Raw genomic sequence first — 40,932 nt, 5'->3', positions numbered from 1 at the left:
CCGAACCGAGCCCGGACCGCGCAAGAGCAGTCTTCGCCCCGAGCCGGGCCCGGACACCGGGCAAGGACGATATCCGCCCCGAGACGAGGCCCGGACGCCCGGCAAGGGCGGCGCCCCGAACCGGGCCCGGACCGTGCAGGGGCGGTGTCCGCCCCGGGCCGGCCCGGACGGCGGGCGGTCGTCACCCCCGCTCGGCCGGTGTCTCGCCCCTCGCCGTGCCGGACACGATGTCCAGGGCGTCCTTCAGGGTCGCCGGTCTGAGCAGCCCCCGCGCCGACGGGCCGGACCAGCCGGGCCCGCCCAGTACCACCAGCGGCTGTCGGCGGGCGCCCTTGACCCCCCATCGGGTGCCGGCGATGTGGCGGGCCAGCGGCAGGCTCGCGGTGGAGCGCGCCTGCGCCCACAGCACGACGGCGGACGGGCCGAGCCGTTGCACCGCCGCCGCGAGCGCCTCCGCGGGCACGGCGGCCCCGAACATCCGCGTGGGCAGGCCGAGTTCGCAGAGGGCGGCGTTGAGCGCCTCGATCGGCAGGGTGTGCTGTTCGCCGGGCACGCAGGCCAGGACGACGGGCCCGGCCACCGGGGAGTCGCCCTGCCGTCCGGGGGGCGGGGTGCACCGGCGCAGGATCGTGGAGACGTGCCAGGACAGCAGGTGCTCGACCTCGACGTAACGGTCGCCGGACGACGCCCACTTGCGGCCCACCGCGTGCAGCGTCGGCACCATGACCTCCTGCCAGGCGACGGCGATGCCGTACTGCTCCACGGCGGCGGCGAGTTGCCGTTCGACGGCCGGGGCGTCGAGGCGTACGGCGGCGCGGGCCAGGCCCCGGCACTCGTGGCGCACGTCGCCGAGGGGCAGGGTGCGGGCCGCGGTGGAGGAGTCACGCGCCTCGGGCTCCCGGGTCTCCCGTGCCGACCGGAGCTCCTGAGACTCCCGAGACTCCTGGGGCTCCTCGGTCACGCCGGTCGCGGCGGGCGAGCCGGCCGTCTCCCGGGCGGCGCGGGCCGCCTCCGCCGGCGGCACGCCGGAGGACGTCAGCCGGCACATCGCCTCGAGCACCGCCACGTCCCGCGGGGTCCAGCGCCGGTGCCGGCCGTCGGTGCGGACGGCGGGGCCGATGCCGTAGCGGCGGTCCCAGGAGCGCAGCGTGGTGGGCGAGACGCCCAGCCGACGGGCCAGCGCGCCGGTCGTCAGGGGCACGTCGGCCCCGTGGGAGGCCCGGCCGGCGCCGGGGTCCGGGGCGGCGGGTGGCTCGCTCATGGGGCGACTATACGACGCAGAATCGATGCGAGTTGATGACCTTGCTCCCCGGCTCCGACCATGGGCGTACCGGGGGCCGCCTCCCCGGCAGACGCCCCGAGGCCGCCCGGGCCGCAGGTGCCCGCCGGCCCCCGGTACGGCCCGGGCGGACGTCGCATCCTGCCCGCCCTCCGCACCCGCCCCTCACGCCTCGGCACCGACCTCTACACATAAGGGGCGAATAAGCGCAAAATGGTGTCAGGCGGCGCTTACCGTGCACCGCGCTCGAGATCAACACATCGACAATCGGCAAATCGAGCAACCGGCAATCGGCAAGCCGACGCGGTCAGACTTGCGAGCCGAAGGAGGCGAGTCATGGCCAACGTCTCGCGCACCAAGGGCGACATGGCCGGTCACCCGGACGTCACCGAAATGCGGGCGCGCTACGCCCGTGTGCTCGGCGGTCGCGACGTGGCGCTCGTGGACGGACCGGTGTTCCTGCTCGGTCTGTACTGCGCGGTATCCCCGTGGATACTCCACTACACGACCAGCCAGCCCGCGCTCATGACCCACAACCTGGTGGTGGGCATCGCCATCGGACTGCTGGGGCTCGGCTTCACCGCCGCGCCCGAGCACATGTACGGCCTGAGCTGGGCCATGTCCGCACTGGGCATCTGGATGATCATCGCCCCGTGGATCGTCGGCACCGGCCCCGACGCGGGGATCATCTGGAACAACGTCGTCATCGGCGCCCTGGCCGTGATCCTGGGGCTCGTGTGCGCCGGCACGGCGGCGAGGAGCGCCCCCAAGCCGTAGCGGCACGGCGGGAACGAGCCGTAGCGGCACAACGAGCACGCGACACAGCGAGAACCAGAAAGGGACGGCACACAGGCCGGTCCGCGCGAGGCGGACCGGCCGTTTCGCTGTGCTGCCGCCCCGACGGAGTCAGCCGAGCTTCTTGAGCAGTTCCGCGGCGAGCGGAGCGGAGGATGCCGGGTTCTGGCCGGTGACGAGGTTGCGGTCGACCACGACGTTCGGCGTCCACGGCTCCTTCTCCTCGACCTGCACGCCGGCCTCGGTCAGCCGGTCCTGCAGCAGCCAGCGGGCCTTCCCGGCGAGTCCGGCCTGGGTCTCCTCGGCGTTGGTGAAGGCGGCCACGCGGTATCCGGCGAAGGCGTTGGCGCCGTCGTCCCCGGTGGCGGCGAGGAGGGCGGCCGGGCCGTGGCAGACGACGCCGAGCGGCCGGCCGGAGCGAAGGGCGGCCGTCAGGAGCCTGCCGGACTCGGCGTCGACCGCCAGGTCCTCCATCGGGCCGTGGCCGCCGGGGTAGAACACGGCGGCGAAGTCGTCGAGGTCGACGTCCTCCAGGCGCACGGGGTGGCGCAGTTCGGTCATCCGGTCGAGCGCGGCGGCGATGCGGTCGGCGTTCTCCTGCCCGCCGTTGGCCTCGGGCGCGAGGCTGGCCCGGTCGACGGGCGGCACGACACCGCCCGGGGTGGCGACGACGATCTCGTGGCCGGCCGCCTTGAACGCCTCGTACGGGGCCACGGCCTCCTCGGCCCAGAAGCCGGTGGGGTGCTTGGTGCCGTCGGCCAGGGTCCAGTGGTCGGCGCCGGTCATCACGAAAAGGATCTTCGACATGGTGTCTCTTTCGGGCCGCTGCCTGAGTGCGCTCGCCGACGCCGTGCGGCCGGTCGTCGGTGCGGCGCCGCAGTCGACCGTATGCCCGCCGAGCCATTGGATTCCAATAGGCTCGCCCATATGAGAGATAGGGAAGCCGATGGCAGCCAGGAAGCGGGGCAGGCCGGCGGTGCGGCGGCGCTCGACCTGAACCTGCTGCGCACGTTCCTGGCCGTCTACCGCACCGGTTCCTTCACCGCCGCGGCCCGCCTGCTCGGCCTCTCCCAGCCCACGGTGACCACACAGGTGCGCGCCCTGGAGCGGCAGCTGGGCCGGGAGCTGTTCCAGCGGCAGGCACGCGGCGTCTCCCCCGTTCCGCACGCCGACGAGCTCGCCGCCCGCGTCGTCGAACCGCTGGACGCCCTCGCCGCGGTCGCCGGTCCGGGCGGGGCCGCGGAGGACCACCCGCCGGAGCCGGTGCACCTGGCCGGCCCCAACGAGCTGCTGACCCACAGCGTCCTGCCCGGCATCGCCCCGCTGATCGACCGAGGGGTACGGCTGCGCGTCACCCCCGGCCTGACCGAGCCGCTGCTGGCGGAGCTGCGGGCGGGCCACCACGACCTGGTGATCGCCACGTTCCGGCCGCGTGGCCGCGCCCTGGTCTCCACGCCCCTGTCGGACGAGGAGTTCGTGCTGGTCGCCTCGCCCGCCCGGGCCGCGCGCATCGGCGGGCCGGCCCGGATCGCCGCCGCGGGGCCCGCCGCCCTGCACGGCGTCCCGCTCGTCGCCTACGCCGACGACCTGCCGATCGTCCGCCGCTACTGGCGCCATGTCTTCGGCCGGCGGCTGGTGTGCCAGGCGGCCGTCACCATGCCCGACCTGAACGCGGTGAAGGCGGCGGTGGCCGGCGGCACGGGTTTCACGGTCCTGCCCCGCTACCTGTGCGCCGCCGAACTGGCCTCGGGCGCCCTGGTCGCGCTGCACGCCCCGGACGATCCTCCGATCAACACCGCGTTCCTCGTGCAGCGCCCGGGCGCCCTGGCCAACCCGCACGTGACCCTGGTCCGCGACCACCTGCTGCGGACCGCGCGCGACGGCTGAGCGCGCCCCGCGGCAGCCCCGCGGCCGCTCCGGAAAACCCCGGTGCGCCGGCCCGTGCGGCCCTGGGATCATGCCGCAATGTCCCAGAACCTCGAACAGCTGGTCGTACGCCACACCCACCGCCTCCCGCTGCCGTCCGGCCCGGCCGGGCGAGGGGACGTGGCGGCACGGCAGTTCGACGCCGTGCTGATGTCCGTGGGCTTCAAGCTCTCGGCGGATCTGCTGACGCGCCTGTCGGGGCTGTCCGAGGGCACGGTCGTCGACACCGCCGTGCGTACGCTGCGGACCGTACGGGAGATGACCGGCGACCACGTGCGGCACAACACGTACTTCGTCGACTTCCCGGCCGGCGTGCCGGACACCGTCGACTTCTGGATGCGCTGCGTCACCGAGGCGCTCGACGACGACGCGTCCCGCGAGAGCACGCTCACCCAACTGCGCGGCGGCATGCTGGACCTGCTCACGCTGCCCTCCTACGGCACCTACCGGCACACCTACGAGGAGCTGCTCGCCGCGCACGACGAGCTGATCGCGGCCGCGGGCGACCGGATGACCGTCCTGCACCTCGGCGGGCCGCCGCGGGAGGAGGTCACCGGCCTGTACCTGGCGCTGGCGGGCAGCGGGACGCCGCTGGGCGACGACGGCCTGCGCGACCTGGAGACCCTCGCCGGGGCCTGCGTGGACGGGCCGCAGCCGGAGGTGATCCCGGTCCGCGAGAACCGGGCGGTCGTCAACCGGGCCCGCCTGACGGCCGGCGCGGACCTCCTGCTGGACACCGTCACCGACGTGCTGCGGCTGGCCTGCGCGCTGTCGGGAGGCGACGTGACCCTGCGGGAGCCGACCCGGTTCCGTACGCTGCCCCGCCCGGTCCGCCGGGCCCTGCTCGCCGGCCTGGACGCGGTCGTCGCGGCGGCCCCCGCCAAGCTGGCGGACGTGCACGCGCACCGGGAGGCGTTCAAGCGGCTCGGCGAGCGCCTGCACCCGCACGAGTACCCCAAGTGGCCGCACGCGGCCGAGGTGTTCGCCGTCGCCCGCGGCGAGCAGCGGGCGCGCTCCTTCTACAGCCGGGTGGAGGAGCTGCTGGGCGTGTACGACGTCACCGGCGCGACGGAGCTGCTGAAGTCCGCGCCGGGCAAGCTGTTCAGGTCCCTGGACCGGCTGCTGCGCATGTCCCTCACGCAGGACGAGCGGGACGCCGTGGTGGCCGCCGCCGAGCAGGTCGCGCCCCTGGTCGCGGGCCGGGTCGTGCTGGCGGTGCGCGAGCACCTGCACAACCGGGCCCGGCAGACCGGCGAGCGCCGCGTCTTCGTCAACCGGCTGGGCCGTGCCTGGGTCACCGCGGACGAGCGCCCGCCGGTGCTGCCGCCGGAGCGGGTACGGCTGATCTCCGCGCTCGACGCCGAGACCGGCCGCCGACTGCCCTCCCCGCAGCGGCTGTTGGTGGATCCGGACGTCCTCGACGTGGCGCTGCCGCTCAGCGGCAGGGCGACCGCGGCCGGACTCGGCGTGCTGCCCCGCGGCTCCGTCTCCCCGGTCGAGGGCGAGCTGCTGCGCTTCTTCGTGTACTGGAAGCAGGCCGAACTCCGCACGGACTTCGACCTGTCGGCGCTGATGCTGGACGCCCGGTACCGGACCACCGCCTGGCTGTCGTACACCGCGCTGAGCCAGTACGAGGGCGAGCACTCCGGTGACATCACCGAAGCACCGGACGGGGCTTCGGAGTTCATCAACCTCCGGCTGGGCGCCGTGCGCAGCACCCATATCGTGCCGCAGGTCCACATCTTCGCCGGCGAGGGCTTCGAGGAGGTCGAGGAGTCCTTCTTCGGCTTCATGCTGCGTGAGGGCGAGCAGCGGGGCCGGCCGTTCGAACCGCGCACCGTGCGCATGAAGTCGGAGCTGCGCGGGCCGGGGCGGGTCGCGGTGCCGCTGGCGTTCCGGCGGGAACGGGACGGCCGCTGGACCGCCCGGTGGCTGCACCTTTACCTGAGGGGCCTGGACGCGGGCAACCAGGTCGAGGGGGTCCGGGTGACGCTCTCGACGCTGCTGCGCGGCATCGTCGAGCGCGAGTACCTCACCGTGCGGCACCTCACCGACCTGATGGCCGCCGGCGGGGCGGAGGTGACGCTGTGGGACGGCGGTTCGGTCCCGGACGGCCCCGTCACCTACATCGGTCTGGAACGGCCCGACGGACTGCACCCGGACTCCCGCGTCGTCACCCCGGAAAACCTGCGCGACCTGATCCCCGCCTGACTGTTAGGGTGGCTCGCAGGCGAGGCCATGAACGGGCTTCCTTCTCAAACTCCTTTCTGATGTAGTCCGTTCGCTCTCCTCGCCGCCGACGTGACCGAAGGGGCGTCGTACGGCCGGGCCGTGCGGCGCCCCTTCGGCCTGCTCGGAGCTCTCGGTCGTGGGTCTCGGTCGTGGGTCTCGGTCGTGGGTCTCGGTCGTGGTTCACTCGGCGACGGCCGCCCGGGCCGCGGCGAGGGCCTGCTCGGCGTAACCGCGCCCGAACAGCACGGCGTGCACCAGCAGCGGGAACAGCTGGTGCAGCCCGACGCGGTCTCTCCAGCCGTCGGCGAGCGGCGCGGCCCGCTGATACCCGTCGAGCACGTGCTCCAGGTACGGGCAGCCGAACAGGTGGAGCATGGCCAGGTCGGTCTCCCGGTGCCCGCCGTGCGCGGCCGGGTCGATCAGCCAGGCGTGCTCCCCGTCCCACAGCACGTTGCCGTTCCACAGGTCGCCGTGCAGCCGGGCCGGCGGCTCGGCGGGTCCGGCCAGTTCGGGCAGCCGCTCGCAGAGCCGCTCGACGACGGCCGCCTCCGCGGGCCGGACGGTGCCGGCGTCGACCGCGCGACGCAGATACGGCAGCACCCGGTGCTCGGCGTACCAGCGGGGCCAGTCGGTGCCGGGGACGTTGCGCATGGGGGCCAGGCCGATGCGGGCGTCCACGGGGCCACCGGGCGGCGGGGCGCCGAACGCGGGCGCGCCCGCCGCGTGCAGGGCGGCCAGCTCGCGCCCGAACCGCAGCGCGGTCCCCGGCGTCGGCCGGCCATCGGGCACGCGGGCGGTCACCAGCCAGTGCCGGTCGCGCCCGTGCACGTGCGGCACCCGCACCGCGCCGGCCGCGGCCAGCCAGCGCAGCCCGGCCTCCTCGGCCCGCACGGCGGGCTCGTCACCGCGCTTGACCATCACCGGCCGGCCGTCGTCCAGGGTCACCTCGGCGAGCGCGGCGGACAGGCGGCGCTCACCGCGCACGGCACACCCGGTGACGCGCGCCGCCGCGGCGGCGGGCCCGTCACCGCCAGCGGCCGTCCGGCGGGCGGTCATCCGGCACGCTCCGGGCCCTGGAGTCCGGTCGTCACCGTCGCGCGGACGGCGGGCGCGGACCGGCGGAGACGTCCGGTGCGGTCGGGACGGGGCACGGCGACCAGGGTACGGCGGTAGGCGCGGTCACCGCCGGACCCTGGTCGCCGTGCGCCCCTGGGGACGCGGGTGGGACGTGGTGGGGTCAGGCGTTCTTGCGCCCCACACCGGCGTAGAAGCCGATCTCCTCCGAGCGGGGCGGGGGCGGGCTGTCCGGGCGCCAGAACGGGATCTGGGCCAGGCCGGGCTCGACGAGTTCGAAGCCGTCGAAGAACCGCTCGATCTCGGCGCGGGTGCGCAGGTTCAGGGTGGCGGTGGCCTTGTCGTAGACAGCCTGCGCCGCGGTGCGGTCCGCGAAGTCGCCGGTGACGTGCGAGAGGACGAGGTAGCTGCCGGCCGGCAGCGCCTCGCACAGGGTGGCGACGACCTGGTCGGGCTTCTCGGCGTCGGTGAGGAAGTGGACGACGGCGACCAGCAGCAGGGCGACGGGCTGGTCGAAGTCGATGACGCTGCGGACGTCGGGGTGGTCCAGCAGGGCCCGCGGGTCGCGCAGGTCGGCCAGCGCGATGCTGGTCGTGCCGGCACCGCTGAGCAGTGCGTCGCCGTGCGCCTTCACGATGGGGTCGTTGTCGACGTAGGCGACCCGCACGTCCGGCGCCACCTCGCGGGCGACCTCGTGCACGTTGGGTGAGATGGGCAGCCCCGTGCCGATGTCGAGGATCTGGCGGACGCCGCTGTCGACGACGTACCGGACGGCGCGCTGGAGGAAGGCGCGGTTGGCCCGCAGGCCGATGCGCACCTCGGGCGCGGCGGCGGCGAGGGCCTCGCCGGCCTGCTGGTCCACCTCGTAGTTGTTCTTGCCGCCCAGCAGGTAGTCGTAGATCCGCGCAGGGTGCGGCCTGCTGGTGTCGATCTCCTCGGCGCGGACCCCGTCCTGTCCCACACTGCCCTCCCGTCGACGACCGCCACGACCTCGCGCGCGGGCGGTTGCCGACAGTTTCCCACACGAACTCTCCTGCTCATGACCGAAGTTGCGCAGGCAGCGGAGCTGCCGGCGGGGGACGTCAGGAACGGTGTGCGCGATCCCGTATGACCCGGCGGGGCGGGGGTACCCGCACCGCTGCAAGACCTCTTTTGAGGAGATGACTCGGATGCGTCTCATCGGACTGCTCCTCGTCGCGGCCACCGCCGCCTTCACCGCGCTGCTGATCACCGGCAACCTGTCCGGGGGTCCCGAGTACCAGGTGTCGGTGCTCGGTCAACACGTCGCCACCATGAACACGCTCGCGATCTTCTGCTCCGGTCTCGTGCTGGCGCTCCTGTTCGGCCTGGGCGTGGCCGCGGCGACACACCACCGCCGCGCGCCGCACGGGTACGAGCCGAGAGAGGCGGCGCTCCACGAGTCGGCGGGCCCGGACACCCGGAGCTGAGCCGGCGGCCCGGCGAACGAACAGGCGGGCCGGCAGGCACGCGTTTGCGAGGCGGTGATCATGGTCGGCGACCCGGACGACGAACGGCAGGAGCGACGGCACGGCTCCAGCGGCCACCGGTCGGTGCCGCAGGCCGCCGACGTCCGCATCGAGGCATGGGGTACCAGCCGCGAGCGGTGCATGGCGGAGGCGGTCCTGGGCGTGGTGGAGTGTTTCGCCGACATCGACGCGGTGCGGCCCCGGGCGGTGGAGCGGATCAGCCTGGCCGGGGCCAGCGACGACGACCTGCTCTCCGCGTTGCTGGACGAGGTCGTCGGGCGGCTGGAGACCTACGGCGAGGTGCCCGTCGACGTGGAGGCGGACGCCACCGACGACGGCCTCGACGTGCGCCTCGCGGTGGCCCGGCCGGCAGGCGCGGAAGGCGCCGGCGCCCTGCCGCGGAACGCCTCGTGGCACGAGCTGCGCATCGCCCCCGACGCGTACGGCTGGTCGTGCGCGGTGACCGTGGGCGTGATGTGAGGCCCCGCTCCGGCGGGGGTACTCCGGTCACATGTCCGGCATCGAACTCCACAGCAAAGCGTTCGACGACCACGCCTTCATCGCACGCCGCCACGCCCTGGAGGGCGAGAACGTCTCCCCGCCGCTGACCTGGAGCGGCGTCCCGGGCGACGCGGCCGAGCTGGTGCTGCTGTGCGAGGACCCCGACGCCCCGTCGGGCACCTTCGTGCACTGGATCGTGGTCGGCATCGACCCGCGCAGCGCAGGCGTCGCGGAGGGCGAGTGCCCGCCCGGCGGCACCGAACTCGTCAACGGCTTCGACCGGCGGGGCTGGGGCGGGCCGCACCCGCCGCCCGGCGACGAGGCGCACCGCTACTTCTTCCGGCTGTACGCCCTCGCCGAGCCGTGCGACCTGTCCGGCGCCCCCGGCGCCGAGGACGTGCACCGGGCCGTCGAGAAACACCAGCTCGCCGAGGGCACCGTCGTCGCCCTGTACCGACGCTGAGCGCCCCGTGTGCCGGTCGCTCCGGCGCACGGCGGTCACGCCGACCGGTGCCGGTTCCGGGCCTGCTCTGTGTCTCGCCCGTTCTCACGCGGGGCGGGGCGGCGGCTGCGGCCGGCTCCGGTTCGTGGGGACGACGGCCACGGGGCAGGCGGCGTGGTGCAGGACCGCGTGGACCACCGAGCCCAGGTGCAGACCGAGCCGGCCCTCGGCCGGGTGCCGCGGCACCACCACGAGCCCCGCCTGCCGTGACGCGTCCACCAGCGCGCCCGCCGGCGTGTCGACGGTCAGCTCCGTGTCGACGTGCACCTTCGGGTGGTCGGCGACGGGCCGGGCGACATGGTTCAGCAGCTGGGCGTGGGCCTGTCGTTCCTCGTCGATCCGGTCGACCTGCGGCACCATCAGCCCGGCCTGGCCGAGCGGCGTCCAGGCGTGCACCAGCCGGACACCGACCCTGCGCAGCTCCGCCTCGGCCAGGGCGAACCGGACGGCCTCCTCGTCCCGGTCGTCCCGGACGCCGACCACGATGCCCTCGTGCAGGGGCTGCTGCCGGCCGCCGCGCACGACGACCACGGGCCGGTCCGCGTGGGCGGCCACCTTCAGGCTCACCGAGCCGAGCAGCAGCCCGGCGAAGCCGCCGCGCCCACGGCTGCCGACCACGATCAGGTCGGCGTCCTCGGCGGCGGCGAGGACGGCCTCGGCCGGGGCGTCCTGCGACAGGAAGGTGTCGATCTGCAGACCCGGGCGGCTGGAGGCGAGACGTTCCCGGATGGCGTCCAGCAGTCCGGTGGCCCCCTCGAGGACCTGCTCGGCGACCCCCGCCCCCGTCCTGGCACGGCCGAGTTCCGTGCCGGGCCCGGCGGCGTGCACGAGCCTGAGCACGCTGCGGCGCAGCTCCGCCTCGTGGGCCGCCCACTCGGCGGCGAGCCAGGTGTGCGAGGAGTCGTCGACTCCGACGACCACGGTTCCTCGGCGTGCTTCGGTCATGGCAGGCACTCCGTCCGTCACCAGGGGCCGGATTCCGCCCACCGGGCGGGCGGCCGGCCTGTTCGCGTTCGATGAGGCCGACGAGGCGTCCCTCGGGGGCACCGGAACGGCGCCGGTGCCGGACCGGCCCCGCGCCTCCTACGCGTGTGGCGGCGCCGTTTCCTCTGCCGCCGCGTACCCGGGGGCGCTGTCTTCGACACCGGATCCGGCGGAACCGCCGGATCCGCCGGTCGCGGTGAGCCCGCGCGAGGCATGCCGCCGGCCCGGCGGCGCGGTCGGCCGTCGCACGTCGGACCGGGTGAGGGACGGGAGCCGCCCGGAGCCGGAAGAGGAGCCGGATGGCCGGGTGCCGGCGGCCCGTGACGCGTTCGGTGCGCGGGTCGGCCGGCGGAGCTACGGGGCCGTGGCCGCGCGGCCGTCGCCGTCCGACAGCAGTGCGGCCAGTTCCCGCTGGTGCGGGAAGGAGCGGGGGACGTAGCCGCACCACGGCTCCTCGGCGTACGGGTCGCCGGTCACGCCGTACGCCCGCGACCGGGAGCCGCCGCACACCTGCCGGAACTCGCACGCCCCGCACCGGCCGCCCAGCCGGCCGGCGTCGCGCAGCCCGGTGAACAGCTCCGACGTGCGGTAGATGTCGGGCAGCGGGGTCTCGCGCACGTTCCCGGCGCCCAGCGGCAGGAAGCCGCTGGGATGCACGGTGCCGGTGTGCGAGACGAAGACGAAGCCGCGGCCGGCGTTGACGTCCAGCGGCGGGCGCCGGGTGCGCCGGGTGGCGGCGGTCAGTCCCAGGGCGGCGGCGCGTTCGCTCAGCTCCCGGTACAACGGCCCCAGCCGCAGCGCTTCGACGTGGTCCTCGCCGAGCGAGGCGAGGATCCGGCGCTGCAGGGCGACGCGGCGGAAGTGGTGGGCCTCGGTGGTCTTGGCGGGCACGGTCAGGCCCATGTCGTGGACGAAGTTGAGGACGTCCTCGACCTCGTCGGCGGTCAGCGCGCCGAGCGTGCGGCCGCGGCCGGTGGGCACCAGGAAGAAGGCGCTCCACAGCATCGCCCCGTGGTCGGCGACCAGGCGGACGATGCCGGGCAGGTCGTGCAGGTTGTGCCGGGCGACCGTGGTGTTGATCTGCACCTTCAGGCCGAGCGCGCGGGCCGCGTCCCAGGCGTCGAGGGTCCAGCGGTAGACGCCGTGCACCCCCCGGAAGGCGTCGTGCACCTCGGCGGTGGAGCCGTCCAGGCTGAGCGAGAGGCCGACGGCGCCCGCCGCGTGCAGGGCGCGCAGCCGCTCCTCGGTGAGCGTCGGGGTGCCGGAGGGGGAGACCGCGACGCGGACGCCGACGGCGGCGCCGTGCGCGACGAGCTCCGTCAGGTCCGGGCGCTGGAACGGGTCACCGCCCGTGATCACGAACAGCGGGGCGGGCCGCCCGAAGGCGGCCACCTGGTGCAGCAGGTCCTTCGCGGCGGCGGTGTCCAGCTCCCGCGGGTCACGGTCCGGCACCGCCTCGGCGCGGCAGTGCCGGCAGGCCAGCGGGCAGGCCCGGGTGGACTCCCAGATGACGATGAACGGCCGTTCCCCCGTGTCGTGGCGCTGCCGCCGCAGGGCCTGGCCGGCCGCGCTCACCGCGGCACCGCCGGCCGGATGCCGGGTCCGGCCGCCCCGGGGTCAGGGCAGACGAGGCGGGCGGCCGGACGGTGACCGGACCGGACCGTGCGCGGTGCCCACCGCGAGCGACGAGGGCGGGGGCGGGGGCGGCCGAGCGGGTGCTCGGAATGATCGTGCACGGGACAACCTCCGGTTCGTTCGGCCCCAGCTTCCGCCCTCGCGGAGCGGTCCCGCGGCGGCCGTTGTGCCCTGATGCGAGGGCCGACGGTCCCTGCCCGGCGGATCCGGGCTCAGCGGCTGTGCGCGCGGTCGGGCGTGAGGGCCCGCGAGGTGGCGAACAGAGCCGCGCCGAGGCCGGTGAGCAGGGCGCCCAGGCCGGTGACCAGGGTGGTGAGATGCCATGCCTGGTAGGCGGACATGAGGGACCCGCGCAGGGTCTCGCCCATGAAGGCGGTCTGCCGCAGCCGCGCGAGCTTCTCGTCGTCGCCCCCGCCCGCGTGCAGTTCCTCGGTGATCTCGGCGTAGGTCCGCCCGCCGGTGGCATGAACGACGTGGTCCTTGATCAGCTCCGCGTAGGCGTGCGCCTCGATCCCGGTCTCCACGGGCCGGCCCGCGAAGCAGGCGAGGGATGCGGGCAGCCCGTGGTCCGGGAAGGTGATCTTCTGGGCGGCCAGTTCGGCCCGGATCTCCTTGCGGCCGCGGCGGCCGCGCACGAGCATCACGGGTCCCGCGGCGGCGACGGCCAGGCCGACCGCCCCGATCAGGGTGCTGCTCCGGCGGTGTGCACCGTCCATGAGGTGGCTTCCTTCTCTCTGTGCCGGGTTCCGCGGACTTCGGCTCGGTTCCGCGGGAGGTCGTCGTGGCTCCGCTCAGCGGCGGCCGAGCGCGACACGCCGGTCGTCCGGTCGCGCCGCAGGCGCTCGCCCGCGCGGACTCCCGGGCCGTGCCGCTCGGTCCGGGCCGCCGGCGGCGCCGGGTCGTACGGTGCCGCCGGCGCCCGGGCGCGCCTCGCGGTCACGGCGTCCAGTACACCGGACACGGTCGCGCGGCGCAGGTCGTGCCGTACGCCGTACGGGTCCGCCCCGGGCTCGGCGGTCCCCCGCAGGCGGCCGGGCCGTCCCGGCGCGACGGCGGTGGCCGCACGGGTCCTGCGCCGGCCGACGGCCCGGGTGCGTGAGCGGCTGGGCGAGGGAGACCTCGGCGGCCTCGTCGAGCAGCGGCGGGACACGACCGTCGTCCGCGGCGGCGTGCTCCTCGAAGAGGACCCGCGGCGCACGGGGGTCAGCCGCCGCGGCAGGCGCGGCGGGCGCGGCAGGCGGGGTGCGCGGGGTGTCGACCGGCTCTGTGATGCGGCGTTCCCCGACGACCAGGCTCTCGACGAGCAGGCGGCCCTCCGGCAGACGGCCCTCCGGCAGGCGGTGCGCGGCGGTGAGCAGCGGTGCCGGGCGCCCGGCCGGCTCGTCGGCCGGCTCGTCGGCCGGCTCCGGCTCGTCGGCCGGGAAGGCGGGCCGGGCTCCGGCGGTTTCCGGGGCCGCCGCGTCCTCCGGCACCGAGGCGAGGGGGAGCGTGCTCAAGCGGTGCCTCCTGCGGGTCGCGGCCGTCGGCCGTCCGGTGGCGGGGATGCCGGTCCGCCACGTCCCCGGCGCGGCCGGTGGGACCGGCGGCCGGCCCGCACCGGCCGCGTGCGCCGGGACGTGGCGGATGGCTCGTCCGGCCGAGACGGTGGAGCCGGACGGCGACCGGTCCGGAGGCGCGCTGTGCCTGCCGCGGCCCTGGGCACGAGAAGACGGGCCGGACAGACCGGACGCCTTCCGGCCGGCCGGGACCCAGCATCGTCGTGCCGTACAGGCCGGCACCTGGGCCGGACAGCCCCTGCCGGTGCGGCCGGCGGTCCCCGGACGACCGCCCGGGAAGGGGCCCAACGGCCTTGTGTACGGGGGCGTTCGGCCCACGTGCACAGGCCGGGCAGCCCGCTAGCGTCCGGGCGTCTCGGAGACAGCCCCGGCCGGGCGGACCGGCCGCGGTACCGGACGGCCCCGCATGCCCGTCACGAGCGCGCGGCTCCCGGCAGGAATCCCGGCAGGAATCCCGACAAGAGAGGAGCGCCCGTGCTCGCCGCCGACACGCCCGCCCCACCCCGGTCCGGCAGGCGTACGGGCCTGCTGATGACCGTCACCGGTCTGGTCGGCTGGTTCGCCTCCTTCCAGCTGACCGTCATCGACTGGCGCGTGCTGAAGGACCCGGCCTACCAGCCGCTGTGCGACATCAGCCCGGTCGTGGGCTGCGGCAGCGCCATGTCCAGCCCGCAGGGCAATCTGTTCGGCTTCCCCAACATGCTGCTGGGGCTGAGCGCGTTCGCCGTGGTCGCCGTGCTGGGCGTGGCCGTGCTGTCGGGCACGCGCCTGAGCCGGTGGCTGTGGCTGGCGCTGAACGCCGGTGCGCTGACCGCGGTGGTGTTCGTGCACTGGCTGATGCAGGTCTCGCTGTTCGAGCTGAACCGGATCTGCCCGTACTGCGCCGTGGTGTGGGCCGTGACCATCGCGCTGTTCTGGTACGTCACCCTGCACAACCTCCGCGACGGCGTGATCCCCGTGCCGGCCCGCGGCCGCGCTGCGCTGCGCCTGGTCCTGGAGACGCACTGGATGCTGCTGGGCGCCTGGTACGGCCTGATCGCGACGCTGTTCCTGACCCGGTTCTGGTCCTACTGGAGCACTCTTCTGTGACCGGCCCGGACCGTCGGACCGTCGGTCAGGCGGGCCGTCGGTCAGGCGGGCCGTCGGTCAGGCGGGCCGTCGGTCAGGCGGGCCGTCGGACCACCGCATGTGGGGCCGGACGGCCCTCGCACGCCGGGCCGGACGGCCCTGTCGGGCACCGGCGCCGCGATGATCTCCTTGAGGGGACGGGGAGGACCCGGACAGACGCGGGGAAGCAGCCCGGGAGCTGCGCACCGCGCAATCAGGAGCCGCGAGAAGCGGTTGAGGCCCTCCCCGTCAACACTGCCCGCACTGCCCGCGCACCGCCCGCCCGGATATCCTCGCGATCACAGTCGAGGTGGCCGAGGTACAGGACAAGGGGTGGGGCATGGCCGGGGAACCCGTGCGATGGGGCATTCTGGCGACCGGGGGGATCGCGGCGGCGTTCACCGCCGACCTGGTGGACCTGCCGGACGCGGAGGTCGTGGCCGTGGCCTCGCGCAGCGGCGAGTCGGCCCGGATCTTCGCGGAGCGGTTCGGCATCCCGCGTGCCTACGGCGACTGGGACGCGCTCGCCCAGGACGCCGACATCGATGTCGTCTACGTCGCCACCCCGCACTCGGCGCACCGGGCCGCCGCCGGGCTGTGCCTGGAGGCGGGGCGGAACGTGCTGTGCGAGAAGCCGTTCACGCTGAACCTGCGCGAGGCCGAGGAACTGGTCGCGCTGGCGCGGCGGAGCGGAAGCTTCCTGATGGAGGCGATGTGGATGTACTGCAACCCCGTGATCCGCCGCGTCGCGGCGCTGGTGCGGGACGGGGCGATCGGCGAAGTGCGCGCGGTACAGGCCGACTTCGGCATCAGCGGACCCTTCTCGCCCTCGCACCGGCTGCGTGACCCGGCGCAGGGCGGCGGCGCGCTGCTCGACCTGGGCGTCTACCCGGTGTCGTTCGCGCAGTTGCTGCTGGGCGAGCCGGCGGACCTGACGGCGCAAGCGGTGCTGTCGGCGGAAGGCGTCGACCTGCAGACGAGCGCCCTGCTGTCGTGGGACACCGGCGCGCAGGCGCTGCTGCACTGCTCGATCGTCGGCGACTCGCCGAGGACCGCGTCGGTGACCGGTTCGCGCGGCCGGATCGAGCTGCCGCACTCCTTCTTCCACGCCGACCGGTTCGTGCTGCACCGCGACGGGCACGCGCCCGAGGAGTTCACCGCCGACCCGGCCGACGGGCGGGTCGACAGCTTCCGCCACGAGGCGCTGGAGGTCATGCGCGCCGTTCGGGCCGGTGAGACCGAGTCGCCGATGGTCCCGCTGGACGGCACGCTCGCCGTCATGCGGACGCTCGACGCGCTCCGGGAGCGCATCGGCGTCCGCTACCCCGGCGAGACCGGCGAACCCGCGCTGACGCCCGCCTGAACCGCGCCCTCGCGCGCGTCGTCCCGGGCCGGGGCACGCCGTTCGTGGGCGCGCCCCCGGTCGGCCGTGCCCCCGGCCGGGCCCCCGGCCGGGCCCTCCGCCGCGACCGGGCGCGCGGGTGGTCGCCTCGGTGGGACCCGCCTGGGTGGGACCCGCGTCGGAGGGCGGGTGGCCGGATCCGCGGCACCCTCCCCTGGGTCGCGGTCCGGCCCGCTCAGGGGCTGTCCGGGCGTCTGCCGGAGTCCCCTCCAGGGTGCCCCTCGGCGGTGCCCGGCGCCGCGACCGCTCGGTCCCCGTCCGGGGTCGGGCAGCCCCCTGCGCGTCGGGCGGGAAGCGGTACGCGGCCTGCCGGGTCGGCGCGCGAGGTGTGCGTGAGGGCGGCGGCCGCGAGGAGCGCGCCGAGGGCGGTGAGGACGGTGCCCCGCCAGCCGACGGCGGCCAGCAGGGGCGCCGCGACGGCGGTGCCGACGGCGCCGATCATGAAGTAGAGCACGAGATAGACGCTGTTGAGGCTGCCGGAGCGCCGCGGGTCGAGGGCGATGACGCGGCTCTGGTTGGCGGCCTGGGCGGCGAAGCAGCCGGCGTCGCACAGGGCGAGGCCGGCGGCCGTGACCGGCGGGGCGTTCAGGCCGGTGGCGAGCAGGGCTGTTCCGCACGCCGCCGCCAGCAGCCCGGCGGTGATCACGGCGCGGGGAGCGTGACGGTCGGCGAGCCGTCCGGTCACCGGGAGCACGGCGAGGCCGAGGAGCCCCGCCAGGCCGTACATGCCGATGGCGGTGGGGCCCAGGGAGTACGGCGGCTGGGCCAGGGCCAGCGCGAGGGCGACCCAGACGACGTTGAAGGCGAAGTACCACAGCCCGCCGGCGGCGACCGCGTGGCGCAGCGGCGGGTGGCGGCGCAGGAGCGGGGGCAGCGCGGCGAGCGTGCGGCGGTAGCCGCGGTCGGTCCGCGGCCGCTGCCGGGGCAGGAGCGCCGCCGCGGCGACGGCGACGAGCAGGGCCAGGGCCGCGGAGGCGAGCAGCATCCGCCGCCAGCCGAGGAGGTCGGCGAGCGCGCCGCCGGTCAGACGGCTGAGCAGGATGCCGGCCGACAGACCGGCCGCGACGGTGGCCACGGCACCGGCGCGCCGCCCGGGCGGGGCGTGCCGGCCCGCGATGGTCCCGGCCTGGGCGGCGACGCTCGCCGCCGCGCCGATGAGCAGGTAGGCGGCCAGCAGCACGGGGGCGCCGGGGGCGGCCGCGGCGACGGTGAGGGCGGCGGCCAGGGCGATGAGCTGCGCGGGGATCAGGCGCGCCGGGGCGAGGCGGTCGGCGAGGGGCAGCAGCAGGGCGAAGCCGGCCACGCACCCGGCGAGCGCGGCGGTCGGCACGAGGCCGATGACGGACAGCGGGACGCCGAGGTCGGCCGCGACCTCGGTGAGGGCGGGCTGCAGGGCGTAGTTGTCGGCGATGGCCACGCCGGCGAGCCCGGCGAGCAGCAGCGTGCCGCCCCGGGGCAGGGGGCGGGTCACGGCCGGACGTCGCGGGCGAGGACGACGGCGTACCGGCAGGCGGTGCCGGTGGTGTTGGCGAAGACGCGCTCGGCGGGCTCGCCGAGTTCGATGGTGTCGCCGGCGTGGAGCTCGTGGACCGTGTCACCGTCGTGGAAGGTCAGCCGGCCGTCCAGGACCCAGACGACCTGCCGGACGAACGCGAAGGCCGCGGCCGGGTAGGGCACGCGGGCACCGGCGGGGAGGCTGATCTCGGCGATCTCGGCGGGGAAGCCGGGGCCCGTGATCTGGCGGCGCCGGTAGCCGGTGGCGGGGTCGCGCCACTCGGCCGCGTCGGCCCGGCGGCGTACGCCCGGCGCGCCGGGCGCCTCGTCCTGCGCGCCCTCGGCGAGCGCGAGCAGGGAGGCGACGCTGAGCTGGAAGGCGGCCGACAGCTTGCCGAGGACGACGGCGGTGGGGCTGGACTCGCCGCGCTCGATCCGGCTGATCATCGCCTGGGAAACCCCGGAGGCCTCGGCGAGCTGGGCCAGCGTCCACCGGCGCCGTTCACGCTCTGCGCGGACCCGGGCGGCGATCCGGTCGACCAGGGGATCTACTATGTTGGACATGAATCCACTATATGAGAGGCAGCGGGCGGTGACCGTGCGCCCCGCCCGGCCGGAGGACTCCGAGGCCGTCCGCGCGATCCGCAACCACGCCGTCGAGCACTCGACGGCCCTGTGGACGCTGACCCCGCTCTCCGCCGCCGAGGGCGACGCCTGGCTCGCCGCCCACCTGGAGCGCGGCTCGGCGTTCGTCGCCGAGGTGGCGGGCGAGGTGGCCGGATTCGCGGTCTTCGGGCCCTGGCGGCAGTTCGACGGCTACCGGCACACCGTGGAGGACTCGGTCTACGTCCGCGAGGACCGGCAGGGGCTCGGCATCGGGTCGGCGCTGCTGGGCGCGGTCGTCGCCGCGGCCCGCGAGGCCGGCCACCACGTCGTGGTCGCCGGGATCGAGGCCGGGAACACGGCCTCGATCCGGCTGCACGAACGGTTCGGGTTCCGGCACGCCGGCACGGTGCCGGAGGTCGGCACCAAGTTCGGCCGGTGGCTCGACCTGACGCTCATGCACCTGCCGCTGAGCTGAGCCGGGCCGCGGACCGCTCAGCTCTCGCCCGGAACGGGCTGAGCCGCGGTGCGGGGAGCCCGGCGGGGGCGGCGGAACGCCCACTCCATCCGGGGTTCCACCACGAAGCGGAACAGGCGCCGCACCGGCGCGGTGCACAGCAGCGTGACGGTCGCGGCGGCCGCCAGGGTCACCACGACCGCGCCCGCCGGCCGGTGGATCCAGGCCGGCGCGTACCAGCCCCAGGGCTTGGATCCCTGCACGACGAAGCCGTGCAGCAGATAGCCGTACAGGGTGCCCGCGCCCAGTGCGGTGAACCACGTCCGGCGGCCCGGCACCCAGGACAGGAAGCAGGCGACGAGCACCGTCGAGCAGCCGAAGAGCGCGAGCGTCATCACCGGGCCGTACCAGGCGGGAGCGCCCAGTTCCTCGGCGCTGTCGCGGTGGAACAGCCAGGCGTAGTCCCACCTCGGGGTCATCAGGTACACCACGGTGAGGGTGCAGGCGAACACCGGGAGGGCGAGCAGCCGCGTCCGCCACCGCCGCACCCGGCGGAAGTGCTCCGGCCGCAGGCACAGGCCGAGCACGAAGTACGGCAGGAACTGCAGGGTGCGCTGCAGGTCGAGGTCCTCGCCGATGGACGGCGAGAGGGTGGCCAGCATCGCGACGGCGAGCGCGAGCGGCAGCGGCCACCGCACCGCCTTCCAGACCGGAGTGGTCAGCCGCCAGACGAACAGCGCCGCGAGGAACCACGTCAGGTACAGCGGCTCCAGCAGGGTGACCGCGCGGTCGGGGGCGTGGTCGGACCACCGTGTGAAGAGGGTGTAGGCCACCTCGAAGACGACGTACGGGACGGCCACCGAGGTGATCAGGCGCCTGATCCGCGCGGGGGACGCGTCGAAGGTGCGCGAGAAGTAGCCGGAGACGACGATGAACGCCGGCATGTGGACGGCGTAGACGACGGTGTAGAGCGCGGTGACGGTCCGGCTGCCGTGCCGCAGCGGCTCCCAGGCGTGCCCGATCGCGACGAGCACGATCGCCAGGTACTTGGCGTTGTCGAAGAACGCGTCCCGCCGCTGTCCGCTCCCGCCGGCGGCCGCGGGCGGCGCGGCCTGTGGTTGCGGGGAGCCGCCCGGCGGCGGCTGCGTTCGACCGGTGGCTTCCTCCCGCACGAACCCGGACAGACCCAACACCCCTCACCTCGACGCGCACCGGGGAGACGCCGGCAGGACGCTCCAGGCATCCTGATGACCCCGTTCCGGCGGCTCAAACCCGGGCGCGGACCGGACGCCGTCCGCCGCCGCGGCCTTGCGGGCGGCGGCGGACGGCGTTCGCGGTGCGGGTCCGGTCAGGCACCGACGTAGGCCGCCAGATGCTCGCCGGTGAGGGTGGAGCGGGCGGCGACGAGGTCGGCGGGGGTGCCCTCGAAGACGATCCGGCCGCCGTCGTGGCCGGCGCCGGGGCCGAGGTCGACGATCCAGTCGGCGTGCGCCATGACCGCCTGGTGGTGCTCGATCACGATGACCGACTTGCCGGAGTCCACCAGCCGGTCGAGCAGGCCGAGCAACTGCTCGACGTCGGCGAGGTGGAGGCCGGTGGTGGGCTCGTCGAGGACGTAGACGCCGCCCTTGCCGGCCATGTGCACGGCCAGCTTCAGCCGCTGCCGTTCACCGCCGGACAGGGTGGTCAGCGGCTGGCCGAGGGTGAGGTAGCCGAGGCCGACGTCCGCGAGCCGGTCCAGTACGGCGCGGGCGGCCGGGGTGCGCGCCTCGCCGGCGCCGAAGAACTCCCGGGCCCCGGCCACCGGCATCGCCAGCACCTCGCTGATGTCCTTGCCGCCGAGGCGGTACTCCAGCACCGACGGTTGGAACCGCTTGCCCTCGCAGTCCTCGCACGGGGCGGCGACGCCGGCCATCACGGCCAGGTCCAGGTAGACGACCCCGGCGCCGTTGCAGGTGGGGCAGGCGCCCTCGGAGTTGGCGCTGAACAGGGCGGGCTTGACGCCGTTGGCCTTCGCGAAGGCCTTGCGGACCGGGTCGAGCAGGCCGGTGTACGTGGCGGGGTTGCTGCGCCGCGAGCCCTTGATCGGGCTCTGGTCGACCGACACCACCCCCGCCCCTGCGGGGATCGATCCGTGCACGAGCGAGCTCTTGCCGGAGCCGGCGACGCCGGTGACGACGACCATGACGCCCAGCGGGAGGTCCACGTCGACGTCGCGCAGGTTGTTCGCCGACGCGCCGCGGATCTCCAGCGTCCCGGTGGGTTTCCGCACCGTGTCCTTCAGCCTCGCCCGGTCGTCGAGGTGGCGTCCGGTGACGGTGCCGCCGGAGCGCAGTTCCTCGACGGTGCCCTCGAAGCAGACGGTGCCGCCGCCCGCGCCGGCCCCCGGCCCGAGGTCGACGACGTGGTCGGCGATCGCGATCGTCTCCGGCTTGTGCTCCACGACCAGCACGGTGTTGCCCTTGTCGCGCAGCCGCAGCAGCAGGTCGTTCATCCGCTGGATGTCGTGCGGGTGCAGGCCGATGGTGGGCTCGTCGAAGACGTAGGTGACGTCGGTGAGCGAGGAGCCGAGGTGGCGGACCATCTTCACGCGCTGCGCCTCGCCGCCCGACAGCGTGCCCGCCGGCCGGTCGAGCGAGAGGTAGCCGAGCCCGATCTCGGTGAAGGAGTCTAGGGTCCGCCGCAGCGCGTCGAGCAGCGGCGCCACCGACGGCTGAGACAGCCCGCCGACCCATTCGGCCAGGTCGCGGATCTCCATGGCGCAGGCGTCGGCGATGCTGACCCCCTTGATCTTCGACGACCTGGCGCCCTCGCTGAGCCGGGTGCCGTCGCACCCGGGGCACGTGGTGAAGGTGACCGCCCGCTCCACGAACTCCCGGATGTGCGGCTGCATCGCCTCCTTGTCCTTGGCGAGCATGGACTTCCGGATCCGCGGGATCAGGCCCTCGTAGGTCATGTTGATGCCCGCGATCTTCATGCGGGTCGGCTCGCGGTGCAGGAAGTCGTGCCGCTCCTGCTCGGTGAACTTGCCGATCGGCTTGTCCGGGTCGTAGAAGCCCGACTCGCTGTAGAGCCGGTGGTTCCAGCCGCCGCCCTTGTAGCCGGGGACGGTGATCGCGCCCTCGTTCAGCGACTTGGAGTCGTCGAACAGCTGGGTGAGGTCGAGGTCGGTGACCGTGCCCCGGCCCTCGCAGCGCGTGCACATGCCGCCGGTGCGGGTGAACGTGGCCTTCACGGCCTTGCTGTCGCCGCGTTCGACGGTGATCGCGCCGCTGGCCCGCACCGAGGGGACGTTGAAGGCGTACGCGCTGGGCGGGCCGATGTGCGGCTCGCCGAGCCGGCTGAAGAGGATGCGCAGCATGGCGTTGGCGTCGGTGGCGGTGCCGACCGTGGAGCGGGGGTCTGCGCCCATCCGCTGCTGGTCGACGATGATCGCGGTCGTCAGCCCGTCGAGGACGTCGACCTCGGGCCGGGCCGGCGTCGGCATGAAGCCCTGCACGAAGGCGCTGTACGTCTCGTTGATCAGCCGCCGCGACTCGGCGGCGATGGTGTCGAACACCAGCGAGCTCTTGCCCGAGCCGGAGACGCCGGTGAAGACCGTCAGCCGGCGCTTGGGGATCTCGACGCTGACGTCCTTGAGGTTGTTCTCACGCGCGCCGTGCACGCGGATCAGGTCGTGGCTGTCGGCGACGTGCGGCGCGGGCGACTGGGCGTCGGTCTTCTCGGCCATGCTGTTGCTGTCTCCATCCGTAGCTCGGGACCGCCATGGCCGTCAGGCTAGGTGGGGAGGGGCGGCGCGCGCTTCTCCATTCCTGACCGAAGGCGCCGGTTCGCATTCGCCACGGTTCGCCACCCCTTCCCCGGCATACAGTTGTCCACCAGCATGAACGGGCGGGTACCGGCCGCCCCGGCCGGGAAGGGCCGGTTCCCGTTCGTGCGGGCACACGGATCGCGGAGGGACACCATGCAGACCGCCACGCGGCAGGCCATGGAATGGCTGGCGGCCGCCGCGAACGACCCCCGGGAGTGCAAACGGCAGTGGCACGGCGAGTCGGGCGTCGCGGTGCTGGGCTGCGGGCGGTTCTGGGACGTGCTGAGCGTGCCCGAGGACCTGGCGCTCCCGGCCCTGGACGCGCTGCTGGGCATCCCCCAGCCGCCCGGGCCCGCGCTCGCCGACACCGTCGCCCGCCGGGTGGCCTTCTTCCTCCCGCCGGATCCCGCGGGCCGCTGGATCGGCTCCGGCGTCCGCTACTCGGGCCGGGGCACCTGGGTCGCGGTGCCCGCGCCGCACCGGGCCGTCGGCCGGCTGCGCTGGCTGGTCCCGCCCGACGGCTCGGGCGCGCTGTTCGTGCCGGCCGCGGTGGAACTGGCCCTGCAACTGACCGCCGGCCGCGACACCGCGCCCCGGACGAGGCCGGACCACCGGTGCCCCACCTGCGGCGGCCCCCTCCTCGACACCCGCCCGGGAGGCGGCGACGGCCCCGGCTGACACGCCACGCCGACCCGGTCACGGGCCAGACCCGTCACCGCACGGGCGCGACACCGCCCGGGTGGTGCACCGGCCGGGCGCGGCACCGCAGGGCCACCTCGCACGCACGGGTGCGTCACCGGCCTGCGCGGCACCGCACGAGTGCTGGAGCGGCACCGCCGGCTGACGTACCGGGCAGCAGGGCCGGCGCCCAGGGGTCGCACACGTCGCAGTCGACTTCGGTGCCCGCACTCGGCAGGCGCCGGCGCCTCCGGTCACCAGGGCGCTTCGCCGGGGAAAACACGTCGTCGCGGCAGTCATGGCACGTCCGTTGCTTCAGCAGCCGGTCCTCGGGGGGCGCGTAGACGGTGAGACCGGCTTCGCGCAGCGTGTCGGCGACCGCCTCGGCCGCGCGCGGTGCGTGGTCCGGCGCGGCCCCTCCCCGGGCCCGGTCGGCCGCGATCCACCGGACGGGTACCCGGCAGGCCCCGGCGACACGGCGCGCGGCGGCACGGGGCGGCCCTGCCGCGGGCGGTGACGGGGCGTCGGGCAGGATGGAGGCATGAGCGTAGTGAAGATCAACGTCCTGACCGTGCCGGCCGAGCAGCGGGAGACGCTGGAGAAGCGGTTCGCCTCCCGCGCCCACGCCGTGGAGGGCTCCGACGGCTTCGAGTGGTTCGAGCTCCTCCGCCCGGTGGAGGGCACCGACCGGTACCTGGTCTACACCCGGTGGCGGGACGAGGAGTCGTTCCAGGCCTGGATGGAAGGGCCGATGAAGGCCGCGCACCAGGGTGGCGGCGAGGGCGGCGAGCGGCCCAGGCCGGCCGCCTCCGACTCCACGGTGTGGTCCTTCGAGGTGGTGCAGCAGGCCGGGCCGAAGAGCGCGTGAGCCGCGGGCCGGGCGCGGCTGCTCCGCGTCCGGCCGCCGGCCCACCCCGGTCCGGCGCACCCCGCTCCGGACCGGCGCGCCCCGCTCCGGACCGGCGCGCCCCGGTCCGGACCGGCGCGTCCCGGTCCGGTCCTGCCGGGGCGGCTGCCCGAGGCGTCGCACGTGCAGGGCATCGTCACGCACGGCGGCACGGCCACGAACATCGTGCCCGAGTACGCGGAGGGCCGGTTCGGTCTGCGGGCGGCCACCACCGGGGCGCTGGACGACCTCGCCGGGCGGCTGCGCTCCTGCGCCGCGGGTGTCGCGCAGGCCACCGGCACCACCGTCGCCGTCGAGCGCGCCACCGTCCGCTACGCGCACTTCCGCGACAGCGAGGCGCTGTCCGAGCGCTTAGCGGCGCATCTCTCCCGCGCCGGTGTCGACCTCACGCCGCCCCGGCCCGGCGTGTACCTGGGCTCCTCCGACATCGGCAACGTCAGCGGGCTGGTGCCGGCCATCCACCCCTTCGTCGCGATCACGGGTGAGGACGGCTCCGACCACACGCCCGAGTTCGCCGCGGCGGCGGCGTCGGACCGGGCCCGCCGGGTGCTCGCCGCGGCCACGGAGGCGCTGTCGTGCACGGCGGCCGACGTCCTGCGCGACGCGGCCCTGCGCGCCGCCGCCTGGCGGGCGCACCGGGCGGAGGCGGCCGGACCGGCCCGCTGACCCGGCGGTACGCATCCACGGCATGGATGCGGCGGATACGGGATTCGGATCGCGCGAAGGATGGCGGCCCGGGCCAGGACGACCCATAGTCGTCACTGCCCGCACGCCCGCTGTCCGGACCAGCCGCCACTGTCCGCGACCGGCCGCCGGTGTGCGGCCGTCCTCAGCATGCCGTGCGCCGTCGGCGCCCGAGACCGGCATGCCCGCTCCCGCACACCGTCCCTGGAGTCGCCATGCCCGGTTCCGTCCCGCTCCCGCCGTCCGCCGCGGCCGACGACGCCGTCGCCGGGCCGCCGCCTGTCGGCGTCTCGGGCCCGGCCCACCTGCTGCGCGTGACGCTGCTGATGGCGGGCAGTTGTCTGCCGATCCTGGGCGCGGTGCTGATCGCCCCGGTGCTGCCGAAGATGCAGGACCACTTCGCGTCGGTCCCCGGCGCGAAGGCGCTGGTGCCGCTCGCACTGACCGTGCCGGCGCTGGCGCTGGCGCTGCTGGCGCCGTTCGCCGGGCTGATCGTGGACCGGCTGGGCCGCAAGCGCCTGCTGATCTGGGCGACCCTGCTGTACGCCGTGTTCGGAACCGCCCCGCTGTGGCTGGACTCGCTGGGCGGCGTCATCGCCAGCCGCGCTCTGGTCGGTGTCGCGGAGGCCGCGATCATGACCTGCTGCACCACGCTGATCGGCGACTACTACAGCGGCCGGCGCCGGGTGCGCTACCTGGCGCTGCAGACCATGTGCGCCTCCGCGTCGGCCACGGTGTTCTTCGTGCTCGGCGGTGCCGCCGGTTCGGCGGGCTGGCGGGCGCCGTTCTGGGTGTACGCCGTGAGCCTGGTGCTCGCCCCGCTGATGGCCGCGGCGCTGCCCAGCCCGGCGGCCGGCACGCCGGCCGAGGCGTCGTCCGGCACGCCGGCCGGTGACGCCCCTGCCGGGACCGGGACGTCGCGCCCGTTCCCGTGGCGGCGGATGGCGGGCATCTGCGCCCTGACCTTCTTCGGCGCGATGGTCTTCTACACCGTCCCGGTGGAGATGTCGTACCTGCTCGACGACCTCGGCGTGGAGAGCTCCGGCGTGATCGGACTGGCCACCGCCGTCGCGAGCGCGGCCACGGTGGGCGGAGCGGTCACGTTCGCGCGGCTGAAGCGCTCCCCCGACCCGATGCTGCCCGCCGTCCTCGCGCTCTGCGCGCTCGGCTTCGGCGTGATGTTCCTCGCGGGCGGCGCCCCGCTGCTGGTCGTCGGAGCGGTGGTCAACTGCGTGGGCACCGGCATGCTGCTGCCCGCCCTCCTCACCAGCGCGATGTCCCGCCTGGCGTTCGAGGACCGCGGCCGGGGCACGGGGCTGTGGCTGGCGGCCTTCTTCGGCGGCGAGTTCGTCTGCCCGCTCGTGCTGCTCGCCGGGGAGGCCGCGGTCGGCACCCTCGCCGGCGCGGTGGGCACGCTGGGACTGGCCTCCGCCGCCGTCGCGGCAGGCCTCCTGGCAGCCCGCCGCCGCGCGGGCGCCACCGCTGCCCGGCCGCTTCCCGAACAGGCCGCCTGAGTCGCACAGCCCGCCTGAGCCATATAGGGAGTGGGTCGCGGGCCACCGCTGGAGGTGGCCCGCGGCCCACTCCCGTACCACGGCTGTGCTCACCGCCTGTCAGATGCCCGCGCCCACCTCCGCCGCCTTCTGCCGGAGCCAGATGTGGCCCGCGTCCTGGGCGTGCACGGGGTGCCACCACAGGGCCTCGCGTACCGGTACGGCCTCGAAGGGACAGGGCAGGACACGGACCGCGGCCGAGCGGACCGCGATGCGGGCCAGGCGTTCCTGGATCATCGCGACCCGGCGGGTGCCCTCGACCATGTGCGGCAGGAGCTGGAAGGTCTGCACGGACACCTCCACCCGCGGGCTGATGCCGATCATGCTCAGCTGGCGGGCGGCCGGGGCGTCGTAGGGGCGCTGGTAGACGGCCCAGGGAAGGCGGGCCAGGTGGTCGAGGGTGAGCTCGTCGCCGACCTCCGGATGGTCGTCGGCGATCATGCACAGCCAGCGGTCCTGGCAGAGGTCGACGGTGGGGAAGCCGTCGATGACGCCGTGCGGCATCAGCAGGCCGTCGACGGTACTCAGCACGGTCGCCGCGTTCTCCACCGCCGAGGGCGCCGGGTGCTGGAAGGTGAGCCGGATGCCGGGGGCCTCGTCGTGCAGGGCGCGGGCGAGCGCGGAGCCGAACACGGCGGCGCCGTAGTCGGAGGCGAACAGGGTGAACTCGCGCGTCTCGGTGGCCGGATCGAAGTCGGCCTGGCTGGAGAAGACCCGTTCCAGCAGGTCGCACGCGGTGGCGCTGCGGTCCCGCAGGGCCGCCCCCAGCGGCGTCAGCTCGTAGGCGTTGCCGGTACGGGCGAGCAGTTCGTCGTCGAAGTGGCGGCGCAGCCGGGCCAGCGCCGCGCTCATCGCGGGCTGGCTCAGTCCGACGCGCTCGCCGGCCCGGGTGACGTTGCGCTCCTCCAGCAGCGCACGCAGGGCGACGACCAGGTTGAGGTCGAGTCGGGAGAGGTTCACCGGGATACCACCTAGCGGGCGAGAAGCCATCAACACCGTGGATTCGGTCCATCCACAACATTGATTTCCGTGATCAGCAGCTTGGAGGCCAGAGTAGACCGCATCCCAGCAGGAGGAAATCTGATGGCAACGCTCGCGCAACCTGCCGGCCCGTTCGCGCTCGGCACGCTCTCCGCCCAGGACGGCAGGCCGTTCCCCGGCCTGGTCGTCGCCGACCGGGTACTGGACCTCGGCCGGGCCCTGGACTGGGGCCCGTCCGGGACGCGCGCCGTGCTGGAGCGGTGGGAGGAGACGCTTCCCGTCCTGCGCTCCCTCGCCGCCGCCGACGGGCCCGGCTGGCGACCGCTGGCGGACCTGCGGGTGCACGCGCCGGTCGAGCCCCGCCAGGTGTTCCAGTCGGGCGCGAACTACCGGCAGCACGTGATCGACCTGCACGTCGCCCACCGCGCCCCCGGCGACGACCGGCCCGACGCGGAGCGGCGCGCCGAGGCGGCGGAGCTGATGGACCGGCGCGCGGCGGAGGACCTGCCGTACGTCTTCATCGGGCTGCCGAGCGCGATAACCGGCCCCTACGACGACGTCGTCCTGCCCGCGTGGGCCGAACAGCCCGACTGGGAACTGGAGTTGGCGGCCGTGATCTGCAGGCCCGCGCACCGGGTTCCGGTCGAGGAGGCGCTGGAGCACGTCGCCGGGTACACGATCGCGAACGACCTCACCGACCGCGCCACCGTCTTCCGCCGGGACATGCCGCAGATCGGCACCGACTGGCTGCGCAGCAAGAACGCGCCCGGCTTCACCCCGCTCGGCCCGTGGATCGTGCCCGCCGAGTCCATCGCCCACCCCGATGACCTCCAGGTCACGCTCAAGCTCAACGGCGAGACCATGCAGGACGAGTCCACCAAGGACATGATCTTCAGCGTCGCCCGGATGGTGTCGGACGCCTCCCAGACCGCCCGGCTGCTGCCCGGCGACCTGGTGCTGACGGGCAGCCCGTCCGGCAACGGCATGCACTGGGGGCGGCTGCTGCGCGACGGCGACGTCATGGAGGGGTCCATCACCGGGCTCGGCGTCCAGCGCAACCGATGCGTCGCGGAGACGTCGGCATGAGCCTGGACCGCACCGACCCCGAGGGCGCGATCGCCGAGGCCGCCAAGGCGTACTCCAACTGGGGACGCTGGGGCGAGGACGACGTCCTGGGCACCCTGAACTTCCTGGACGAGGCCAAGCGGCGTGAGGGCGCCGCGCTGGTCCGGCGGGGCGCAAGCTTCTCGCTGTCGCAGTCCTTCGACATGAACGGGCCGCAGAAGGGCTGGCGCCGGCGCACCAACCCGGTGCACACCATGCTCGACACCGGCACCGACGCCGCCCTCGGCAGGCAGGGGTTCCCGCACGGCATCGGCGGCGCCGACGACGTGATCGCGATGCCGCTGCAGTGCTCCACCCAGTGGGACGGGCTCGGCCACATCTTCGACCACGGCAAGGCGTGGAACGGGCGCAGCGCGGACCAGGTCGTCACCTCCGACGGCGACCTCGTCACCGGCATCGAGCACATGGCGCCGCACGTCGCCGGGCGCGGCGTCCTGCTCGACGTGGGCCGGGTGATCGGCTCCGGCGGGGAACTGCCCGACGGCTTCGCGATCACCGAGGAGCACCTGACCGCGACCGCCGAGGCCCACGGGGTGACCGTCGGCCGCGGCGACATCGTCCTCGTCCGCACCGGGCAGCTCGCCCGCGCCCGGCGCGAGGGGTGGGGCGACTACGCGGGCGGGCCCGCGCCCGGGCTGTCGTTCACCACGGCGGGCTGGCTGCACCGCACCGAGATCGCCGCGATCGCCACCGACACCTGGGGCTTCGAGGTACGGCCCAACGAGTTCGAGCACGCCTTCCAGCCGCTGCACCAGGTGGCCATCCCGAACATGGGGCTGCTGATCGGCGAGATGTGGGACCTCGACGCGCTCGCCGAGGACTGCGCGGCCGACGGTGTGCACGAGTTCTGGCTCACCGCCGCTCCCCTGCCCATCACCGGCGCCGTCGGCTCCCCCGTGAACCCCGTCGCCGTGAAGTAGCCCCCGGATGAGCCGGGTCGCCGTCACGTGACCCCGCACAGCCGCCGGATGTGCCCTTCCCGGACAGCAGCGGCACATCCGGCCTCCGTCCCCGGCCCCGGCCCCCGTCCCCGTCCGCACCACGTCCGCACCCATGGCCCGCGTCCGCCGCGGGCGAGCCGCATCCCCGCCGCCCGAAGCCGCGCGGCCCTACCCGGGAGGTTTCCCGACATGGCAGACAGCCCCACTCTCCACCGGCCGCCGGCCGGGGGGACCCGCACCGTCCTCGTCGTCGGCGGAGGCACCTCCGGCAGCGCCCTGACCGTCCTGCTGCGCCGGGCGGGGATCGCCGTCGACCTGGTGGAGGCGAGCCCCGACTGGAAGGCCGCCGCCGGCTCCGGCATCACCCTGCAGGGCAACGCGCTGCGCGTGCTGCGGGAGGTGGGCGTCCTGCCGGGCGTGGAGAAGTACGGGTACGCCGCCGAGGGCGTCGCCATCCTCACCGCCGACGGCACCGTGCTGCACGCCCACGAGGAACTGCGCACCGGCGGCGACGACCTGCCCTCCCACATCGGCATGCAGCGGCCCAGGCTGCAGCAGCTCCTCATCGAGCAGGTCCGCGCCTCGGGCACCGACGTCCGGCTCGGCGTCCGGCCCACCGCCCTCGACCAGGACGGCCAGGGCGTGGACGTGACCTTCTCGGACGGCACGAGCCGCCGCTACGACCTGGTGGCCGGCGCCGACGGACTCGGCTCCGCCACCCGCGAGATGATCGGGATCACCGACCGGCCCGAGCCCACCGGCATGGGCATCTGGCGCGCCCCCGCCCCCCGCCCGGCCGGCGTGCGCCGCACCGAGATGGTCTACGCGGGCCCCTGTTTCATCGCCGGGTACTGCCCGACCAGCGAGGACACGGTGTACGCCTACCTCGTCGAGCGGGCCCGCGACCGGGCCACGCTGGACCCGGCGGCGTACGCCGACGAGATGCGGGCGCTCAGCGCGGGCTACGGCGGCGCGTGGGACGAGATCCGCGCCGCGCTCACCGACCCGGACGTCGTCAACTACACCTGGTTCGACCGTCACCTGGTCGAGGGCCCGTGGCACCGCGGCCGGGTCGTGCTGGTCGGGGACGCCGCCCACTGCTGCCCGCCCACCCTGGCCCAGGGCGCGGCGATGTCGCTGGAGGACGCGCTCGTCCTCGCCGAGCTGCTGACCACCCGCGACGAGTGGGACGACCGGCTGCTGACCGACTACCACGCCCGCCGGCTGCCCCGGGTGCGCATGGTCGTCGACGCCTCCATGCAGCTCGCCACGTGGCTGCGGGACGGCGTGCGCGACGCGGACGTACCCGGGCTGATCGGCCGCACCATGACCGCGCTGAAGGAACTGCCGTGACCGATCCCCGGCGGACACCGACCGTCGACGTCCACGCCCACCTGCTGCTGCCGGAGGTCGAGGAGGTGGTCGGCGGCCAGGCCGGCCTCGCGCGGGCCCGCAATCTCGACGCCCGCCGCAACGGCCCGGCGGCCCTGGCCGTGAGCGGTCCCATGGTCGGCGCGCGCGTGCCGCGGCTCACCGATGTCGCCGTGCGCCTGGCGGCCATGGACGCGCAGGGCGTCGACGTCCAGCTGGTCAGCCCGTCCCCGTCGCACTACCACTACTGGACCGATCCCCGACTCGCCGCAACGGTCTGTCAGTTGGCGAACGAGGGCACCGCCGCGCACTGCGCGAAGGCGCCCGGCCGGCTGCACGGCCTCGGCCTGGTCCCCCTCCAGCACCCCGATCTCGCGGCCGAACTGCTCGACCACGCGCTCCAGCAGGGCCTGCGGGGCGTGGAGATCTCCTCGCACGCCCCCCGTCCGGACGGCACCCGGGAGGTGGAGCTGTCCGACCCGCGGCTCGACGGCTTCTGGGCGCGCGCGGAGGAGACCGGGGCGCTGGTCTTCCTGCACCCCTTCGGCTGCACGCTCGACGAGCGGCTCGACCAGTGGTACCTGTCCAACACCGTCGGCCAGCCCACCGAGAACGCGGTCGCGCTCTCGCACCTGATCTTCTCCGGTGTCCTGGACCGCCATCCGGACCTGAGGCTGATCGCGGCGCACGGCGGCGGCTACCTGCCCACCCACATCGGCCGCTCCGACCACGCCTGGCGGGTGCGCCCCGACGCCCGCGGCTGCGCCCGGGAGCCCAGCAGCTACCTCAGGCGGCTGTACTTCGACTCCCTGGTCCACGACCCGCACGTGCTCAGGGAGCTGGTGCGCGTGGCGGGCCCGGACCGGGTGCTGCTGGGCTCCGACTTCCCCTTCGACATGGGCACCGAGGACCCGCTCGCCGCGCTGCGCGCCGCACGGCTGGCCGACGCGGACTTCGACGCCGTACGAGGCGGCAACGCCGCCGCCCTCCTCCAGGAAGGACTGACACCATGAGCGCACGGCTGCTCACCCATCTGCGCCACGTCGACCTCGCCGTACCGGACTACGACAGGCAACTGGACTTCTACGCCGGCGTCTGGGGCCTGACCGAGGTCGCCGAGGACTCCGGCATCTCCTTCCTGGCCGCCGAGGGCTCGCCCGAGCAGTACGTCGTACGGCTGCGCAAGGCCGACGAGAAGCGCCTCGACCTCGTCTCCTACGGCGCCGCGAGCGCCGCCGACGTCGACACGCTCGCCGAGCGGCTGCTCGCCGGGGGCGTGGAGTTGATCTCGCAGCCGGGCAAGGTGGACACCCCCGGCGGCGGCTACGGCTTCCGCTTCTTCGACGTCGACGGCCGCACCATCGAGGTCTCCGCCGATGTCGAGGTCAGGCGGCACCGCAAGATCGAGGAGAAGGAGTCGATCCCGGTCAAGCTGTCGCACGTCGTCCTGAACTCCCCCGACCTGGACCGGACGAAGGACTGGTACGAGCGCCACCTCGGCTTCCGCCTGTCCGACACGCTCAGCTCCCCGCACATGGGCGAGGTCATGCACTTCATGCGGATCTCCAATCAGCACCACTCCATGGCGCTGGCGAAGGGCCCGCACACCTCGCTGCACCACATCTCCTTCGAGATGCGCGGCATCGACGAGTACATGCGCGGCTCCGGACGGGTGATCCGCGCCGGGTTCAAGAAGATCTGGGGCCCGGGCCGGCACATGGCGGGCGACAACACCTTCACCTACTTCCTCGACCCGCACGGCAACACCGTCGAGTACACCACCGAGCTGGAGCTGCTGGACGAGGACACCTGGCACCCCCACGTCTACGACTTCTCCCAGCCGGAAGTCACCGACCAGTGGGGCACCGCCAACCCGATGAACGAACTCGTCGCCAAGGAGTCGTTCAACGACCCCGACCGCGGCTGTTTCGTCGCCCCGCCGGTCTGATCCGTCCCCTCCCCGACTCCGGGGGCGCGGCACGTTCTGTCAACGCCCTGACTGCCGCCGCGCCCCCGGTCCCGTGCCCCGTGCCCCGTGCCCTGCCAGGAGCCCTCCCATGCGTTTCGCCGCCTACGAACACCGGCATCACACCCGTGTCGCCGTCCTCGACGAGGACGACACCCTCCGGCCGGTGCCCGGCGTCCGCTCGCTCACCGAGATCGTCGCCGCCGGGGGCGGACTGCGGTCGCTGCTCGACCTGGGCGCCGCCACCCTCGACGTCCCGCCAGGACCCCATGTCTCCGAGGTCCGCCTGCTGCCTCCGCTGCGGCCGTCCTCCGTACGGGACTTCGTCACCTTCGAGGAGCACGTCGAGGGCGTACGCCGGTCCGTGGACGGCACGGCCGGGGTGCCCGAGCAGTGGTACGCGGCCCCGACCTTCTACTTCACCAACCCGCACGCCGTCTTCGGCGCGCACGACGACATCCCCGTGCCGCCCGGCTCGGCCGCCCTGGACTTCGAGCTGGAGGTCGCGGCGGTCATCGGCCGGGAGGGCCGCGACCTCACGCCCGAGCAGGCCCGCGACCACATCGTCGGCTACACCGTCTTCAACGACTGGTCCGCGCGCGACCTGCAGTCGGCGGAGATGCGGGTGGGCCTCGGCCCGTGCAAGGGCAAGGACACCGCCACCACCCTCGGACCGTACCTGGTGACCGCCGACGAGCTGGAGCCGTACCGGGACGCCGACGGCTTCCTGCGGCTGGCGCTGACCGCGGAGGTCAACGGCGAGGTGGTCGGCTCCGACCTGCTGTCCAACATGAGCTGGACCTTCGAGGAAATGGTCGCCTACGCCTCCCGCGGCACCCACGTCGTGCCCGGCGACGTCCTCGGCTCCGGCACCTGCGGCAACGGCGGCTGCCTCGCCGAGCTGTGGGGGCGGCGCGGCGAGCGGACCCCGCCGCCGCTGAAGCCCGGTGACACCGTCACCCTCACCGTCGAGGGCATCGGCACCGTCTCCAACACCGTCGTCCCCGGCGTCGAGCCGGTGCCGCTGCCCGCCGGCCGGCGCCGCTCGCGGGAGCGGCCGTGAGCGGGGCGCACTCCAGGAGGCTGGAGGGCAAGGTCGCGCTGATCTCCGGGACCGCCCGCGGCCAGGGGCGGGCCGCGGCGCTGCGGTTCGCCGCCGAGGGCGCGCTCGTCGTCGGCGGCGACCTGCTGCACGAGGAGGCCGTCGAGACCCAGCGGATCGTCGCCCGCGAGGGCGGCACCGCTCTCACCCCCGGCCCGCTGGACGTCACCGACGAGGACTCGGTGCGCTCCTGGGTCGAGGAGGCGGTGGACGCCTTCGGCGGCGTCGACATCGTCTACGCCAACGCCGGCGCCGTCCGTTTCGGGGCGATCGACAGCCAGCCGTACGCGGACTTCGCGTTCACCATGCGCGCCGAGCTGGACTCGGTGTGGCTGACCGCCCGCGCCGCCTGGCCGCACCTGGTCGCCGGTGGTGGCTGCATCCTCACCGTCGGCTCCACCGCCGGGCTCACCGGCTCCCTCACCAACCGGCGCACCGCGCACTCTTCCTCCAAGGGCGCTGTGATCGCGCTGACCCGGCAACTGGCCGCCGAGGGCGCCCCGTACGGCATCCGCGCGAACTGCGTCAGCCCCGGAATGATCGACACCGCGGGCTCGCGCGGCAACCTGCCGGCCGAGGACCATCCGATGCGCTCCATCGCCCGCCACATCCCGCTCGGCCGCCTCGGCGCGCCCGACGACGTCGTCAACGCGGCGGTCTTCCTCGCCTCCGACGAAGCCGCCTACATCACCGGCGCCAACCTCGTCGTGGACGGCGGCTGGTCCACCGTCCTGCCCGGCGCCACCACCTGAAGGGAACCCAGTTCGTGAACAAGGTCCGCGCCGGCGCCGCCGAGGCGGTCGCCGACATCCCCAGCGGCGCCTCGCTGGCCGTCGGCGGCTTCGGCCTGAGCGGCGTCCCCGAGGTGCTCATCCAGGCGCTGCACGCCCAGGGCGCCACCGGCCTCAGGGTGGTGTCCAACAACTGCGGCGTGGACGGCCGCGGCCTGGGCGTGCTGCTGGCCGACGGCCGCATCGCCCGCGTCACCGGCTCCTACGTCGGCGAGAACAAGGAGTTCGCCCGCCAGTACCTGTCCGGCGAGCTGGAGGTCGAGCTGGTCCCCCAGGGCACCCTGGCCGAACGCCTGCGCGCCGGCGGGGCCGGCATCCCCGCCTTCTACACCCCGGCCGGCGTCGGCACCCAGGTGGAGCAGGGCGGCCTGCCCTGGCGCTACGCCCCCGACGGCTCGGTCGCGGTCGCCTCGCCGCCGAAGGAGACCCGGGACTTCGCCGGCCGCACCTGCCTGCTGGAGCACGGCATCACCACCGACTACGCCCTGGTCCGCGCCTGGCGCGGCGACCGGCACGGCAACCTCGTCTTCCGCAAGGCCGCCGCCAGCTTCAACCCGCTCGCCGCGATGGCCGGCCGGGTCACCGTCGCCGAGGTGGAACAGCTGGTGGAGCCGGGCGAGCTGGATCCGAACGAGGTCCACCTGCCCGGCGTGTTCGTGCAGCGCGTGGTGGAACTGACGGCCGCTCAGGCCGCCGACAAGCACATCGAGAAGAGGACGGTGCGTTCCTGATGGCCTGGACCCGCGAGCAGATGGCCGCCCGCGCCGCCGCCGAACTCACCGACGGCTCCTACGTCAACCTCGGCATCGGCCTGCCCACCCTGGTCCCCGGCCACGTTCCGCCGGGCGTGCGCGTCACCCTGCACTCCGAGAACGGCATCCTGGGCACCGGCCCCTACCCCACCGACGACGAGACCGACCCCGACCTGATCAACGCGGGGAAGGAGACCGTCACCGTGCTGCCCGGCGCGTCCTTCTTCGACTCCGCCCTCTCCTTCGCCATGATCCGCGGCGGCCACATCGACACCGCCGTCCTGGGCGCCATGCAGGTCTCGGCCACCGGCGACCTCGCCAACTGGATGATCCCCGGCAAGATGGTCAAGGGCATGGGCGGCGCGATGGACCTGGTGCACGGCGCCCGCCGCGTCGTCGTGCTGATGGAGCACACCGCCAAGGACGGCACGGCGAAGATCCTGAAGGAGTGCACCCTCCCGCTCACCGGCCGGCGGTGCGTGCACCGCGTCATCACCGACCTCGGCGTCCTCGACGTCACCGAGGACGGCCTCGCCCTGGTCGAGACGGCGCCGGGCGTCACCGTGGCGGACGTCGTGGCCCGCACCGACGCGCCGCTGCGCCTGGACGCCGTCACGGCCGCCCGCTGACCACACGCGCCCGGCCGGCGGGCCGGGGCCGGGTACGGCGCCCGCGGCCGCCGCGGCGGTGTGTCGGGCCCCGCCCGCCGCCTGCCCGCGCGTCCCGGCGACCGCGGCGGCCGGCTGCTGCCGCACCTCCTCGGGCAGCGGGGTGCCCCGCACGATGTCCACCGCCGCGCCGCACGCCCCGCCTGGCCCAGAGGGCCGGCGTGCCCGGGAGAGACCGGCCGTCGCACACGGCCCCGTCTCCCCCGGCGGGCCCGCGCGGGGCCGGTCGGCGCCCCGCGCGGGCGCGTGGGTCACGCGTCGTCGACCGGTCCGGTGCCGAGGCGGACGTTGTCGATCGCCCAGAACCAGTTGTTCCCCGCGTTGTACAGCCGGAAGTGCACCTTGACCGAAGTGGCTCCGGACGGGACCGCGAAGGAGAGGTCGACCAGCCGGTTCTGCTGGTCCTGGCCGCTGTTGGTGTTCCCCGAGGCCGCGCTGGAGTAGTGCAGCACGCGCATCGCCCGGCCGGAGTCGAACTCGACCGTGACCTCGGCCTCCTGCGGGCTCTCCTGGCGGTAGTGGGAGTCGAAGCCCAGGTGGAGGGTCGAGGTGCCCGGCGGAACGGCGACCGCGGGGGTGGTCAGCGTCGAGTCGAACCGTCCGCGGCTCGCCGGGCTGCCGGTGTCGTCCCAGTCGTCGGCGTCGGCGACCGCGACGATCCCGAGGCTCCGGCTGAAGCCCGGCCGGTCCTGCCCCGCCGGGAACCAGAACTGCTTGGAGAGGAAGGACCAGCCCTGCAGTTCCCTGGTGCCCTGCGGCATCGTCGACGCGTTGGTGACCGTCCAGCCCTCGGGCGCGGTCCGGGTCCAGCCGGCCAGGCCGGGGCGGCTGAGGTCGACGGCCGGCGCCAGGGACCGGGCGAGGGACTCGAAGTCCTCGGCGAGCAGGTAACCGGTCATGACGGGGCCCACCCCGGCGGTCAGGGACGCCGTCTGCTGCTTGGTCCGCCCGCCCAGGCTCGCGGTGACGGTGGCCTTGACCGTGGCGGACGTACGGGCGGCCGACACCGGCGCGACGACATCCCACGTCAGCGCGACGGACGAGCGGGCCGGCACCGTGGCCGGCGCGGGCGCCGACGGGGTGGCGGTCCAGCCGTCCGGCAGGGTGAGGGTGCCCGCCAGGCCGGTGAGCGGGGCGCTGCCGGCGTTGGTGACGGTCGCGGTCACGGTGCGCGGTTCACCCGGTGAGAGCACCGTACCGTCGGTCTTCGGCGAGGCCGACGGACTGGTCAGGGCCACGGTCATCGCGTCGGCGACCTTGCTGCGCACGCGCGCGTCGGCGATCTTCAGCAGACCGTTGCCGTCCGCGTAGGCGGCCACGATCAGGCTCCCGACGGTGGCGTCGGCGGCCGGGGTGACCGTGAAGCGGACGTCGGCGGATTTCCCGGCGGCCAGTGACCGCGGCGCGGACCCGGACCGCTCGACCGTCCAGCCGGCGGGGGCGAGCAGGGTGGCCGTGAGGCGGGCCAGCCCGGCCGCGCTCCGGTTCGTCAGGGTGACGACGACCTCGGCCGGGCTGCCCTGGGCGAGCGGGGTGTCCAGGGACGGCAGCGGCTCGGGCAGGGTGATCGAGGCGGCGAGCGCCGGGAGCGTGCCGGTGGCCGGGTCGGTGACACCCCGCTTGCCGTCGGCCGGGCGGCCGGTCATACGGCGCAGGAAGCCCGGGTCGCCCTTGTCGACCACGACGATGTCGTACCAGCCGTGGCGGGCGAGACGGACCGGCACGGTCTGCTTCTGTCCGGGCGCGAGGGTGACGGTCCGTACGTGGTCGCCGGCGTCGCGCGGGTAGACCGACTCGCCGACGAGGAGCGTCCGGGTCGTCGAGGAGGGATTGGCGCAGTGGACCATGACCTGGCCCGCTCCGGCCTGCTCGGCCAGGTACGCCTCGGCGCCGGCGCCGGCGCCGCGCAGTTCCCACGTCGACCAGCCGGGGCCGCGCACCTGGAGGTCGTAACCGTCGGGCCCGTGGGCGATGGTGTCCACGGTGCTTCCGCCCGCGGCGACCGTCCAGGTCCGCGGCTCGCCGGCGTCGCCGGGGTACGCGGTGACGGTGGCGGCCGCGGTGCCGGTGTTGCCGAGCCGCAGCCGGACCCGGCCGTCGGTGACATCGGCGCGCAGCGACAGGCGGTACGGCAGGGGACGGGTGGGGCGGGTGCCCGTCTCCTGCTCCGGGAGCGTCTGCTCCTTCGGCGGAACGGGGTTCCACCGGCCGACCGGCGCCGGTACCGGGCCGGGCTGCTCCACCTCGGGCTGCGGGTGGGTGCGGTGGAAGTCGAAGACGGAGGTGAGGTCGCCGAAGACACTGCGGCGCCAGGCGCTGATGTTGGGCTCCCGGACCCCGGTCCACCGCTCCATGAAGCGGATCACGGAGGTGTGGTCGAACGCCTCGGAGGAGACGAAGCCGCCCACCGTCCACGGCGAGACGACCGTCATCGGCACGCGCGGGCCGGGGCCGATCGGGCGGCCGTCGAACCAGTCGTCGCTGTTGCCGGAGTCGGGCTTCGGCGCGACCGGGGCGGGCACGTGGTCGAAGTAGCCGTCGTTCTCGTCGAAGTTGATGAACAGCACCGTCTTCGACCAGGTCTCGGGGTCGCTCGCGAGGGCGTCGAGCAGGTCGTAGACGAGGTTGGCGCTGCCGACCGGGGTGGAGGAGCCGGGGTGCTCGGAGAGCGCCGCCGTGGGTACCACCCAACTCACCCTGGGGAGCGTGCCGTTCTTGATGTCCGCCGTGAGCCGGGGGATCAGGGTGTCCGGCTCGGAGCGGTAGGCGCCGCGCAGGAAGAGCCGGCGCTCGGCCTCGGTCAGCGAGTCCACGCCCTGCTGGAACTGGGCGAGCGCTTCCTGCCGTTGCGCGGAGGTCTTGCCCCAGAGGCTGTCGTAGAACTGCTCGGTGGTGGAGTACTGCCCGCTGACCTTGGAGAGGATCTTCCGGCCGATCCGCTTCCACGGCCGGAAGTATTCGACCGCGTTGTCGGTGAAGTTGTCCCACTCCTGGTAGATCTGCCACGAGACCCCGGCCGCCTCCAGGCGCTCGGGGTAGGTGGTCCAGTCGTATCCGGCGTGGGTGTAGGAGTAGGCGGCGTTGGTGACGGCTCTGTTCACGCCGTCCGGCTCGAAGCCCGTGGTGCCGGTCCACAGGTAGTTGCGGTTGGGGTTGGTCGAGCCGTACACGGAGCAGAAGTAGGAGTCGCAGATGGTGAACCGGTCGGCCAGTTCGTACTGCAGGGGTATGTCGCGCCGGTCGTAGAAGGCCATGGTGCTCTGGCCCTTGGCGGCGATCCAGTCGTCCCACCAGCCGTCCGAGCGTGCCTGGATGCCGTCCGGGAAGCCGTGCGGGAGCGAGCCCAGGTACTGGATGTCGCTCTCCGGGCGGCCGGCCTCGACCGCCGCCTGACGGGCCGAGAAGGGAAGGACGTCGCCGCCGGCCCGGGGCTGCCTGAAGACGTCGGCGCCGCCGGGCAGGCGCAGGGGGGTGCGGTCACCGAAGCCGCGCACGCCCTTGAGGGTGCCGAAGTAGTTGTCGAAGGAGCGGTTCTCTTGCATCAGCACGATGACGTGCTCGATCGCGTTCATGCCGCCGCGCGGCATCGGCGCGGCCATGGCCTTGAGGAGCGACGGGGGCAGGAGGGACAGCGCGGTACCACCGGCGAGAGCACCGAGGATCCTGCGGCGGGAGGTGTCGGACATGCTGCGGAGACTATGGCTCCGAAACGGGGCCCAAGAAGCCTCCGCGACAGGGCTTCGCCCACTGTTCACGCGGAGGCATCCGGCGTTCGTCCTGGTCACACGGCGGGGTTCGGCGGACGGCGCGCGGGACGGCGGTCACGCGGCGGTGGCGGAGCGCCGCCCCGTTTCGCCCACGGGCGACTCGCCCTCACCGGCCCGGAGTTCGGGAGACGAGGGCCGGGTACTGCCGCCCGTCCGGCGCGGCAGCGCGGCCGCGGCGGGCGGCGTCAGCCGCTGCCCTGCGGTGCCTCGCGGGGACCCGGGCGGACGTCGAGCAGCCGCTCGACACCCGCGATCCGCATCACCTGGTGGGCCAGCCGGTGATGCACCACGACCCGGAGGGCCTTGCCGCGGTAGACCGCCTCGGCGCGGACCAGCTCCAGCATGCTCACACCGGCGGCGGTGACGATGGGCGTCCGCACGTCGACGACGACACACGGCTCGGGACACCGGCGGACCAGCTCCGTCAGCTCACGGCCCACCTCGCCCGCATTGGCTATGTCGACGACCACGTCGAGTGTGATCACCTGCCGGCCGGACGCGCGCCGCGTCGTCAACATGTATGGCTCCCATGCAGCCTTGATCCTGGGGCGGGCGCCGCATGAAGCAGCCCGCCGCCGGCGGCAGTCGTGCCGCGTGCGCCGCCGTGTTGTCAGGCGGGTACCCAAGCGGAAGGAGACGTACTCCTCCGGTTTCCGGCCGGAAAGGGACGGCGGCGGCCGCGGCCCGGCGGGAGCCGGCCGGACGGTCCTAGTACTGCAACGACACTCCGTGACGTGGAGTGTTGCGCGTCGTTGGTCACTTTGTGACGGGAGAGATAGCTGACGAGTGGTCAGTTCTGTT

The 40,932-nt window shown here is 74.5% G+C and carries 36 protein-coding genes and 1 pseudogene; 22 read left to right on the top strand and 15 right to left on the bottom strand.

All coding sequences use genetic code 11. The features are described 5' to 3' along the window. Positions 1-181 precede the first annotated feature (181 nt). Positions 182-1,261: a MerR family transcriptional regulator gene (locus tag ACH4ZX_RS26630; protein ID WP_398277623.1), complete on the bottom strand. Its 1,080-nt coding sequence runs from the start codon at positions 1,259-1,261 to the stop codon at positions 182-184. Positions 1,262-1,615: 354 nt separating this feature from the next. On the opposite strand from ACH4ZX_RS26630, the gene ACH4ZX_RS26625 reads away from it, so the two are divergent. Beyond that, on the top strand, positions 1,616-2,056 hold the full coding sequence (locus ACH4ZX_RS26625) for an SPW repeat protein (RefSeq protein ID WP_398277620.1): 441 nt from the start codon (positions 1,616-1,618) through the stop codon (positions 2,054-2,056). 129 nt (positions 2,057-2,185) lie between these two features. Here ACH4ZX_RS26625 and ACH4ZX_RS26620 read toward each other — a convergent pair whose 3' ends face one another. After that, positions 2,186-2,881 (bottom strand): type 1 glutamine amidotransferase domain-containing protein, encoded by a 696-nt coding sequence (locus tag ACH4ZX_RS26620; protein ID WP_398277617.1) that lies wholly within the window; start codon positions 2,879-2,881, stop codon positions 2,186-2,188. Positions 2,882-3,001: 120 nt separating this feature from the next. Between ACH4ZX_RS26620 and ACH4ZX_RS26615 the strand changes: the two genes are divergently transcribed. Both ACH4ZX_RS26615 and ACH4ZX_RS26610 read left to right on the top strand, forming a co-directional pair. Next, positions 3,002-3,961 carry a LysR family transcriptional regulator gene (locus ACH4ZX_RS26615; protein ID WP_398277614.1) on the top strand — a complete coding sequence of 320 codons (960 nt, stop codon included), beginning with the start codon at positions 3,002-3,004 and terminating at the stop codon, positions 3,959-3,961. A gap of 78 nt (positions 3,962-4,039) precedes the next feature. Further along, positions 4,040-6,211 carry a hypothetical protein gene (locus tag ACH4ZX_RS26610; protein WP_398277611.1) on the top strand — a complete coding sequence of 724 codons (2,172 nt, stop codon included), beginning with the start codon at positions 4,040-4,042 and terminating at the stop codon, positions 6,209-6,211. 201 nt (positions 6,212-6,412) lie between these two features. Here ACH4ZX_RS26610 and ACH4ZX_RS26605 read toward each other — a convergent pair whose 3' ends face one another. After that, positions 6,413-7,288 carry a fructosamine kinase family protein gene (locus tag ACH4ZX_RS26605; protein ID WP_398277608.1) on the bottom strand — a complete coding sequence of 292 codons (876 nt, stop codon included), beginning with the start codon at positions 7,286-7,288 and terminating at the stop codon, positions 6,413-6,415. Between the two features lie 181 nt (positions 7,289-7,469). Further along, a complete protein-coding gene (locus tag ACH4ZX_RS26600) occupies positions 7,470-8,267 on the bottom strand; it encodes an SAM-dependent methyltransferase (RefSeq protein ID WP_398277605.1) in 798 nt (265 codons plus the stop codon). 208 nt (positions 8,268-8,475) lie between these two features. Here ACH4ZX_RS26600 and ACH4ZX_RS26595 point away from each other — a divergent pair, with 208 nt between their 5' ends. The 3 genes from ACH4ZX_RS26595 to ACH4ZX_RS26585 are packed head-to-tail and all read left to right on the top strand — an operon-like array spanning position 8,476 to position 9,757. After that, positions 8,476-8,754 carry a hypothetical protein gene (locus ACH4ZX_RS26595; RefSeq protein WP_398277602.1) on the top strand — a complete coding sequence of 93 codons (279 nt, stop codon included), beginning with the start codon at positions 8,476-8,478 and terminating at the stop codon, positions 8,752-8,754. A 60-nt stretch (positions 8,755-8,814) separates the two neighbouring features. After that, positions 8,815-9,273, top strand: coding sequence for an archease (locus ACH4ZX_RS26590; protein WP_398277599.1), 459 nt, complete (start codon positions 8,815-8,817; stop codon positions 9,271-9,273). 31 nt (positions 9,274-9,304) lie between these two features. Then, complete coding sequence (locus ACH4ZX_RS26585; RefSeq protein ID WP_398277596.1) at positions 9,305-9,757, top strand: YbhB/YbcL family Raf kinase inhibitor-like protein; 453 nt, start codon at positions 9,305-9,307, stop codon at positions 9,755-9,757. Between the two features lie 84 nt (positions 9,758-9,841). Here the strand turns inward: ACH4ZX_RS26585 and ACH4ZX_RS26580 are convergent, their stop codons facing one another. The 4 genes from ACH4ZX_RS26580 to ACH4ZX_RS26565 all read right to left on the bottom strand — a co-directional run bounded on the left by ACH4ZX_RS26580 (position 9,842) and on the right by ACH4ZX_RS26565 (position 13,911). Continuing rightward, the gene (locus tag ACH4ZX_RS26580) at positions 9,842-10,741 is read right to left on the bottom strand and encodes a universal stress protein (RefSeq protein ID WP_398277594.1); all 900 of its coding nucleotides are present in this window, start codon (positions 10,739-10,741) and stop codon (positions 9,842-9,844) included. 393 nt (positions 10,742-11,134) lie between these two features. Next, positions 11,135-12,355 (bottom strand): TIGR04053 family radical SAM/SPASM domain-containing protein, encoded by a 1,221-nt coding sequence (locus ACH4ZX_RS26575; protein ID WP_398277591.1) that lies wholly within the window; start codon positions 12,353-12,355, stop codon positions 11,135-11,137. Positions 12,356-12,627: 272 nt separating this feature from the next. Then, positions 12,628-13,131 carry a hypothetical protein gene (locus ACH4ZX_RS26570; protein ID WP_398277588.1) on the bottom strand — a complete coding sequence of 168 codons (504 nt, stop codon included), beginning with the start codon at positions 13,129-13,131 and terminating at the stop codon, positions 12,628-12,630. A 75-nt stretch (positions 13,132-13,206) separates the two neighbouring features. Then, complete coding sequence (locus ACH4ZX_RS26565) at positions 13,207-13,911, bottom strand: hypothetical protein (RefSeq protein WP_398277585.1); 705 nt, start codon at positions 13,909-13,911, stop codon at positions 13,207-13,209. 534 nt (positions 13,912-14,445) lie between these two features. Here ACH4ZX_RS26565 and ACH4ZX_RS26560 point away from each other — a divergent pair. Both ACH4ZX_RS26560 and ACH4ZX_RS26555 read left to right on the top strand, forming a co-directional pair. Then, positions 14,446-15,060: a vitamin K epoxide reductase family protein gene (locus ACH4ZX_RS26560; RefSeq protein ID WP_398277582.1), complete on the top strand. Its 615-nt coding sequence runs from the start codon at positions 14,446-14,448 to the stop codon at positions 15,058-15,060. A 358-nt stretch (positions 15,061-15,418) separates the two neighbouring features. Next, positions 15,419-16,441 carry a Gfo/Idh/MocA family protein gene (locus ACH4ZX_RS26555; protein ID WP_398277861.1) on the top strand — a complete coding sequence of 341 codons (1,023 nt, stop codon included), beginning with the start codon at positions 15,419-15,421 and terminating at the stop codon, positions 16,439-16,441. Between the two features lie 214 nt (positions 16,442-16,655). Here ACH4ZX_RS26555 and ACH4ZX_RS26550 read toward each other — a convergent pair whose 3' ends face one another. After that, a complete protein-coding gene (locus ACH4ZX_RS26550; protein WP_398277579.1) occupies positions 16,656-17,951 on the bottom strand; it encodes an MFS transporter in 1,296 nt (431 codons plus the stop codon). After that, positions 17,948-18,538 carry a helix-turn-helix domain-containing protein gene (locus ACH4ZX_RS26545; RefSeq protein ID WP_398277576.1) on the bottom strand — a complete coding sequence of 197 codons (591 nt, stop codon included), beginning with the start codon at positions 18,536-18,538 and terminating at the stop codon, positions 17,948-17,950. Before ACH4ZX_RS26545 ends, ACH4ZX_RS26550 begins: the two co-directional genes overlap by 4 nt. Here ACH4ZX_RS26545 and ACH4ZX_RS26540 point away from each other — a divergent pair. Next, positions 18,537-19,055: a GNAT family N-acetyltransferase gene (locus ACH4ZX_RS26540; protein WP_398277573.1), complete on the top strand. Its 519-nt coding sequence runs from the start codon at positions 18,537-18,539 to the stop codon at positions 19,053-19,055. The two genes, ACH4ZX_RS26545 and ACH4ZX_RS26540, sit on opposite strands and share 2 nt — an antisense overlap. 17 nt (positions 19,056-19,072) lie before the next feature. Here ACH4ZX_RS26540 and ACH4ZX_RS26535 read toward each other — a convergent pair whose 3' ends face one another. Then, complete coding sequence (locus tag ACH4ZX_RS26535) at positions 19,073-20,206, bottom strand: acyltransferase family protein (RefSeq protein ID WP_398277858.1); 1,134 nt, start codon at positions 20,204-20,206, stop codon at positions 19,073-19,075. A gap of 176 nt (positions 20,207-20,382) precedes the next feature. Then, on the bottom strand, positions 20,383-22,764 hold the full coding sequence (locus tag ACH4ZX_RS26530) for an ATP-binding cassette domain-containing protein (protein WP_398277570.1): 2,382 nt from the start codon (positions 22,762-22,764) through the stop codon (positions 20,383-20,385). 234 nt (positions 22,765-22,998) lie between these two features. Between ACH4ZX_RS26530 and ACH4ZX_RS26525 the strand changes: the two genes are divergently transcribed. From ACH4ZX_RS26525 to ACH4ZX_RS26510, 4 genes and pseudogenes are all read left to right on the top strand, one after another. After that, a complete protein-coding gene (locus ACH4ZX_RS26525) occupies positions 22,999-23,523 on the top strand; it encodes a hypothetical protein (protein ID WP_398277567.1) in 525 nt (174 codons plus the stop codon). Between the two features lie 541 nt (positions 23,524-24,064). Beyond that, positions 24,065-24,391, top strand: coding sequence for an antibiotic biosynthesis monooxygenase family protein (locus tag ACH4ZX_RS26520; protein ID WP_398277564.1), 327 nt, complete (start codon positions 24,065-24,067; stop codon positions 24,389-24,391). A 141-nt stretch (positions 24,392-24,532) separates the two neighbouring features. Beyond that, positions 24,533-25,096: pseudogene (locus tag ACH4ZX_RS26515) on the top strand (amidohydrolase); the annotation flags it as partial. Between the two features lie 233 nt (positions 25,097-25,329). After that, positions 25,330-26,628: an MFS transporter gene (locus tag ACH4ZX_RS26510; protein WP_398277561.1), complete on the top strand. Its 1,299-nt coding sequence runs from the start codon at positions 25,330-25,332 to the stop codon at positions 26,626-26,628. Positions 26,629-26,727: 99 nt separating this feature from the next. Here ACH4ZX_RS26510 and ACH4ZX_RS26505 read toward each other — a convergent pair whose 3' ends face one another. Then, entirely contained in the window at positions 26,728-27,627 is a 900-nt protein-coding gene (locus ACH4ZX_RS26505; RefSeq protein WP_398277558.1) for a LysR family transcriptional regulator, read from the bottom strand. A 123-nt stretch (positions 27,628-27,750) separates the two neighbouring features. Between ACH4ZX_RS26505 and ACH4ZX_RS26500 the strand changes: the two genes are divergently transcribed. From ACH4ZX_RS26500 to ACH4ZX_RS26460, 9 genes are all read left to right on the top strand, one after another. Continuing rightward, positions 27,751-28,734, top strand: coding sequence for a fumarylacetoacetate hydrolase family protein (locus ACH4ZX_RS26500; protein WP_398277555.1), 984 nt, complete (start codon positions 27,751-27,753; stop codon positions 28,732-28,734). Continuing rightward, on the top strand, positions 28,731-29,693 hold the full coding sequence (locus ACH4ZX_RS26495) for a cyclase family protein (protein WP_398277552.1): 963 nt from the start codon (positions 28,731-28,733) through the stop codon (positions 29,691-29,693). The genes ACH4ZX_RS26500 and ACH4ZX_RS26495 overlap by 4 nt, the downstream gene beginning before the upstream one ends. A 210-nt stretch (positions 29,694-29,903) precedes the next feature. Next, positions 29,904-31,067 (top strand): FAD-dependent oxidoreductase, encoded by a 1,164-nt coding sequence (locus tag ACH4ZX_RS26490; protein WP_398277549.1) that lies wholly within the window; start codon positions 29,904-29,906, stop codon positions 31,065-31,067. Next, positions 31,064-32,098 carry an amidohydrolase family protein gene (locus tag ACH4ZX_RS26485; RefSeq protein WP_398277546.1) on the top strand — a complete coding sequence of 345 codons (1,035 nt, stop codon included), beginning with the start codon at positions 31,064-31,066 and terminating at the stop codon, positions 32,096-32,098. The genes ACH4ZX_RS26490 and ACH4ZX_RS26485 overlap by 4 nt, the downstream gene beginning before the upstream one ends. Further along, complete coding sequence (locus tag ACH4ZX_RS26480; RefSeq protein ID WP_398277543.1) at positions 32,095-33,033, top strand: VOC family protein; 939 nt, start codon at positions 32,095-32,097, stop codon at positions 33,031-33,033. Before ACH4ZX_RS26485 ends, ACH4ZX_RS26480 begins: the two co-directional genes overlap by 4 nt. Before the next feature lie 109 nt (positions 33,034-33,142). Then, positions 33,143-34,114, top strand: a complete 972-nt coding sequence (locus ACH4ZX_RS26475; RefSeq protein ID WP_398277540.1) for a fumarylacetoacetate hydrolase family protein — start codon at positions 33,143-33,145, stop codon at positions 34,112-34,114. Next, complete coding sequence (locus ACH4ZX_RS26470; RefSeq protein WP_398277537.1) at positions 34,111-34,905, top strand: SDR family NAD(P)-dependent oxidoreductase; 795 nt, start codon at positions 34,111-34,113, stop codon at positions 34,903-34,905. The genes ACH4ZX_RS26475 and ACH4ZX_RS26470 overlap by 4 nt, the downstream gene beginning before the upstream one ends. 14 nt (positions 34,906-34,919) lie before the next feature. Beyond that, positions 34,920-35,675, top strand: a complete 756-nt coding sequence (locus ACH4ZX_RS26465; protein ID WP_398277534.1) for a CoA transferase subunit A — start codon at positions 34,920-34,922, stop codon at positions 35,673-35,675. Beyond that, the gene (locus ACH4ZX_RS26460; RefSeq protein ID WP_398277531.1) at positions 35,675-36,325 is read left to right on the top strand and encodes a CoA transferase subunit B; all 651 of its coding nucleotides are present in this window, start codon (positions 35,675-35,677) and stop codon (positions 36,323-36,325) included. The genes ACH4ZX_RS26465 and ACH4ZX_RS26460 overlap by 1 nt, the downstream gene beginning before the upstream one ends. Positions 36,326-36,615: 290 nt before the next feature. Here the strand turns inward: ACH4ZX_RS26460 and ACH4ZX_RS26455 are convergent, their stop codons facing one another. Both ACH4ZX_RS26455 and ACH4ZX_RS26450 read right to left on the bottom strand, forming a co-directional pair. Next, positions 36,616-40,050 (bottom strand): phosphocholine-specific phospholipase C, encoded by a 3,435-nt coding sequence (locus ACH4ZX_RS26455; RefSeq protein ID WP_398277528.1) that lies wholly within the window; start codon positions 40,048-40,050, stop codon positions 36,616-36,618. Positions 40,051-40,316: 266 nt separating this feature from the next. After that, the gene (locus ACH4ZX_RS26450) at positions 40,317-40,649 is read right to left on the bottom strand and encodes a hypothetical protein (RefSeq protein ID WP_398277525.1); all 333 of its coding nucleotides are present in this window, start codon (positions 40,647-40,649) and stop codon (positions 40,317-40,319) included. Between the last annotated feature and the right edge of the window lie 283 nt (positions 40,650-40,932).

Origin of the sequence: Streptomyces sp. NPDC020490 (genome assembly GCF_044335305.1) — a bacterium.
Classification (GTDB): Bacteria; Actinomycetota; Actinomycetes; order Streptomycetales; family Streptomycetaceae; genus Streptomyces.
The sequence above is the reverse complement of the archived record's forward strand: the minus strand, read 5'-3'. Positions and strand labels throughout refer to the sequence as shown.

Bases quoted from the DNA above. Each gene is read 5' to 3' on its own strand.
- ACH4ZX_RS26630 (WP_398277623.1), bottom strand. From the start codon at position 1,261: ATGAGCGAGCCACCCGCCGCCCCGGACCCCGGCGCCGGCCGGGCCTCC.
- ACH4ZX_RS26625 (WP_398277620.1), top strand. From the start codon at position 1,616: ATGGCCAACGTCTCGCGCACCAAGGGCGACATGGCCGGTCACCCGGAC.
- ACH4ZX_RS26620 (WP_398277617.1), bottom strand. From the start codon at position 2,881: ATGTCGAAGATCCTTTTCGTGATGACCGGCGCCGACCACTGGACCCTG.
- ACH4ZX_RS26615 (WP_398277614.1), top strand. From the start codon at position 3,002: ATGAGAGATAGGGAAGCCGATGGCAGCCAGGAAGCGGGGCAGGCCGGC.
- ACH4ZX_RS26610 (WP_398277611.1), top strand. From the start codon at position 4,040: ATGTCCCAGAACCTCGAACAGCTGGTCGTACGCCACACCCACCGCCTC.
- ACH4ZX_RS26605 (WP_398277608.1), bottom strand. From the start codon at position 7,288: ATGACCGCCCGCCGGACGGCCGCTGGCGGTGACGGGCCCGCCGCCGCG.
- ACH4ZX_RS26595 (WP_398277602.1), top strand. From the start codon at position 8,476: ATGCGTCTCATCGGACTGCTCCTCGTCGCGGCCACCGCCGCCTTCACC.
- ACH4ZX_RS26590 (WP_398277599.1), top strand. From the start codon at position 8,815: ATGGTCGGCGACCCGGACGACGAACGGCAGGAGCGACGGCACGGCTCC.
- ACH4ZX_RS26585 (WP_398277596.1), top strand. From the start codon at position 9,305: ATGTCCGGCATCGAACTCCACAGCAAAGCGTTCGACGACCACGCCTTC.
- ACH4ZX_RS26580 (WP_398277594.1), bottom strand. From the start codon at position 10,741: ATGACCGAAGCACGCCGAGGAACCGTGGTCGTCGGAGTCGACGACTCC.
- ACH4ZX_RS26570 (WP_398277588.1), bottom strand. From the start codon at position 13,131: ATGGACGGTGCACACCGCCGGAGCAGCACCCTGATCGGGGCGGTCGGC.
- ACH4ZX_RS26555 (WP_398277861.1), top strand. From the start codon at position 15,419: ATGGCCGGGGAACCCGTGCGATGGGGCATTCTGGCGACCGGGGGGATC.
- ACH4ZX_RS26540 (WP_398277573.1), top strand. From the start codon at position 18,537: ATGAATCCACTATATGAGAGGCAGCGGGCGGTGACCGTGCGCCCCGCC.
- ACH4ZX_RS26545 (WP_398277576.1), bottom strand. From the start codon at position 18,538: ATGTCCAACATAGTAGATCCCCTGGTCGACCGGATCGCCGCCCGGGTC.
- ACH4ZX_RS26530 (WP_398277570.1), bottom strand. From the start codon at position 22,764: ATGGCCGAGAAGACCGACGCCCAGTCGCCCGCGCCGCACGTCGCCGAC.
- ACH4ZX_RS26525 (WP_398277567.1), top strand. From the start codon at position 22,999: ATGCAGACCGCCACGCGGCAGGCCATGGAATGGCTGGCGGCCGCCGCG.
- ACH4ZX_RS26520 (WP_398277564.1), top strand. From the start codon at position 24,065: ATGAGCGTAGTGAAGATCAACGTCCTGACCGTGCCGGCCGAGCAGCGG.
- ACH4ZX_RS26510 (WP_398277561.1), top strand. From the start codon at position 25,330: ATGCCCGGTTCCGTCCCGCTCCCGCCGTCCGCCGCGGCCGACGACGCC.
- ACH4ZX_RS26500 (WP_398277555.1), top strand. From the start codon at position 27,751: ATGGCAACGCTCGCGCAACCTGCCGGCCCGTTCGCGCTCGGCACGCTC.
- ACH4ZX_RS26495 (WP_398277552.1), top strand. From the start codon at position 28,731: ATGAGCCTGGACCGCACCGACCCCGAGGGCGCGATCGCCGAGGCCGCC.
- ACH4ZX_RS26490 (WP_398277549.1), top strand. From the start codon at position 29,904: ATGGCAGACAGCCCCACTCTCCACCGGCCGCCGGCCGGGGGGACCCGC.
- ACH4ZX_RS26480 (WP_398277543.1), top strand. From the start codon at position 32,095: ATGAGCGCACGGCTGCTCACCCATCTGCGCCACGTCGACCTCGCCGTA.
- ACH4ZX_RS26475 (WP_398277540.1), top strand. From the start codon at position 33,143: ATGCGTTTCGCCGCCTACGAACACCGGCATCACACCCGTGTCGCCGTC.
- ACH4ZX_RS26460 (WP_398277531.1), top strand. From the start codon at position 35,675: ATGGCCTGGACCCGCGAGCAGATGGCCGCCCGCGCCGCCGCCGAACTC.
- ACH4ZX_RS26455 (WP_398277528.1), bottom strand. From the start codon at position 40,050: ATGTCCGACACCTCCCGCCGCAGGATCCTCGGTGCTCTCGCCGGTGGT.
- ACH4ZX_RS26450 (WP_398277525.1), bottom strand. From the start codon at position 40,649: ATGTTGACGACGCGGCGCGCGTCCGGCCGGCAGGTGATCACACTCGAC.